Annotated in this window: 53 protein-coding genes (2 of these 53 only partly in view); 18 read left to right on the top strand and 35 right to left on the bottom strand. The window is 57.8% G+C overall.

Annotated features, from left to right (window positions below; genetic code table 11):
• The 5 genes from SCD_RS09870 to SCD_RS09855 form a co-directional block, all read left to right on the top strand.
• On the top strand, window positions 1–546 hold the 3' portion of the coding sequence (locus SCD_RS09870) for a CBS domain-containing protein (protein WP_009205000.1). Its footprint begins 102 nt before the window's first position; 546 of the gene's 648 nt are visible here — the last part of the coding sequence; its start codon lies off the left edge, out of view; the stop codon is at window positions 544–546.
• Between the two features lie 103 nt (window positions 547–649).
• Window positions 650–1,540: a universal stress protein gene (locus SCD_RS09865; protein ID WP_009204999.1), complete on the top strand. Its 891-nt coding sequence runs from the start codon at window positions 650–652 to the stop codon at window positions 1,538–1,540.
• Window positions 1,541–1,616: 76 nt separating this feature from the next.
• Entirely contained in the window at window positions 1,617–1,703 is an 87-nt protein-coding gene (locus SCD_RS17125; protein WP_148290842.1) for a universal stress protein, read from the top strand.
• A 124-nt stretch (window positions 1,704–1,827) separates the two neighbouring features.
• A complete protein-coding gene (glgC, locus tag SCD_RS09860) occupies window positions 1,828–3,153 on the top strand; it encodes a glucose-1-phosphate adenylyltransferase (protein ID WP_009204998.1) in 1,326 nt (441 codons plus the stop codon).
• 74 nt (window positions 3,154–3,227) lie between these two features.
• Window positions 3,228–3,938 carry an OB-fold nucleic acid binding domain-containing protein gene (locus tag SCD_RS09855; protein WP_009204997.1) on the top strand — a complete coding sequence of 237 codons (711 nt, stop codon included), beginning with the start codon at window positions 3,228–3,230 and terminating at the stop codon, window positions 3,936–3,938.
• Between the two features lie 74 nt (window positions 3,939–4,012).
• On the opposite strand, the gene ycaO is transcribed toward SCD_RS09855, so the two are convergent.
• The 15 genes from ycaO to SCD_RS09780 all read right to left on the bottom strand — a co-directional run bounded on the left by ycaO (window position 4,013) and on the right by SCD_RS09780 (window position 20,609).
• Entirely contained in the window at window positions 4,013–5,728 is a 1,716-nt protein-coding gene (ycaO, locus tag SCD_RS09850) for a 30S ribosomal protein S12 methylthiotransferase accessory factor YcaO (protein WP_009204996.1), read from the bottom strand.
• 72 nt (window positions 5,729–5,800) lie between these two features.
• Complete coding sequence (locus SCD_RS09845; protein ID WP_009204995.1) at window positions 5,801–6,376, bottom strand: Tll0287-like domain-containing protein; 576 nt, start codon at window positions 6,374–6,376, stop codon at window positions 5,801–5,803.
• A gap of 98 nt (window positions 6,377–6,474) precedes the next feature.
• Window positions 6,475–6,897 carry a DUF1841 family protein gene (locus tag SCD_RS09840; protein ID WP_009204994.1) on the bottom strand — a complete coding sequence of 141 codons (423 nt, stop codon included), beginning with the start codon at window positions 6,895–6,897 and terminating at the stop codon, window positions 6,475–6,477.
• Window positions 6,890–7,990 (bottom strand): FIST C-terminal domain-containing protein, encoded by a 1,101-nt coding sequence (locus SCD_RS09835; protein WP_009204993.1) that lies wholly within the window; start codon window positions 7,988–7,990, stop codon window positions 6,890–6,892. Before SCD_RS09835 ends, SCD_RS09840 begins: the two co-directional genes overlap by 8 nt.
• A complete protein-coding gene (nth, locus tag SCD_RS09830) occupies window positions 7,987–8,625 on the bottom strand; it encodes an endonuclease III (protein WP_009204992.1) in 639 nt (212 codons plus the stop codon). The genes SCD_RS09835 and nth overlap by 4 nt, the downstream gene beginning before the upstream one ends.
• A 322-nt stretch (window positions 8,626–8,947) precedes the next feature.
• Window positions 8,948–9,802, bottom strand: a complete 855-nt coding sequence (gene xdp1 / locus SCD_RS17055; protein ID WP_023506937.1) for an exosortase-dependent surface protein XDP1 — start codon at window positions 9,800–9,802, stop codon at window positions 8,948–8,950.
• A 184-nt stretch (window positions 9,803–9,986) separates the two neighbouring features.
• The gene (prsT, locus tag SCD_RS09820; RefSeq protein WP_009204990.1) at window positions 9,987–12,842 is read right to left on the bottom strand and encodes an XrtA/PEP-CTERM system TPR-repeat protein PrsT; all 2,856 of its coding nucleotides are present in this window, start codon (window positions 12,840–12,842) and stop codon (window positions 9,987–9,989) included.
• Window positions 12,843–13,130: 288 nt separating this feature from the next.
• Complete coding sequence (locus tag SCD_RS09815; protein ID WP_009204989.1) at window positions 13,131–13,832, bottom strand: electron transport complex subunit E; 702 nt, start codon at window positions 13,830–13,832, stop codon at window positions 13,131–13,133.
• The gene (rsxG, locus tag SCD_RS09810) at window positions 13,829–14,479 is read right to left on the bottom strand and encodes an electron transport complex subunit RsxG (RefSeq protein ID WP_009204988.1); all 651 of its coding nucleotides are present in this window, start codon (window positions 14,477–14,479) and stop codon (window positions 13,829–13,831) included. The genes SCD_RS09815 and rsxG (SCD_RS09810) overlap by 4 nt, the downstream gene beginning before the upstream one ends.
• The gene (rsxD, locus tag SCD_RS09805; protein WP_009204987.1) at window positions 14,476–15,504 is read right to left on the bottom strand and encodes an electron transport complex subunit RsxD; all 1,029 of its coding nucleotides are present in this window, start codon (window positions 15,502–15,504) and stop codon (window positions 14,476–14,478) included. The genes rsxG (SCD_RS09810) and rsxD overlap by 4 nt, the downstream gene beginning before the upstream one ends.
• The gene (rsxC, locus tag SCD_RS09800) at window positions 15,501–17,165 is read right to left on the bottom strand and encodes an electron transport complex subunit RsxC (protein WP_009204986.1); all 1,665 of its coding nucleotides are present in this window, start codon (window positions 17,163–17,165) and stop codon (window positions 15,501–15,503) included. The genes rsxD and rsxC (SCD_RS09800) overlap by 4 nt, the downstream gene beginning before the upstream one ends.
• The gene (gene rsxB, locus SCD_RS09795) at window positions 17,162–17,716 is read right to left on the bottom strand and encodes an electron transport complex subunit RsxB (protein ID WP_009204985.1); all 555 of its coding nucleotides are present in this window, start codon (window positions 17,714–17,716) and stop codon (window positions 17,162–17,164) included. The genes rsxC (SCD_RS09800) and rsxB overlap by 4 nt, the downstream gene beginning before the upstream one ends.
• 69 nt (window positions 17,717–17,785) lie before the next feature.
• Entirely contained in the window at window positions 17,786–18,364 is a 579-nt protein-coding gene (gene rsxA / locus SCD_RS09790; protein WP_009204984.1) for an electron transport complex subunit RsxA, read from the bottom strand.
• 84 nt (window positions 18,365–18,448) lie between these two features.
• Window positions 18,449–19,561: an alanine dehydrogenase gene (ald, locus tag SCD_RS09785; protein WP_009204983.1), complete on the bottom strand. Its 1,113-nt coding sequence runs from the start codon at window positions 19,559–19,561 to the stop codon at window positions 18,449–18,451.
• 7 nt (window positions 19,562–19,568) lie between these two features.
• Entirely contained in the window at window positions 19,569–20,609 is a 1,041-nt protein-coding gene (locus tag SCD_RS09780) for a quinone-dependent dihydroorotate dehydrogenase (protein ID WP_009204982.1), read from the bottom strand.
• Window positions 20,610–20,684: 75 nt separating this feature from the next.
• Between SCD_RS09780 and SCD_RS09775 the strand changes: the two genes are divergently transcribed.
• Complete coding sequence (locus SCD_RS09775; protein ID WP_009204981.1) at window positions 20,685–21,548, top strand: hypothetical protein; 864 nt, start codon at window positions 20,685–20,687, stop codon at window positions 21,546–21,548.
• Between the two features lie 65 nt (window positions 21,549–21,613).
• On the opposite strand, the gene SCD_RS09770 is transcribed toward SCD_RS09775, so the two are convergent.
• The 10 genes from SCD_RS09770 to SCD_RS09725 form a co-directional block, all read right to left on the bottom strand.
• Window positions 21,614–21,904, bottom strand: coding sequence for an RnfH family protein (locus SCD_RS09770; protein ID WP_009204980.1), 291 nt, complete (start codon window positions 21,902–21,904; stop codon window positions 21,614–21,616).
• Between the two features lie 10 nt (window positions 21,905–21,914).
• The gene (locus SCD_RS09765; RefSeq protein ID WP_009204979.1) at window positions 21,915–22,589 is read right to left on the bottom strand and encodes an electron transport complex subunit E; all 675 of its coding nucleotides are present in this window, start codon (window positions 22,587–22,589) and stop codon (window positions 21,915–21,917) included.
• Window positions 22,590–23,222: an electron transport complex subunit RsxG gene (rsxG, locus tag SCD_RS09760; RefSeq protein WP_009204978.1), complete on the bottom strand. Its 633-nt coding sequence runs from the start codon at window positions 23,220–23,222 to the stop codon at window positions 22,590–22,592.
• The gene (locus tag SCD_RS09755; RefSeq protein ID WP_009204977.1) at window positions 23,219–24,298 is read right to left on the bottom strand and encodes an RnfABCDGE type electron transport complex subunit D; all 1,080 of its coding nucleotides are present in this window, start codon (window positions 24,296–24,298) and stop codon (window positions 23,219–23,221) included. The genes rsxG (SCD_RS09760) and SCD_RS09755 overlap by 4 nt, the downstream gene beginning before the upstream one ends.
• Window positions 24,295–25,770: an electron transport complex subunit RsxC gene (rsxC, locus tag SCD_RS09750; protein WP_009204976.1), complete on the bottom strand. Its 1,476-nt coding sequence runs from the start codon at window positions 25,768–25,770 to the stop codon at window positions 24,295–24,297. The genes SCD_RS09755 and rsxC (SCD_RS09750) overlap by 4 nt, the downstream gene beginning before the upstream one ends.
• A gap of 15 nt (window positions 25,771–25,785) precedes the next feature.
• Complete coding sequence (locus SCD_RS09745) at window positions 25,786–26,325, bottom strand: RnfABCDGE type electron transport complex subunit B (protein ID WP_009204975.1); 540 nt, start codon at window positions 26,323–26,325, stop codon at window positions 25,786–25,788.
• Window positions 26,326–26,386: 61 nt separating this feature from the next.
• Window positions 26,387–26,971, bottom strand: a complete 585-nt coding sequence (rsxA, locus tag SCD_RS09740; protein ID WP_009204974.1) for an electron transport complex subunit RsxA — start codon at window positions 26,969–26,971, stop codon at window positions 26,387–26,389.
• 10 nt (window positions 26,972–26,981) lie between these two features.
• Window positions 26,982–27,464 carry a SoxR reducing system RseC family protein gene (locus tag SCD_RS09735; protein ID WP_009204973.1) on the bottom strand — a complete coding sequence of 161 codons (483 nt, stop codon included), beginning with the start codon at window positions 27,462–27,464 and terminating at the stop codon, window positions 26,982–26,984.
• A gap of 26 nt (window positions 27,465–27,490) precedes the next feature.
• Entirely contained in the window at window positions 27,491–28,489 is a 999-nt protein-coding gene (locus tag SCD_RS09730) for an FAD:protein FMN transferase (protein ID WP_009204972.1), read from the bottom strand.
• Window positions 28,490–28,659: 170 nt separating this feature from the next.
• Complete coding sequence (locus tag SCD_RS09725; RefSeq protein WP_023506936.1) at window positions 28,660–30,036, bottom strand: phosphomannomutase/phosphoglucomutase; 1,377 nt, start codon at window positions 30,034–30,036, stop codon at window positions 28,660–28,662.
• A 120-nt stretch (window positions 30,037–30,156) separates the two neighbouring features.
• Between SCD_RS09725 and hemN the strand changes: the two genes are divergently transcribed.
• Window positions 30,157–31,527, top strand: coding sequence for an oxygen-independent coproporphyrinogen III oxidase (gene hemN, locus SCD_RS09720; RefSeq protein WP_009204970.1), 1,371 nt, complete (start codon window positions 30,157–30,159; stop codon window positions 31,525–31,527).
• 26 nt (window positions 31,528–31,553) lie between these two features.
• On the opposite strand, the gene SCD_RS09715 is transcribed toward hemN, so the two are convergent.
• The 6 genes from SCD_RS09715 to glnE form a co-directional block, all read right to left on the bottom strand.
• A complete protein-coding gene (locus tag SCD_RS09715; protein ID WP_009204969.1) occupies window positions 31,554–32,414 on the bottom strand; it encodes an HDOD domain-containing protein in 861 nt (286 codons plus the stop codon).
• Window positions 32,415–32,512: 98 nt separating this feature from the next.
• On the bottom strand, window positions 32,513–33,361 hold the full coding sequence (locus tag SCD_RS09710; protein WP_009204968.1) for an HDOD domain-containing protein: 849 nt from the start codon (window positions 33,359–33,361) through the stop codon (window positions 32,513–32,515).
• A gap of 58 nt (window positions 33,362–33,419) precedes the next feature.
• Complete coding sequence (waaF, locus tag SCD_RS09705; protein WP_009204967.1) at window positions 33,420–34,463, bottom strand: lipopolysaccharide heptosyltransferase II; 1,044 nt, start codon at window positions 34,461–34,463, stop codon at window positions 33,420–33,422.
• Between the two features lie 135 nt (window positions 34,464–34,598).
• Window positions 34,599–34,796, bottom strand: coding sequence for a zinc-finger domain-containing protein (locus SCD_RS09700; RefSeq protein ID WP_009204966.1), 198 nt, complete (start codon window positions 34,794–34,796; stop codon window positions 34,599–34,601).
• A gap of 10 nt (window positions 34,797–34,806) precedes the next feature.
• Entirely contained in the window at window positions 34,807–35,727 is a 921-nt protein-coding gene (locus SCD_RS09695) for a branched-chain amino acid transaminase (RefSeq protein WP_009204965.1), read from the bottom strand.
• Between the two features lie 162 nt (window positions 35,728–35,889).
• A complete protein-coding gene (glnE, locus tag SCD_RS09690; RefSeq protein WP_009204964.1) occupies window positions 35,890–38,595 on the bottom strand; it encodes a bifunctional [glutamate--ammonia ligase]-adenylyl-L-tyrosine phosphorylase/[glutamate--ammonia-ligase] adenylyltransferase in 2,706 nt (901 codons plus the stop codon).
• 128 nt (window positions 38,596–38,723) lie between these two features.
• Here glnE and acs point away from each other — a divergent pair, with 128 nt between their 5' ends.
• The 6 genes from acs (at window position 38,724) to SCD_RS17000 (ending at window position 43,401) form a co-directional block, all read left to right on the top strand.
• On the top strand, window positions 38,724–40,691 hold the full coding sequence (acs, locus tag SCD_RS09685) for an acetate--CoA ligase (protein ID WP_009204963.1): 1,968 nt from the start codon (window positions 38,724–38,726) through the stop codon (window positions 40,689–40,691).
• Window positions 40,692–40,845: 154 nt separating this feature from the next.
• Entirely contained in the window at window positions 40,846–41,445 is a 600-nt protein-coding gene (locus tag SCD_RS09680) for a hypothetical protein (RefSeq protein WP_009204962.1), read from the top strand.
• A 139-nt stretch (window positions 41,446–41,584) separates the two neighbouring features.
• Complete coding sequence (locus tag SCD_RS09675; protein ID WP_161626932.1) at window positions 41,585–42,244, top strand: hypothetical protein; 660 nt, start codon at window positions 41,585–41,587, stop codon at window positions 42,242–42,244.
• A 259-nt stretch (window positions 42,245–42,503) separates the two neighbouring features.
• Complete coding sequence (locus SCD_RS09670; protein WP_009204960.1) at window positions 42,504–42,815, top strand: type II toxin-antitoxin system RelE/ParE family toxin; 312 nt, start codon at window positions 42,504–42,506, stop codon at window positions 42,813–42,815.
• 149 nt (window positions 42,816–42,964) lie between these two features.
• Complete coding sequence (locus SCD_RS09665) at window positions 42,965–43,276, top strand: helix-turn-helix domain-containing protein (RefSeq protein WP_009204959.1); 312 nt, start codon at window positions 42,965–42,967, stop codon at window positions 43,274–43,276.
• On the top strand, window positions 43,273–43,401 hold the full coding sequence (locus tag SCD_RS17000) for a hypothetical protein (protein ID WP_009204958.1): 129 nt from the start codon (window positions 43,273–43,275) through the stop codon (window positions 43,399–43,401). Before SCD_RS09665 ends, SCD_RS17000 begins: the two co-directional genes overlap by 4 nt.
• A 139-nt stretch (window positions 43,402–43,540) precedes the next feature.
• Here SCD_RS17000 and SCD_RS16155 read toward each other — a convergent pair whose 3' ends face one another.
• Entirely contained in the window at window positions 43,541–44,284 is a 744-nt protein-coding gene (locus SCD_RS16155; protein WP_009204957.1) for a TusE/DsrC/DsvC family sulfur relay protein, read from the bottom strand.
• Window positions 44,285–44,382: 98 nt separating this feature from the next.
• On the bottom strand, window positions 44,383–46,743 hold the full coding sequence (locus SCD_RS09655; RefSeq protein ID WP_009204956.1) for a GspE/PulE family protein: 2,361 nt from the start codon (window positions 46,741–46,743) through the stop codon (window positions 44,383–44,385).
• Window positions 46,744–47,124: 381 nt separating this feature from the next.
• Here SCD_RS09655 and SCD_RS09650 point away from each other — a divergent pair, with 381 nt between their 5' ends.
• The 5 genes from SCD_RS09650 to SCD_RS16875 all read left to right on the top strand — a co-directional run bounded on the left by SCD_RS09650 (window position 47,125) and on the right by SCD_RS16875 (window position 54,320).
• Complete coding sequence (locus SCD_RS09650) at window positions 47,125–51,033, top strand: YhdP family protein (protein WP_009204955.1); 3,909 nt, start codon at window positions 47,125–47,127, stop codon at window positions 51,031–51,033.
• Between the two features lie 113 nt (window positions 51,034–51,146).
• Entirely contained in the window at window positions 51,147–52,031 is an 885-nt protein-coding gene (locus tag SCD_RS09645; protein WP_009204954.1) for a carbon-nitrogen hydrolase family protein, read from the top strand.
• Window positions 52,032–52,044: 13 nt separating this feature from the next.
• Complete coding sequence (gene tldD / locus SCD_RS09640) at window positions 52,045–53,508, top strand: metalloprotease TldD (RefSeq protein WP_009204953.1); 1,464 nt, start codon at window positions 52,045–52,047, stop codon at window positions 53,506–53,508.
• Window positions 53,509–53,537: 29 nt separating this feature from the next.
• The gene (locus tag SCD_RS09635; protein WP_009204952.1) at window positions 53,538–53,849 is read left to right on the top strand and encodes a hypothetical protein; all 312 of its coding nucleotides are present in this window, start codon (window positions 53,538–53,540) and stop codon (window positions 53,847–53,849) included.
• Window positions 53,850–53,966: 117 nt separating this feature from the next.
• Window positions 53,967–54,320 carry a DUF2934 domain-containing protein gene (locus SCD_RS16875; RefSeq protein WP_009204951.1) on the top strand — a complete coding sequence of 118 codons (354 nt, stop codon included), beginning with the start codon at window positions 53,967–53,969 and terminating at the stop codon, window positions 54,318–54,320.
• Here the strand turns inward: SCD_RS16875 and SCD_RS09625 are convergent.
• Window positions 54,307–55,863, bottom strand: coding sequence for a bifunctional aminoglycoside phosphotransferase/ATP-binding protein (locus tag SCD_RS09625; protein WP_009204950.1), 1,557 nt, complete (start codon window positions 55,861–55,863; stop codon window positions 54,307–54,309). The two genes, SCD_RS16875 and SCD_RS09625, sit on opposite strands and share 14 nt — an antisense overlap.
• Before the next feature lie 5 nt (window positions 55,864–55,868).
• Window positions 55,869–56,962, bottom strand: the 3' end of a protein-coding gene (locus tag SCD_RS09620; protein ID WP_009204949.1) for a bifunctional acetate--CoA ligase family protein/GNAT family N-acetyltransferase. It continues 1,585 nt past the right edge of the window; the window shows 1,094 of its 2,679 coding nt (coding positions 1,586–2,679); the start codon falls outside the window, past its right edge; it ends in the stop codon at window positions 55,869–55,871.

Below are 56,962 nucleotides of genomic sequence, written 5' to 3'. Positions count from 1 at the left end.
GATCGCGAGGATGAGAGACTGGGTGCGGAGATGCCGGTGGTCGGCCTGGACTCGGATCAAAACGGCGCAAATTTTGAATCTGCCGCCCGTGCTTATCAGGGGATGAGCTATCAAGAGACTGAACGCGGGCCACTTTATCACGCCTACCAGATCATGAGCCGGGAAGTGACGGCGGTGCAGGCGGAGTCGCGGATCGAGAACGCCTGGCGCACCCTTGTGACAGGGCGAATTCGCCAGGCCCCGGTGCTGGATAGTGCGTATCGCCTGGTGGGCATCGTCTCCGAGCGCGACCTGCTCACCGTGCTCAACGTGGAAGACGGCGCGGTGCGCGATGTTCTGGCCCGCACCGTGGCCGAAGTGATGGTCAGCCCCGTGGTGAGTACCGACCCGATCGCCGATATCCGCCGCGTGGCACGCGTGCTGCTGGATACCGGCTTTACCGGCGTGCCGGTAGTGAACGAGGCGGGAGAGATGGTGGGCTTCCTCTCGCGCGGCGATATCCTGCGCGCGGTCATTGCCGACCCGCCCCTGAGTTTGTGGGCGTGACGGCAGTCGTCTGGCCCACGCCGGCGCGGTTTCAGTTCGATGACGCGGTGGACTTTGCGGCTGGCAGCATTGAAAAGGAAAACCTGAAAAAGGAAACTGAATCATGACCACAATAAAGCGGATCGCAGCGGGCACCGACCTGTCCTGGTACGCTGGCCGTGCCGAAGTCCGTGCGGCGATGCTGGCGCGCGAGATGGGCGGCGCGGAGTTGGACCTGGTGCATGTCATCGGCAGCCTGGCGCTGGAATCGCTGCGCCATCTGCTCACCCAGTCCCCCGAGCAAACCGAGCGGCGGCTGATTGATACAGCCAGGGAACAACTTACAAAACTGACTTGCGAGCTTGCTGATAAGCATCATATTCCAGTCATGCCTGTCATCGAAATCGGCCACGCCCATGAAGAGATCGTGCGCCACGCCGAAGCCATAGGCGCCGGCCTGGTAGTGCTGGGCGCTCACGGCGGCAGCTTCGTGCGCAAGCTGTTTCTCGGCTCCACCGCCGAGAGATCGCTACGCAAGCTGTCCTGCCCGGTGCTGATCGTCAGGCGCGAGCCGCGCGGCCCGTACCGTAACGTACTGGTGCCGGTGGATTTTTCCGAACCTTCCCGACGCGCTGTACAGATGGCCTTGCGCATCGCCCCCCAAGCCGATATCACCCTGCTGCATGTGTTCGAAGTGCCGTTCGAGGGCAATCTGCATTTTGCCGGCGTGAGCGACGAAAACATCCGGTCCTACCGTATCCTGGCACGCGAACAGGCGAACAGTGCCATGCGGCAATTTGTTTTTGAACTGGAATCTGATGATGACCGGGTCTCACACACGGTAGAGTTCGGCAATGCACCTGGCGTGATCAGGGAAAAGGCGGAAACCATCGCCCCCGACCTGATCGTCATGGGCAAGCATGGCCAGTCGGAATGGGAAGACATGCTGTTTGGCAGCGTCACCAAGCATGTGCTGAGCGAAGCCGGCTGCGACGTGCTGGTGGTCAGTCTGTAAAAATAGCCGGAGCAAGCATTGAGAGGACGCCAGTAACGCAGGAGGTCAAGGCAGCCCGTGTTTTGCTTAAAATAAGTTGAAGGGAGAAGTAGCGGAAACCCTGGTTCAATCCGCCGAGCGGGAAAAGTGCGACATGATCATCATGGGCACGCGTGGGATGTGAATGGTTGCGAACCTGGTGCTCGGCCAGGGGGCGACCAAAATTATCCATTTGGCAAAGATTTCCGTGACGTTGGTGAAATGACGGCGAAATCCCGAGGCACGTGGAGAATTGGAGGTGCGGCCTGATGAAAGAACATGACGACGAAACCTGTGCTCATACTAGTTACTGTCCGTACAGGGCGGAGCTGGCGCCACGCTTCATCGGCGCCCTGACGAAGAAGACTTACGCCATGGTGCTTGCCGGCGGACGCGGCAGCCGGCTGCAGCAGATGACCGACTGGCGCGCCAAGCCGGCCGTTCCATTCGGCGGCAAGCTGCGCATCATCGATTTTCCGCTCAGCAACTGCATCAATTCCGGCATTCGGCGCATCGGGGTGGCGACCCAGTACATGGCGCACAGCCTGATTCACCACATCCAGCGGGGCTGGAGCTTTCTCGATGACCAGTTCAACGAGTTCATCGATGTTTTGCCGGCCCAGCAACGCGTCAAGGAGGGGTGGTATGAGGGCACGGCAAACGCCGTCTTTCAGAATCTGGACATTTTGCGCAGTTGCGCGCCGGAATATGTGCTGATCCTCTGCGGCGACCATGTCTACAAGATGGATTACAGTCGCATACTTGCCGATCATGTCGCGAAAGCGGCGGATGTTACCGTCGCCTGCATCGAGGTGCCGCGCGCTGAGGGGCGGGAGTTCGGTATCATAGGCGTGGACGAGGAAGGGCGGGTAACCTACTTCCACGAAAAGCCGGAACACCCGGCAGCGATGCCCGGCAGACCGGATAGCGCACTGGCGAGCATGGGTATTTACGTATTCGGCGCGCGCTTCCTCTACGAGCAACTCATCCGCGATCACGACGACCCGGAGTCAGGCCACGATTTCGGCAAGGACCTCATTCCCTACCTCGTGACGCGCAACCGTGTTATTGCCCATCGCTTCGCGGACAGCTGCGTCAACATGGTGGGCGATGTGCCGTACTGGCGCGATGTCGGTACGGTGGACGCCTACTGGGAAGCCAACATGGATCTGGTGCAGGTGACACCCGAGCTTAATCTGTACGATGATGCCTGGCCGATCTGGACCCATCAGAAGCAGTTGCCGCCGGCGAAGTTTATTTTCAACAATGACCGCAGGCGCGGCCATGCGATGGATTCGCTGATCTCCAGCGGTTGCATCATCAGCGGCGCGACCATCGAACGCTCCCTGTTGTTCCTGAAAGTGTACGTGGGCGACTACAGCCTGATACAGGACTCGGTCATCCTGCCCAACGTCGAGATCGGTCGCCATGTGACACTGAAGCGCGTGGTAGTGGACAAGCACTGCAAGATTCCCGACGGTTTCTCGGCCGGTATCGTCCCGGAGCGTGACAAACAGTGTTTCCACGTCACCGAGCGCGGCATCACGCTGATCACGCCGGAAATGCTCGGGCAGACCGTCCACAGGGTGCGATGAAGAGCCTGAGTCGGCGCCGCTGACTGGCCTTCTGCTATACTCACAGGCCCTGTTTCGAAGGAGTATTCCAGACCATGAAAGCCCTGTTGGCGTTCTGCATGATTGTTGCTGCCCCATTCGTTTTGGCAGGTGAAAATCCTGACGCCATCCCACCTGTGCCCACTGTCGTCAAGGGCGAGGTTCTCGATGTCAAGGATGTCGAGAGCTATACTTACCTCCGCCTCAAGACTAGGGACGGCGAGACCTGGGCTGCGGTCAACAAGTCGCCAGTTAAGAAAGGCACCGAAGTCACGATCGAAAACGTGATGGTCATGAAGAACTTCGAGAGCAAGTCGCTGAAGAAGACTTTTCCGACGATAGTTTTCGGCACCTTGAGTGGTGCGGGAGGGGTCGTGCAGGCTGCGGGCCATGATATGGCTACGGCTCACTCCGGCGTCGCCAAGACGGTGGATGTCGGTGATGTCCATGTCCCCAGGGCCAGCGGCGCGAACGCTCGGACCGTTGCGGAAATCATGACCAAAGGCGCCGAACTGAAGGACAAGCCTGTTCTGGTTCGCGGCAAGGTCGTGAAGTACAACTCGCAGATCATGGGGAAAAACTGGATTCATCTGCGCGATGGTTCGGGTTCTGCTGTGACCGGTTCGAACGACGTACTCGTGACAACCATGAGCCAGGCGAAGGTCGGGGATGTCGTGACGGTGAAGGGCGTCGTTCGTACTGACAAGGATTTCGGTGCAGGCTATGCGTATAAAGTGCTCATCGAAGAGGCGACGCTGCAGCAGTAATCGGTTGAGACAGCCCGCGCAGAGCCCCCTGCTCGGGCTATGTTTTATACGGAATAATAGGCAGTGGTAACCGCCTATATTACGTGCAGTTTTCCATAAGCGGCAAGCAAGCGTTGGTGCATATCACACCCTTCCAGCGCCATCCCCGGTGAGTGCAGGCCGAAAAAGCGCTGCTCCCCGCTGAGCAGGGCTTGCGCCTGTTGCAGCGTATCTGCGCCGTAAAGGTGCTTCAGGGAGTCGCTGTACGGAGCGGCATCGTCCAGGTTGAGCAGGCTTTCGATACAGCGGTAAACCTTGCGGCGCTGTTCGTTCAGTTGCTCGAAATGGCGTACCCAATCGCAGCCTTCACGGATCGCTTCTTCATCCCCGATCGCCAGCGCCAGCAGGGTTTTTAGCTCGCCTACGCGCAAGTCTTTCCAGAATGAGCCGGCATCGGCGGCCAGGCCGATCAGTGCCGCAACCGGTCGCTGGTCGTCCAGGCCGAGTTCGTTCAGCGTGTTGAGCAGATCGGCGCATTCGTCGTCGCTCAACTCCGTCAGGCGCAGGATGGCGGGGCGGATGGCGTTGCCGACGCTGTTGTTTTCCCATTCCAGATCGTCGATCGGGTAAATCTCCGACATGCCTGGCACTATGATGCGGCAGGCGTAGACGCCCAGATGGGCGAAGTCGGCGATATAGATATCGCGGCCTTCGGCGTGGATGCGCTCGGTCAGCCAGGCATAGTCTTCTTCGGTGGTGGTGCTGAAATTCCAGTCACTGAATTCGAAATCAGGCGAGTCGCCGAGGAAGTTCCAGCTGATGATGCCGCTGGAATCGACGAAATGGATTTCGATATTCGGCGAGCTGGCGATTTCGTCCAGGTCGAAGCCCGGCTCGGGGAAGCCACCCAACGCATCCAGCGCACGGCCTTGCAGCAGTTCGGTGAGGGAGCGCTCCAAAGCGATTTCGAAGCGCGGATGGGCGCCGAAACTGGAGAAGCAGCCCTGGTCGTGCGGGTTGAGCAGGGTCACGTTCATGACCGGGTATTGCCCGCCCAGCGAGGCGTCCTTGACCAGGATGCCGAAGCCCGCCGCGCGCAGTGCGCGGATGCCTGCCTCTATGGCGGGAAAGCGGGCGATCACCTCGTCCGGCACTTCCGGCAGGCACAGCCCTTCGCTGATAATGCGGAATTTGACGTGGCGTTCGAAAATTTCCGACAGCGCCTGGGTGCGTGCCTCGGCGGGGGTGTTGCCGGCCGACATGCCATTGCTGACGTACAAGTTGCCGATGATGTTGACCGGGAACCAGACGCGGATGCCGTCGCGGCTGCGGATGTAAGGCAGGGCGCAGATGCCGCGCTCGATATTGCCGGAATTGTGATCGACCAGGGTGTCGGCATCGATGCTGCCTTCCGGGTTGTAAAACGCGCGCAGTTCCGGTGTGAGCAGCTCTTCTGGCCAGTCGCCATCGTCTCCCGGCTTGAACCATTGTTCTTGCGGATAATGGGTGAATGAGCGATTGGCAATCGTTTCGCCCAGATAATAATGCGACCAGAAATAGTTGCAGGAAAGGCGCTCGAAAAACTCGCCCAGTGCGCTCGCTAGCGCCGCCGGTTTGGATGCGCCCTTGCCGTTGGTGAATAGCATAGGGCAGTCGCGATCGCGGATATGCACCGACCAGACACCGTCTATCGGGTTCAGCCAGGAGCGCTCTTCAATATGGAAACCCAGATTGTCCAGTCTGGATTGCATGGTGCCGATCGACGATTCCAGCGAGGCATCCTTGCCTGCGATAAAGCTTTCTGTGTGCATGTGCGAGTCCTGCCGGGTGGTCGGGTGAAATGAAAACGCCCCGCTTTGGGCGGGGCGTTCGGTGAGCGAAAGTTACAGGGGGCGCTTGATGCTGAAGCCGCCGCGGATCTGGCCCAGGGTGTAGCCGGTGGCCTTGTCGTGGGGGTATTCGGCCTTCAGTGCTTCCTTCACGTTGGGGGCGACGGTGTCATCTCCACCATGACATTTCAGGCAGACATCCTGCACCGGGATGGCTTTCATGTAGCGGTAGAATTTGCCCTGTGGTTCGGTGACGACCTCGGCGAATTCCATGTTGGCCGGGTTTTCTTTTTCCATGCGTTTTTCAAAGTCGGACAACACTTTTTGTTCCCAGGCATCCGGCATGCCCAGCGCAGCATTTCGCACCTTCAGGGACTTACGACTAACGTTCCAGCCGTTCTTGCGCGAAACTTCGGAGGCGATGGTGGGCGCTACGTCGCGGCACACCTTGATGGCGCCGACCGGCCCGTTGGCCTTCATTTCTTTTTGCATTTCGCCGCCCAGTTGCGAGGCGAATTCCTTGACGATCTTGCGGCTTTCTTCCTGATACTGGGCCATGTCGTCGGCTACGGCCTGGAAGGTGGTTGTGGCGAGCAGCAGGGTGGCTGAGGCAAGCAATTGTTTTTTCATCGGTTGATCCTTGGTCTCGTAGAAGTTAAAAAAAGGAGAGGGTAATTGGAAATGTTTTGAAGCGCTACGATTTTTGTCAATCAAGCATGAAATGGATTTTAACATCTGGACAGGCAGGCAAGATAAATTTCGGCGTCCGGCGCCGTGTGGTTTCGTTGCGCCTGCCAGATCATTTCTGCCAGGCAGTCCATGATCAAATGCTCGGCGTCGTGCGTGCTACCCATCTTTTCCAGAAGGCGCCGGTAGTGGGCGGCGATGCCGCGAGGCTGGTCGATCGGCACTTGCTCGCGGATTGCCAGATGCAGGCCCAAGTGAAGGAAGGGGTTGGTTTCTCCCGACTCAGGCAAATAATCGCGCTCGACGTAGCGTTCCGGGTTGTCGAAGATGGCGTGGTATTCCGGGTGTTGCTGCATCAGTTCCAGGGCGATAGTTTCGAGGCCGGATAGCGGCTGCCTGGCGTGGAATTTTTGCCAGGACTCGAAGAAGAAACGGCGTGCCTGGTCGCGACTGGGGCTAAACATGAGCGCTCATCCGAGCGAACAGACCGAGAACGGCAGCGTACTGCAGCAACTGGTTGGCGCCATCCAGCGGCCCGATTTCGCCATTGCCATAGAAGCCGATCAGCGGCATGCCCGGGAAGCGCTGCTTGACCAGGTCGAGGTCACGGTCCACCCCGCCGTAGAAATAGGGGCCGCGTCCCATGCAGGGGAACAGCAGGCCGAAATCGGGCGGGGCATCGAGTTCCTGCTGCAAGCGGTCTATCGTCAGGCGCATGTCACGCTCGGCGGCTAGCGGCTGGCGCACCGCCCAGAACATCTGCTCGCCGGGCGCAAGCCGCGCGGACAGGGTAACCGAGCGATCCTCAGCATTGGCGGAAATGATCGGTGCGAGGCGGAAGCGGCCATCGGCGATAGCCGTCGCCGGATCGCCGTGGATGATCCCGGCCATCAGCAGGTGCAGGGGAAGTCCGTTTTCGCTGCGGAGGTCGAGAGGCAGTTCGCGCGTCAGCACGTTCATGGCAGGTTGCTGCCCGAGCGAGATTACATCGTAGCCGCTGGCCTGGGTAATTTCTAGTGGTTCGCTCAGGGCGCGGATGCCCTGGGAAACGCCGATGACACCGCTTGCACTGGCGATCCGGGTTTCGCAGCGGCCGTTTTCGGCCGTCCTACCGCCGCACCAAACCTTGAACGGACCCTGACCGGTCGCATCTCCCGACACCCCGCCGAATCGCCGTCCCGGTTCGCTGATCCAGGCGGAGTTGAGCGCATTCGGGGCGGCCAGAGACAGGATCAGGTCGTCCGCCAGCGGTTGTGGCGCCGGGGCCAAGCTGATGTCGCCGCCAAACACCATTGCGGCTGCGGCGGGCGCGTCCAGCACCCAGTCCTGATCGGTAAAAATGCCGGCTGCCGAACAGCCGATAATGCGGGTGCAGTTGCTGGCCCGGGAAGCGGCCAGAAGGGCGGGCTTGGGGTCGCGAGCGAACTCCGGGGTGAGGAACAGCAGTACGCTGTTGGCGATAGTCAGTCCAGCCTTCTCCATGGCGGCCGTAACAGCCAGACCGGCAAGCTGTGGTTCGGCGATGGGGGCAGTGGCAAGTCCGGTGGCGATGCTCATAAGGGTAAGATTTTCTCTTTGTATTCGCACAGGTCGTTGATTAAGCAGTGCGGGCAGTCCGGCTTGCGCGCCTTGCAGATGTAGCGTCCGTGCAGGATCAGCCAGTGGTGTGCATCGTGACGGAACTCCGGCGCGATGAACTTGAGCAGCTTCTTTTCCACTTCCAGTACGGTCGTGCCCGGCGCGATACCGATACGGTTGGCGACACGGAAGATGTGGGTGTCTACTGCGATGGTAGGCTGGCCGAAGGCGGTGTTCAAAATTACATTCGCAGTTTTGCGTCCGACGCCGGGCAGTTTTTCCAGTTGCTCCCGGTTTTGCGGTACTTCGCTGTCGTGCTGTTCCAGCAGCAGGCGGCAGGTTGCGATCAGGTGCCTGGCCTTGCTCTTGTACAGGCCGATGGACTTGATGTAGGACTCCAGCCCTTCCTGGCCGAGGGTGAGCATCTTTTGCGGCGTATTGGCCACCGGAAACAGCTTGGCGGTGGCGAGGTTGACACTCTTGTCCGTGGCTTGGGCCGATAGCACCACCGCCACTAGCAGTTCGAATGGGGTGCGGTAGACCAGTTCAGTGGTGGGTTTGGGGTTGGCGGCGCGAAAGCGGGTGAAGATTTCGCGACGTTTAGCGGTATTCATGTGAAAAGTTTAACACGACAAAAAGCACGAATGCCAAAAGCAAATTCGGGCATCTGGATGCCGTGATTAAAACAGCCCTCAAAGTAGCCGTTCTCGAAATCCGCAGCACGGCTGATGGATCAGTTCCAGAGTCGGTTATCGGGAAAATCTAAGCTCAGTACCCGCCCCACAAGAGACATTGGAGTAAAGGAGACGATCAGATTCGGATGGATGCCGTCAGGGCATGAATAATCTATTATTTAAGGTGCGCAAATAAAAATGGAGTCCACTCAGGGACTCCATTTTGGATAAATATTTATGTCTTCGGCAAACCCGTCAGAGCTTACTGCCGACGCATCCTGACCAGGCCCAACAGACCGGCGCCAAACAGAAGCAGTGTGGCCGGTTCAGGAACGCCGGGAGGGGGCGTGGTAGTGGTGGATCCCGCCAGCATTTGCACCTTAACGTAATCGTAACTAGTTGTCGGAGTATTACAGGCGACAGACTGCCCAGTTACGGCGTCAAGGCAGGTAGAGCCAAAAACGCTGTTGTAGGCGGCTACTATCCAGTAGCTGGACGACACGCCGGTGGAAAGATTGATCGTTTGGTTTGGTAGCGTTGCCACATTGGAATAGTTGCCGATCACTGACCAACCTGATCCCACCAGAGAGCCATACTTGTTTCCAAGCAATGTAGGGCTGCCTGCGCCGATCCAGGCCAAAACGCTAATATCGGAATCATAAGTAGAGGTGGCGGATGGGTAGCCAATCGTTACTGCGCTGAGAGTCGTGGCGGTACCGAATTTAAACTCGATGCTGTCATAATTTGTCGCATTGTCCAAGGCGTGGTTAGGCGCTGAAACGCCAATCCCCTCAAGCCGATTCGATACACCCAGTCCGCCTGTGTAAGATCCCAGGTAAGCACTGTTTAGCGTGCTGTTGGACGCGGTAGCAGCTGTGGTGGATGTGCCGGAAGTGGTGTCGGCCCAAGCGCTGGCGACTACGTTATTGGCGGGTGCTGGAGACGGGGTTCCGGTAGCGGCGTAAGTCCGTGTATTTCCATAGGTCCCGGCGCCAGTTTCTATCCCGCTCGCGCCAAGGTCCCAAGAATATGAATATGTAGTCGTGGCCTGAACTGGCAAGGCCAGCGCGATCCCGGCTAAAGCAAGAATTGCCGCAATAAGTGTATTTGGTTTCATGTCGTACTCCCTCTGGCCTAACCTTTACGCGAAACGTTTTTTTTTCAGACCTCTAATTGAGTACTAGCAAATTTCATGCCGTTGCAATTCGGTTGATTGTAATCATATCGTTACAAACATTAGCAACTAAAGCAGCTCAATCTCAGGGTACGGGTGTAAAAAATTCCGACAGTCGTAAAAATGGTTATTGAATAGCTGGGGAAGGAAGGCGCTGACGAAGTTTTTTGGCATCCTCGATGCCCGGAAAGCTGGCATTGCCTGTAAGCGCCTGATCCAATTCTTGCCGTGCCTCGGCAGGGCGCCCCAGTTGTTCCAGCGCCGCAGCGAGATGATAGCGGATCTCAGCATTGGACGAATTGCGCAGCTTGGCTTCACGCAGGTAGCGCAGCCCCTTCTCGGCTTGGCCCTGCCTTACCAGTACCCAGCCCAGGGTGTCAGCAACAGCGGCATCCGACGGGGCGAGGCGATAAGCCCTTTCCGCATAGTTCAGCGCCGCAGCTTCTCCTTGCTGCAATAAAATACCGGCAAGGTTGTTAAGAATTCCGACAGTTTCCCCGCGACGCTTCAAGATGGTTTCATACACCGCGCGCGCGGCCACAATATTGCCGACACGTAAATGACCTTCAGCAAGCGCCAACCTGGCCGCATCATCGTTTGGGTGCGCCTTGAGCCAACTGGTCATGACCCCGGTCGCGTGGGCTTGGCGACCAGCCTGAATACTGGCCTGATACAGCCGGATTGCCGCGTCGGTTCCGGGTTCCTTGTCCAGTGCTGTACGGAAGTGGGTCATTGCCTCATCGAACCGCCCACGGGCCACGGCAATATTACCCAGCAAACGGTAGCCCTCGCCTTGTCCCGGGTAACGACTCACAATCCGGCGGGCTCGTGCTTCGGCTTCGGACAGCTTGCCCGCTTTTAACTCAAGTTCGGTCTGCAGCGCCAAAGCTGGCAGGTATTCGGGATTGCCAGAGAGGGACTTATCCAGATTGTATTGGGCGGCATTCTGATCGCCGGCACCAAGCTGCAGTTGCGCGATACGGCACTGCCACGCACTATCAAACCCTGCCATCAGGGTCATGCGTTTGTAGATCACCCGCGCCAGCCCAGGATTGCCCACAGCCACGTAGGCGCGCCCCTCAATAGCGAGAACCTCCAAGTCTGCGCTGTTCGCATTTTCAAGATCCTTGGCAAGGTTCAAGGCTTTCTCGGTTTCGCCTCTGCGCAGGTAAATTTCCGCCAGATGCACACCGGGACCAATATTCTTCGGTTCCAATGAGTGAATTTTTTGCAGTTGCTGGATCGCCGCATCCAGCCGGCCGAGACTTTCTTCCACATTGGCAAGTTCGGACATTGCCTGCGTGTTGATGGGTTGTTCCTTGAGGATCACGGCAAGTCTTTCTCGCGCCGCATCATGCTTGCCTTCCATCACATCCAGTTTGGCCAGATTGAGCCGGGCCGGAATGAAATGATGATCCGCTGTCACGGCTTTATCGTAAGCGGCGCGGCCCCCAGCCCGGTCGTTGGCGGCAACACGAGCCACGCCGAGCAGATTGAGAGCCAGGGGGCTATTGGGTTCTAGCCGCGTCATTGCCTCGGCGACTTGGACGGCTTGGCGCGGCTGGCCGCGTTTGATATGCAGTATGGCAAGTGTAGCCCCTACCTGGGGTTGTCCAGGATCCTTCAGGAAAGCCTGGGTCAGATGCTCCAACCCCTGATTTACTTGGCCGCCGCCCAGCAGACTGAAGCCAAGGGAGCTTTCAAACTGCGGCGCGCCACCTGTAACCTGTGTGGCGCGCTCAAGCAGCGAGCTGGCCTTGCGAAAATCCTTCTGGGCCATATAGGCGCTAGCCAGCAATGAAAGCGCATTTGCGTCATCAGGGGTAGCACTGACAACAGGAGTCAGAACTTCAATAGCCGCATTACTATTGCCTTCTCTGAGTCGCAATACCCCCATCAACTTGCGTCCGGCAATATGCTCGGGAGCCAGCGTCAACAACCGCTTCAGATAGCTGGCGGCCTGCTCCATCTGACCCAGACTAAAGTGGGCCAACCCGCCCAGCAGAAGCAGTTGAGAAGACTGGTCCAGGACCTCCGGGGATATTGGGTCAAGTACCTTGGTGAGATCAGTTAAAGTTTTTTTGGCAGCCGCACTGTCATGCCGCCTATCGGATAATAGCGCCCCCAGATATAGACTCCGCGGATCATTAGGAAACTCGTGCCGCAGGTACTGCAAATCCAGTTCCGCTTTCTTGTCTTGTGCCATATCCATCAAAAGCGAAACACGTGCCAGGCGTGCTGCGAGATATTTCGGTTCGAGAGCCAGTGCTTTATCGTAATCGGAGAGTGCGGCTTTGAAATTGTTTTCACTATGCGAAATCGTGGCGCGGAAATTCCAGTAAGGAGCACTTTTCGGATCTAGATTGATGGCTTGATCGATCAGGCTCCGGGCAACTTGTGGCTTGCCTTCGCGAAATGACAAATTTGCATCGATCAGGATCAGGTGGGGCGGTTTGGTGCCAGTGATGGCATAAGCCTGTTCAAGGGTCTGCCTTGCAGCCTTAAGGTCGCCGAGTTCTATTTGCGCATTGGCCCGGATGGACAATACTGCCTGACGGACAATCGGTGTCAGACCATCCAGGGCAACAGCATCCAGCAAGCGACGGTACTTTCCCTGATAGGCGTAGGCTTGGGCGCGAGATATAGCGATCACAGCGCGGTCAACGCCTAATGCCAGGGATTTGTCGAATTCTACTTCGGCGCTGTTGGGTTGGCCTTTTTCGAGGAAGGACCGGCCCAGCAAAACGTGTGCTGCCAGCATGTTTGCATCCTGTTGCAGAGCGTTCTTTAGCTGAATAATGGCACCAGCAAAGTCTTTCTTTTCATAGCGCACCAACGCATCTTCATAGAACTTGGATGCCTGTTCATTCTTGTTTGCCGCTTTGATACTGCCAGAAAAACCAATTAGTAAAGCGAAGAGCGCCATAACGCTGAAATGGAAAATTCGGTTCGTTTTAACGATCTGGACACTGTGGCTTCGCATGGTGGGCCTATTTATACCAAGGTAATGAAATTTTGATTAATCGAATGCTGGCGCGACATGATTGTTGTGTGGATTTGGCGCGTGCGGTACATCATCCCATGAATGCGGTATGCTAACTTGCCGAATATCAATCAGCAACAAGCTCGGCCAAGTCGCGAAACAGGTTATGGGAAAGTTCTGTTGAGTCACCCGCCAGGTGCGTGCGCTTCACGACAACCATTTGAATTCTTCCGCATTCTCCGCGGCTCAAAATATTTACCTGGACAATCGTTTTGGGTCAGTTCAATCCTACGCGGTTACGTGGGAAGGCGGGAGGCTTGCGGCAGGTTGTCTTTGCACATTCTTGCTGGCGCGCTGATCGATCCAGTTTTTTCCGGCAATCAACAGGCCCAAGCCGAGAAAGGCGCCAGGCGGCAGGATGGCGAGCAGGAAGCCATGGTAGTCTGGGAACACAGTGATGATCAGCCCCTTGGCCGATTCGCCCAACGCCAGATCGATGCCGGAAAATAGCGTGCCCTTGCCGATTATCTCGCGCATCGCGCCCAGTACGCCGAGGGTGAGGGTAAGGCCGAAGCCGACCATGAAACCGTCCACTACCGAAGGCATCACCGGGTTTTTCGAGGCGAAGGCTTCGGCGCGGCCTAGCACGTTGCAGTTGACCACGATCAGCGGCACGAAAATGCCCAGCACCAGGTACAGTGGCTGCATGTAGGCATTCATCAACAGTTGGATGATGGTCACCAGCACGGCGATAATCAGGATGAAAACAGGAATGCGGATTTCGTTCGGCACCCAACTCCGTACCACCGACACCGCGCCGTTGCTGCAGGCCATCACCAGCGCCGTGGCAAGCCCCAGGCTGAGGCCGTTGACTACGGTGGAGCTGACTGCCAGCAGGGGACACAGGCCGAGCAGGGTAACGATGCCGGCGTTGTTCTTCCAGATGCCGTTCCAGATAATTTCCTTGTAGCTGATGGTGTCGTCACTCATTTCGCTTGCTCCTGAGTATTGGCCGGCAGGGAGAAAATCCTGTCCTGGTTGGTGGCGAAGTATTTCAGCGATTCGTGTACCGCCTTCACTACTGCGCGCGGAGTGACGGTGGCGCCGGCCATGTGCTCGAACTTGCCACCATCTTTCTTTACTTTCCAGTCCTGATCTGCAAATTTCGACAGCGATTTTCCCTCGAATATCCGGATCCAGCTGTTTTTTGCGATTTCGATATAGTCTCCCAGGCCGGGGGTTTCATTGTGAGTCACTACTCGCACGCCGGAAACTTCGCCATCTGTCTTGATTGCGACAATCAGCCGGATTTTGCCGCTGTAGCCATCAGGGGCAATCACTTCCAGCACCGCGGCGGAGGGTTTGCCTTCCTTTAAGGCGCGATAGACCGGAGTGGGTTCACTGTTGCCGAGTTCCATGGCAGGCGGAAGCAGTGCCGAGTCCTTGAATAAATCATTGTCGTGCAGTGCGGCCGGCAGGATCTGGCCGATCTGGGCGAGCTTGGCCTGTTTCTCGGTTTCGGCAATGATCGGACTGGTGACCAGGTAGGTTGCAGCAAGCAGCGCCGTGCCAACGACCGCGAAGGCGGTGAGGATGCCGGCGGAGGCGGAGGCGTGGCGAAGGATGCTGGTGGTCATGGTTTCGTCCTGGAGTCGTGGCCGAATACCCGTGGCTGTGTATAGGCATCGATCAGCGGCACGGCGGCATTCATGATCAGGATAGCGAAGGCGATGCCGTCCGGGTAGCCGCCGAATACCCGAATGACGTATACGAGGAAGCCGGCGCTGGCGCCGAAGATCAGCTTGCCGAGCGGCGTGGTCGGGCTGGTGACGTAGTCGGTGGCAATGAAGAATGCGCCCAGCATGGCTCCGCCGGTGAAGAGGTGGAACATCGGTGGTGCATAGCGGTTGGGGTCGATGCCGTTGAACAGCGTGGCGACCAGAGCCAGGGTGACCAGGAAGGAGACCGGGGTGTGCCAGGTGATGATGCGTCTTTGCCACAGGAACAGGCCGCCGAGCAGGTACATGGCAGCGATCGCCTCGGTCCCTTTGCCACCGAACATACCAAAGATCGGCATGTTCGTCACTTCGCTCATGGTGTGCTGGAGATTGAGGCGGGTCTTCATGGCGTCGAGCGGGGTGGCCATGGTCACCGCGTCAAGCTTGACACCTTGCAGCGTGCCGCTGAAGTAGTACTGCAGTGTTTCGGAAAATCCGACCGGGTGATGCGACAGCAGTAAAGGTGCTGTCCATTGCGTCATGGTGGAGGGGAAGGAGATCATCAGTACGGCAAATCCCACCATCGCCGGATTGAACAGGTTATTGCCGAGGCCGCCGTATAGGTGCTTGGCGACGATGATGGCGAAGGCGGTGCCGACCACGATCAGCCACCATGGCGCCAGCGGCGGGATGGACAGCGCCAGCAGCCAGGCAGTGAGCACAGCGCTGCCGTCGGTCAGGAAATATTTTATTGGATAGTTGCGCAATCGCAGCATCGCCGCTTCGGCCACCAGGGCTGTGACGCTTGCCAGGACGAGGCTGATCAGGATGCCGGGGCCGAAGTAGAAGTAATAGACGGCGATCGCCGGCAGCAGGGCGGCCAGCACCAGCAGCATGATGGTGCTGACGCTGCTGCCGGGGGTGAGGACGTGGGGTGAGCTCATGAGGGTTCCGTGTTGTTTTTTACTCCCTCCCCCTCGACGGGGGAGAGTTGGGGGGAGGGCGAAGGGACATCGATATTTTCACCCCTCTCCCCAGCCCTCTCCCGCAAGGGGAGAGGGGGAAGGTCAGCAGCAGCAACTGCCTCGGCCTTTTTTGCCTTGGCACGTTCCACGGCGGCCTGGATCGCTGCCTTTTTCGCTGCCGCTACGGGATCGTCCGGGTTTGCGGCGGCCGCTGCCCTGGCGGCAGCCGTTTTCTCGGCCATGCGGGCCGCTTTTTCTGCTTTCTCGCGTTCTTCCCTCATCTGCTTGAACTCGAAGCGTTGTTTGGCCTGCTCTGCCGCCATTATTTCCCGGTCTTGCGTGGCAATTTCACTCTTGGCAAAGCGGAAAAAGGAGACCAGAGGGATATGGCTGGGGCAGACGTAATCGCAGCAGCCGCATTCGATGCAGTCAAACAGGTTGTAGGCGCGCGCCTTGTCGAAATTCTTGCTTTGCGAAAACCAGAAGAGTTCCTGTGGCTGGAGGTTGCATGGGCAGGCTTGGGCGCACTGGGTGCAGCGTATGCATGGCATGGCTGCAGGTTTTGGAGGGAACAGCGCGGGCGAAACGGCGATCAGGCAGTTGGTTGCCTTGGTCAGAGGGGCATCGAGATTGTTCATGCCGAAGCCCATCATCGGCCCGCCGATGAGGTAGTGGCTGGTTTCGGGCCTGGCGCCGCCCGCCAGTTGAACTAGTTCGCTGAGCGGGGTGCCGAGCAACGCCTCGAAATTCTGCGGTTTGGCAACATTGCCGGTGATCGTGACAATGCGCGAAATAACCGGTTCGCCGTGGTCGACGGCGCGGTGCATGGTATAGGCAGTGCCGGTGTTGGAGCACAAAACGCCGGTATTGACCGTGCGCTGGCCGCTCGGTACTTCCTTGCCCGTCAGCATCTTGATCAGCTGTTTCTCGCCGCCGCTGGGGTAAAGGACGGGTACCGTGACCACTTCAAAGCCTGTTCCCTGGCACGCCGCCTTCATCGCCACGATGGCCTCGGGTTTGTTGTCCTCGATGCCGATCAGGACTTCTTTCGGCTGTATCAGGTGCGCCATGATTTTGATGCCTGCCACGATTTCGGCTGCGCGCTCTCGCATCAGCAGGTCGTCGGAGGTGATCCAGGGTTCGCACTCCGCACCGTTCAGGATCAGGGTCTTGATCTTCTGCTGGCCGGGGCTGAGTTTGACATGGGTGGGAAACACCGCGCCACCCAGCCCGACGATGCCGGCATCGCGTAGCCGGGCGCGCACCGCATCGGGGTCGGCAGTCTGGTAATCCAGTGGCTGGCGCTCTATCCAGCGCTCCTCGCCATCCGGCTCGATGGTGATGCACAGGTCCGGCAGGGAGGAAGGGTGGGGTACGGCATGGATTTCTATGGCACTGACGATACCTGATGTCGGCGCATGAACGGCAGCAGAGATGAAATCGTCGGCAGCGCCGATCATCTGTCCTTTCAGGACAGGGTCGCCGACTTTGACGATCGGCGTGGCCGGGGTGCCGATGTGCTGGCGCAGCGGCACGATCAGGCGCTGTGGCAGCGGCGCGGCGGCGATAGGCAGGCGATTCGATTCTGTCTTGTGATCCGGAGGATGCACGCCGCCGTGGAATTTGTGGAGCGTTCTCATGCCACTTTCTTCAATTCAAAAATTGGGAACTGCCGTTTCCAGGTGGAGACATTTTCCTTCACCGGGATCATCGTGATGCAGTCTACCGGGCAGGCCGGTACGCATAGCTCGCAGCCGGTGCATGGATCGGCCAGGATAGTGTGCATCAGCTTCGTTGCGCCGATGATGGCATCTACCGGGCAGACCTTGATGCAGGCGGTGCAGCCGATGCAGGTATTTTCGTCGATGAAAGCGACCATCTTGGGCTTGTGGCCGAAATCCTCTTCGCCACCGACGGGCTTGTACTCCACGCCGAGCAGCTCGGCCAGGTGTTTGGCCACATTATTGCCGCCGGGGACGCATTGATTGATTTCTGCCTCACCGGCAGCAACCGCTTCGGCGTAAGGGCGGCAGCCGGCAAAGCCGCATTGTCCGCACTGGGTCTGCGGCAGAGTGGCCTCGACTTTTTCGACCAGTGGGTTGCCTTCGACCCTGAACTTGATCGAGGCATAACCCAGTACGGCGCCCAGAACGACGCCGAGGAGAATCATGACTAATATGGCGCTAATCAAAACAAGCGCCCTTCTCGTTTGCTCCCTCTCCCCTCGTGGGAGAGGGTTGGGGAGAGGGGGTAAGTGCCATTATTTCACCAGTCCGGCAAAACCCATGAACGCCAAACTCAGCAATCCTGCAGTCACCATCGCGATGGCCGAGCCGCGGAACGGCGCTGGAATGGCTGCGCCTTCAAGGCGTTCACGCATGGCGGCGAATAACGCCAGCACCATGCCGAAACCAAGGGCACCGCCGAAGCCGAAGACCAGGGATTCGATGAAATTGTGGTTTTGTTGCACATTCAACAGGGGAATGCCGAGCACCGCGCAGTTGGTGGTAATCAGCGGCAGGTAGATGCCTAGCGTCTGGTACAGCATCGGGCTGGATTTTCGAATGAACATTTCGGTGAACTGGACGATGGCGGCGATCACCACGATAAAGGACAGGGTGCGCAGATAGCTGAGGTCGTTGGGGATCAACAGGTGGTGATCCACCAGATAGCTCAGGCCGGAAGCCAGGGTGAGGACGAAGGCGGTCGCCGCGCCCATGCCGACGGCAGCGCTCAACTTCTTGGATACCCCCATGAAGGGGCACAGGCCAAGTATTTTGACCAGCACGATGTTGTTGACCAATACCGTGCCGATCAGAATGAAAAAGTAATGTTCCATCGTCGTCAGGCCGCCTCAATGTTCGCTATGGTGGGATTGTCAGCCATTAAATCCCCTACTTGCAAGTCGCACAAAGCTTGGGCTCTACTCCAAGGCTATATCTGGGCTGATGCAGGGAAGTTCAAGGTCGGAAGCCAGGCCGGCGTGAGTCACCTGGCCAAGGTGAAGGTTGAGACCCTTGCGCAGACCGGCATCCGCTTTCAGCGCCACCTTCCATCCCTTGTCAGCAATCGCCAGCACGTAGGGCAGAGTGGCATTGGTCAGCGCCTGAGTGGCGCTGCGCGCGCAGGCCGCCGGCATGTTGGCAACGCAATAATGCACCACGCCTTCCTCGATGTAAGTGGGGCTGGAATGCGTCGTGGGGCGGGAGGTTTCCGCGCAGCCGCCCTGATCGATAGCTACATCAACCAGCACCGAGCCCGGTTGCATCTGTTTGACGAGGGCGCGGCTGATCAGTTTCGGCGCGCGCTTGCCGGGAAGCAGCACCGAGCCGACGAGCAGATCGGCCTCGCGCGCCAGTTCCTCGAGGGCATACGCATCGGAATAGCGGGTCTTGAGGCGGGTGCCGAATACTTCGTCGAGATAACGCAGTCGTGGCAGGCTGATGTCCATGAGGGTGACGTCTGCGCCCAGCCCCAGCGCCATCATCGCAGCATGAGTGCCGACTGTGCCGCCGCCGAGGATCAGCACCTTTCCGGGCACGACGCCGGGGACGCCGCCGAGCAGCACGCCGCGACCTCCGTTGGCCAGTTGCAGCGCGGTGGCGCCGGCCTGGATGGATATTCTTCCGGCCACTTCCGACATCGGCGTGAGCAGGGGTAAGGCACCTGCCGCATCGGAGACGGTTTCATAGGCGATGGCGACGATCCTGCTTTCCAGCAGGAGGCGGGTTAGCGTCGGGTCGGCGGCCAGATGCAAGTAGGTAAACAGCACCTGCCCTTCCCGGAGCAGTGGAATCTCGCCGGATTGGGGTTCCTTGACCTTGACGATCAGCGGGCAGGCGTAGGCCTCGGATGCCGAGTCGGCTATCCTGGCGCCGGCAGCCAGGTAGAGTTCGTCGCTAAACCCGATGCGCTCGCCGGCGCGGGTTTCCACCAGTACTTCGTGGCCGGCGTCGGTCAGGGCGCGCACCCCGGCCGGGGTGATGCCGACACGGTATTCGTGGTCTTTGATTTCTTTAGGGACGCCGATCAGCATACGGTAATTACTTCTGTTTGAAAGCCATGCGCTCAGCGCTGTCGATCTCGCGCACGGCCTCGGCTATCAGTTCCGGGCCACGGTAGATAAAGCCGGAGTAGAACTGCACCAGACTGGCGCCAACCTGGATCTTTTCCGCAGCATCAAGCCCGTTCATGATGCCGCCGACTCCAATAATCGGGATTTTTCCCTGCAGGGCGATGGAGAGCTGCTTGATCACCGCATTGGATTTCTGGCGCACCGGCGCACCGGAGAGGCCGCCGGTTTCTTCCGCATGCGGCAGGTTTTCAACACCTTCGCGGCCGATGGTGGTGTTGGTGGCAATCACGCCGTCGATCTGATACTTGAGCAGCAAGTCGGCGATCATGATGATCTGCTCGGTGTCGAGGTCGGGCGCGATCTTGAGCGCCAGCGGCACATATTTGCCGTGTTGCTCGGCGAGCGTCTTCTGTTCGGCCTTGAGTGCGGCAAGCAGGTTTTCCAGTTCGTCCGACTGCTGCAGCTGGCGCAGGTTCTTGGTGTTGGGCGAGGAAATGTTGACGGTGACATAGCTGGCGTAGGGGTAGACCTTGCGCAAACAGATCAGGTAGTCATCGACGGCTTTTTCGATCGGCGTGTCGAAGTTCTTGCCGATGTTGATGCCGAGTATGCCCTTGTAGCGGCTGCGTTTGACGCTGCTGACCAGGTAGTCGACGCCCTTGTTGTTGAAGCCCATGCGGTTGATGATTGCTTCCGCCTTCGGCAGCCGGAACAGGCGCGGCTTGGGGTTGCCGGGCTGGGGGCGGGGTGTGACTGTGCCGATTTCGATAAAACCGAAGCCCAGCGCGCCGAGCGCATCGATATAGTCGCCGTCCTTGTCCAGTCCGGCGGCCAGGCCGACCGGGTTAGGGAAGGTCAATCCCATCACGGTGCGGGGCGTGGATTTGATGCGCGGCGCGAGCAGGCACAACAGCCCTACCCGGTGGGCATCCCTGATAGCACGCATGCCGAGGCCGTGAGCGGTTTCAGCGTCGAGGCTGAAAAATATGGAGCGGATGAATGAGTACATCCCGGCATTTTACCTCCTAACCTGTAACAAGGGGCAAGCAAGGCGCTAGAATAGGGATTCTGCAAGGAGAAAACGATGTTGAAGAAGCTGATCGTGACGCTGTTGCTATCGATGCTGGCCATGGCGGCACAGGCAGATTATCCGCTCAAAATCATCCCGCTCAAGCACCACTCCGCCGAGGAATTGATCCCGGTGATCCGTCCCATGCTGGGGGATGGGGAGAACATCGGCGGCATGAATTACCAGCTTTTCGTGCGCGCTTCGGATAAGGGGATGCGCGACATCGAACTGCTGCTGGCCGAACTCGACCGGGCACGGAAGAATCTGAAAATCACTTTGCAACAGGATGTGACGCGCAGCGGTGGCGCTACTTCACAGGGCGTTTCCGGCGAGGGGCGGGTGGGCGATATGCGCGTGATTGCGTCGTCGCGTGGGGAATCCGGCAGCCGCGGCGGCTTGGTGATCGGGGGTGCGGAGGAAGATAGCCTGCGCTACAGGATCACGCGCAGCACCGGTTCCAGCCGGGACAACAACAGCCAGTTCATCAACGTGCTGGAAGGTGCGCCTGCCTTTATCCGTGTCGGTCAGTCTCTGCCCTATGTGCAGCGCTTCCTGGTGTTCGCCGGCAATCGTGTTGCCTATGGACAGGACACGCAGTTCCTGAATGTCACCACCGGCTTCGATGTTTTGCCTCGCCTGAACGGCGATCGGGTGGAGTTGGAAATCGCGCCGCGCTTGTCGTTCGTCGGCAACGGGGGCATTCAGGATGTGCGGTTTCAGGAGTTGCGAACTACCGTCAGTGCCAAACTGGGAGAATGGGTGGAGTTGGGTGGAATGACGTCGGGTCGGGATGAGGTCAGTCGCGCCATTCTTGAAACTGCCTCCACCCAGTCCGGCGAGCGCCGGACGGTGAGACTCAAGGTGGAGGAAGGGCGTTAGGTGGAGTGCGAAGGCGATGCGATCAAGCTGCTTTTGCTGTCACCCCAGGCAACAGGCTTTCCCGTTCAGCCTTCAGATGGCGCTTCTTCACCCTCGGTTTTGGCCTTGCGCTTCACCATTTTCGGGTCGCAAGTGATGGGGCGGTAGATTTCGATGCGGTCGCCATCCGCGAGTGCAGCGTCGAGCTTGGTGAGCTTGCCGAAGATGCCGACTTTTTGCTGCTCGAGGTCGATTTCTGGAAACTGCTGGAGGACACCCGAACGCGCTATGGCATCACTGATAGTCGCGCCATCGGGTACTTCGACACTAAGCCATGCTTGGCGGGTTGGTGAGGCGTAGGCGACGCTGATTTTCATTGCACCTTCCTCATGCGGCACTGTGCGCGCCGCCCATCTGGATGGCTTTGCCGGCGCGCACGTCCAGCATGCGTTTTCCAACTACCAGCAGTCCGAGCGCCAGGAATCCACCCGGCGGTAGAACCATCATCAATATGCCTGTGTCAGTGGGTAACAAGCGCATTTCCATGAATTTGAAAGCGGGCCCAAACAGCAGCGATGCATCGGCGAACAGGGTGCCCACGCCAATGATCTCGCGAACCGCGCCGATCAGGGTGAGCGCGATGGTGAAACCGAGACCCATGAAGAGACCGTCCACCAGCGATGGCAACGTCGAGTTTTTACCAGCAAAAGCTTCAAGGCGGGCAAGTGGCAGGCAGTTGGACACAATCAGCGGAATGAACATGCCCAGCACCTTGTAAAGCTCGTGCATCCAGGCGTTCATGAAAAGATCCACCAGCGTAACCATGGAGGCGATGACCAGAATGAATACCGGGATGCGCACTTCCTGGGTGATTTGGTTGCGGAATAGGCCTACCAGCATGCTGGATGCAGCCATCACTACCGCTGTTGCCAATCCCATGCCCAGCGCGTTGGTGGCGCTGGTGGTCATGGCCATGGCCGGGCACAGGCCCAACAACATGGCGAGCACCCCGTTGTTATCCCACAGGCCGTCTCGGACGATGGTTTTGTATTGGGTCGTCATTTAATGTGCCTCCTTCATTGCTGCCTTGCTGGTGGCGATGTCCATCATTTGCTCCTTGTGGGCGGCGAATAATTCAAGCCCTCTGCGGATGGCGTCAATAACGCCACGAGGTGTAATGGTGGCGCCGGTAAACTGGTCGAACTGACCCCCGTCCTTCTTTACCTTCCATTTGTCGGGTGGCGGGTTGCCGAGGCTCAGATCGGTGAAGCGTAGTATCCAGTCACTTTTCTTTACTTCCATCTTGTCGCCCAGGCCGGCGGTCTCTTTATGAGCGAGAACACGCACGCCAAGGATCTTGCCCTGGGTATCCAGGCCCATCATCAGCTTCATTTGGCCGGCATAGCCTGAGCCGAATATCTCGTAGGCTATGCCGGTTACCTTGCCTTCCTTGGTGGCGCGATAGACCGTGATTTCCTTGTCCCGCTCGTTCTTCATGGTGATGGCATCCGCGACCAGATTGTTGTCGTGGATGCCGGCCGGGATCACCTCGCTTAGCGAATTCAGCCGGTCTTCCAGTGCGCGAGCGGCAATATCATCTACGGTAATGCTGTCACTAATGGCGAGCACGACCCCGAAACCCAGGCAAAATGCGCCCAGAATCACCCCGTGGCGTAGCATGCGCTGTGCTTTCATGGGTTTTCTTTCCCCAGCGGCAGCGGTTCACCTTTGCGGTTGCGCCCGAATGCGCGCGGACGGGTGTATTGATCGATAATGGGAACCAGCGCATTCATCAGCAGCACCGCGAAAGCCACGCCTTCGGGGTAGCCGGCGAAGGTGCGGATGAGCCAGATCAGCACACCACAGCCAAGGCCGAATATCAGTTGTCCTTTTTTCGACACCGGCGAAGTGACGTAATCGGTGGCAATGAAGAATGCCCCCAGAAAGGTGGCACCGGATACCAGATGGAAGGTGCCGGAGGTAAAACGGGCAGGATCGACGGCATGGAATATCGCACCCATCAGGAACACTCCAGCCATTACGCTCAACGGAATGTGCCACGAAATGATGCGCTTTGCCATCAGGAACAGGCCGCCGGCAAGGATCAGTATCGCCGAGGTTTCGCCCAGACTCCCGGCGCGGTAGCCCAGCATCATGTCCATCAGATCGGGCGCCTGCACCATGGATTGCGACACCGGAATGCCGCGAGTCAGCTCGGTCTTGACATGGCCAAGTGCCGATGCCGCACTTACCGCATCGGGCATCTGGCCACCGAAAGTGATGGCAATAGCGTCGAAAAATCCCGGTGCGCCAGCCGAGAACAGTGGATGTGGCATGACCCAGATGGTCATCGCCACGGGGAACGATATCAGCAGGGCAACGCGTGCCACCATGGCGGGGTTGAACACATTCTGGCCGATGCCGCCAAAGGGATGTTTGGCCAGGGCGATGGCGAAAATCGCCCCCAGCACGCCGATCCACCAAGGTGCCCAGGGCGGCAGGCTCATCGCCAGCAGCCAGCCGGTAAGCACTGCCGAGTAGTCGTTGAGTGTCGCTTTCACCGGCTGGCCAGCCAGTATCAGACAACCTGCCTCTACCACTACGCAGGCGCCGACTGTGACGGTGAACAGCAGGATCGCAGGCCAGCCGAACAGGTAGAGGTTGAAAGCGGTAGCCGGTATCAGCGCCAGCAACACCGTGAACATGATTTTTTGAACGCTGCTGACCTGGTGGGTAAACGGTGCGCTGTTCTTGATGGATAGAAAGGTCATGCGGGGGTCTCGTCCTTTTCTTTGGCAGCGGCTGCCGCGGCTGCCTGGGCTTTCTTGGCGGCAAGGGTGGCGGCTTTGTCCGCAGCTGCTTTTTCCACGCGCAGGGTGTGCGCTTCGGCCAGAATCCGGGTCTGTTCGATCTTGCGCCGTTCGCGATCCTGGGCGTTGATCATGCCCTTGGCGTAGTTGAAATAGTGCACCAGCGGGATATGCGACGGGCACAGCCAGGAACAACTGCCGCAGGAAACGCAGTCCATTACCCCGAGCTGGGCGGCGACTTTAAAATTGTCCTTGCGGATGAAGGCGGCCATTTCTACCGGAACCAGCCCGCACGGGCAGATTGTCACGCAGTTGCCACAGCGGATGCAGGCGCTGGCCGGCTGCTGGTTGATTTCTGCGGCGGTGAGAGCCAGGATGCCCGACATGCCCTTGATCACAGGCACGTCCAGTCCGGGCAGCGGTTGGCCCATCAGCGGCCCGCCGTTGATCAGGCTTTCGGGCTCGACGGCGAATCCGCCGCAGAAGGCGATCAGGTCGGCCACCCGGGCGCCGATCGGCACCTCGATATTATTCGGTTCGCGCACCGCGTTACCGCTCACCGTCACTACGCGGGAGATGAGCGGACGGCCGAAGCGCACGGCATGATGCACGGCGCGGGCGGTGGCGACGTTGTGCACCACAACGCCGATGTCGGCGGTGAGTTTCTTTGCCGGTGTTTCGCGCCCGGTGATGGCCTGCACCAGATGGCGCTCGGAGCCCATCGGATATTGCACCGGCACGCCCACTACCTCAACCTCGGAAAAGGTGGAAGCGGCCCGTGTCATGGCATCGATTGCCTGGGGCTTGTTCTGTTCGATGGCGATCACCACCCTGGGTACGCCCAGCGCATGTGCCATGATGCGCGCGCCGTCGATGATCTCGTCGGCGTACTCGCGCATCACCCGGTCGTCGCAGGTCAGGTAGGGTTCGCATTCAGCGCCGTTGAGGAGCAGGATTTCCAGCTTTTTCTGGGTGCCGAGGTTCAGTTTGATTGCTGAGGGGAAGGCTGCCCCTCCCATGCCGACGATGCCTGAAGCGGCGACGCGCTCGTTGATGGTGTGTGTGTCCGCTGTGAAGGGATCAGCGATGGGTTCGGGGAGCTCGCCCCACTCGTCCTTGCCATCGGGTTCGAGGATGATGGTGGTTTGCGCCAGCCCGGAAGGGTGAGGCGCAGCGATGGCGGTGATGGCCTTGATGCGTCCCGAGGTGGGTGCGTGCTGGGGAGCGGACACCGTGCCGCCGCTACGCGCGATCATCTGCCCTTTTTTGACTGGGTCGCCCTCATTCACCAGTACTTCGGCCGGCGCGCCGATGTGCTGCTGCAGGGGGATGTAAAGCGCGGCCGGCATGGGTAATGCGACGATGGCCTTCTCGCTGGATAATTCCTTGCGGTAGTCGGGGTGGATGCCGCCGCGGATGGGGAAAAGTTTCATCTTTAATCGCCCTCTTTAATGCACGGCATGCTGGTCTTCGGGCTTGGCCCAATGCCAGCTGCCCAGCGTCATCGGGATAGTGCGCATCTCGATCGCGTCGGTGGGGCAGACCTTGACGCATTTTTCGCAGCCGTGGCAGGCTTCGGCGATCACCGTGTGCATCAGCTTGTTGGCACCCATGATGGCGTCCACAGAACATTCCTTGATGCAGCGCGTGCAGCCGATGCAGAGGTCCTCGATGATGAAGGCGTATTCCGGTACTTTTTCCTCATGCTCGGACAGGTCGGCGGTGACGCCCAGTTTCTTGGCAAGCACTTCGATTACTGCTCTGCCTCCGGGCGTGCACAGGGTTATCGGTGCCTCACCCTTCGCCAGCGCCGCTGCGTACTGGCCACAGCCGACATAGCCGCATTGGCCGCATTGCGAGCCGGGCAGCATCTCCTTCAATTCCTCCTCCAGCGGATCTTCCTCCACAGCGAGAAAATAGGCTGCCGCGCCGAGTATGCTGCCGAGTGTGACACCCATTATAGTGAGACTGCCGACCGCCAATAACATAGTCAGGCTCCTAAGCCAATGAAAGTGATGAGTGATGTGCCAAGGATATATTCTTCACATCTCACCCCGTCGAGGTCATTCCGGAAAAACCCATGAAGGCCAGCGCCAGCAGGCTGGCGACGATAAATCCGATCGGTGGGCCGGCGAACAGGCGGGGGATATCGGCCAATGCCATTCGTTCGCGCAGCCCGGCGAAAATAACCATCACCAGGCTATAGCCGATGGAAGAAGCAAAGCCAAATAGCGTGGCGCTAATGAAATTCATCCTGTGCTCGACCAGCAGGATGGCAATACCCAGCACCGCGCAATTGGTCGTGATGAGCGGCAGGTAGATGCCCAGCATCTGGAACAGGTGGGGAGATACCTTTTTTACTGTTAACTCGGTGAACTGCACGGCGGCGGCGATCACCATGATGAAAGTCACCGTGCGCAGATACCACAGGTTATAGGGCTCCAGCAAATAGGTTGCGACCGCCCAGTCAGCCATCGACGAGACGGTGATCACGAAGGTGGTCGCCATGCCCATGCCGACCGCGGTGTCGATGCGCGTGGTGACGCCCATGAACGAGCACAGACCGAGAAAGCGGGCCAGGATGACGTTGTTGACCAGCGCCGCGCTCACCATCAGAAGGATGTATTCTTTCATGCCTCGGCCTCTAGGTTATTTTGCAGGTGCCGCCCGTATTGGCGCGACGAATGAAGCGGGGGGCGAGGTCGCCTCGGGAAGCTAGATGGCCAGCGCTCAGGCGCGAGATGCCAAGACCGAGCGCCAGTCCGGCGACCATGGCGGCCATGGTAATGCCATCGCTACCGGCAGCCCATTGCGCCATTATGCCTGCGCCCAGCATGGTGCCAAGCGGAATGGCATAGGCGGTGAGCGAAGCCTTGATCAGCGTATTCTCGCGAATGCCGACCACCACGCGTTCGCCGACAACCAGGCCGGGATGATTTTCGAGCGAGAAGCGGCGGGCTTCGAGCCGGTTGGCGGTAGTGCCGATGCCCCCCTTGGCGCCGCAGACCGAGGATGAGGCGCAGCTGCCGCAGCTGGTGGTCTGCTCCGGTTCCAGCCAGACCATGGCGCCTTCCACCGCAACAACGTGAGCGATGCCCTCGACCATGTCGGGGGCGCTGAATTCCATCGTGTTTTCCTCGGTGGCGTTCACGGTCAGGACACCACGGTGGACACCACGCCTTCGGGTGTGACATAGATGGCCTTCGTGCCGCCAGCAGCCCGGAGGATGGATAGTCGGCGCTCGACCGGCGCCATCAGCATGGCGGCGGAGAGGCCGTCGGCGATGGTGCCGGTGCTGGCGATGACCGAGACCCCCAGTAGCGCGGGCGCAGTGCGTCCGGTGCGGGTGTCGATCAGGTGGGTGAAGGCGCCAGCGGAGTCGAACAGGGTGCCATAGCCACCCGAAGTGGATACGCATTGGTCCACCACTTCCAGTGTGGTCACCGAGCTGTTGGGGTTTGCAGGATTGGCGATGCCGATGCGCCAAGCCGAGCCATCAGGCTTGGTCGATAAGGCACGCGGCTCGCCCATGTCCACCAGCATGTGCTCGAAGCCATGGGCGCGCAGCACATCGGTGACGCGGTCTGTAATATAGCCCTGCGCGCCGCTGTTGAGCGTCAGGCCCATGCCGGGATGGGCGAAGGCGATGCGTTGGCGGCTTGCGTCCACCTCGACTGCGCGCCAATCCACCAGGGCGAGCGCAGCGGCAATGTCGTGCGGAGTCGGCCCGGTGGGATCGGGGTGCGATGCAGTGAAATGGCGAAAATAGGTTTGCCACAGCGGTTGCACTGTAGGGTCGTAAATGCCGTCGCTGATCCTGGCCAGCGACAGGGCGTGGGTCAGCAGGGCGATGAAGTCAGTTGGTGCATTCTCCAGCACGCCGTCGCGGTTGAGCGCGGTGATGGCACTATCGGCGCGGTAGACACTGAAAATTGCCTCTAGTCGCTTTAGTTCGTCCAGCCCGGCAGCGATGGCTGCGCGCGCCTGTGCTTCGTCGCTGTGGTAAAGCTGGATGGAGGCCGGCGCACCCAGCGCAGTGCCTTCCCAGCGTACCGGCCTGGCTTGGGAACCCCCTGCTCTCAGCAGCAACGGCAGGCCGACAGCGGCGGCGGCGATGGTGATGAAGCGGCGGCGAGACATGACGACAGGCATAATGTGCGACCTCGACAAATAACCTAGTGGTTTTTACGCGGCGAATCCTTTTTGTTTTATATCTTATATAAGAGATATAAAACAAGTGCCGATGGCGTAATGTTACGACGACTGCGTTCTGCTTGGCAATATCCTGCGACTGAATTTTAAATGTTTCGGATCCTCATGTCTTAGAAAGGCAATTGCGCATTCGGTTCCGCGCCTAGCAACACCGCCCGAAACTCTTCCTGAATCCGCTTCAGCGCCACTTCGTTATCTGCTTCGAAGCGCAGCACGATCACCGGCGTGGTGTTGGACGGCCGCATCAGGCCGAAGCCGTCGGCATATTCCACGCGCAGGCCGTCGAGGGTGATGATTTCCGTGGCATCCGGAAATTTGGCGGTTTTTTGCAACTGGTCGATCAGGGCGTAGTGCGCGCCTTCTTCCATCTTGATCTGGAGTTCCGGGGTGTTCACAGTGTCCGGCAGGCCATGCAGAGTGGCATTGATGTCCGCCTGTTTGCTGAGGAATTCGAGCATCCGCGCACCCGCGTAAAGGCCGTCATCGAAGCCGAACCAGCGCTCCTTGAAAAAGATGTGGCCGCTCATCTCGCCGGCCAGCAGGGCGCCGGTTTCCTTCATCTTGGCCTTGATGAAGGAGTGGCCGGTTTTCCACAGCAGTGGTTTGCCGCCGTGGTTACGGATCCAGGAAAACAGGTTGCGGGTGGATTTGACGTCGAAGATGATTTCCGCGCCGGGATTGCGCGAAAGCACGTCCTGCGCGAACAGCATCAGCTGGCGGTCGGGATAGATGATCCGCCCGTCCTTGGTGACGACGCCTAACCGGTCGCCATCACCGTCGAAGGCGAAGCCGATTTCGGCGTCCGAAATCTTGAGGCGGGCGATCAGGTCGCGCAGGTTCTCAGGGACCGAGGGATCAGGGTGGTGGTTGGGGAAGTTGCCATCCACTTCGCAGAACATTTCTTCCACCTCGCAGCCCATGTCGCGATAGAGCTGGGGCGCGAATGCACCGGGTACGCCGTTGCCACAGTCGACGATAATCTTCATCTTGCGCGCCATCTTCACGTCGGAGGTGATGCGGTTGATGTATTCGTCGGCGATGTCGTGAGTGCTGTAGCTACCGCTGCCGTTGATCAGGTCGCCCTTTTCTAGCCGAAGTCGCAGCGCCTGGATCGCGTCGCCGGACAGCGTGTCACCGCCCAGCACCATTTTCAGGCCGTTGTAGTCGGGCGGGTTGTGGCTGCCGGTGAGCATCACCGCGGAATGGGTGTTGAGCTGGTAGGCGGCGAAATAGGTCATGGGTGTGGCAACCAGGCCCAGATCGATCACGTCGATGCCGGATTTCTGGATGCCGCGCGCCAGCGCTGCGGCCAGGTCCGGGCCAGACAGCCGTCCGTCGCGGCCGATGGCGATGGCGGTCTGCTTGCGTGCAACCGCTTCCGAGCCGATGGCGTGGCCGATGGCCTCGACGATTTCCGGGGTCAGTGTTTTTCCGACGATGCCGCGGATGTCGTAGGCTTTGAAGATTTCTTTGGGCAGGCTGGTCATGTAGCGCACTTTCTTTTTGTTTGATCTTGCCTTGATTATCGCGGTTTTCGGCCGTTTTTTCCACCCGCTTTCAAGCCGGAGTATAATCAGCGCCTCACCTATTCTGAAAAGCACGTCACCATGCAACTCGCCGCTTCTTTACTCGAAAAATACAGCAAGGCCGGTCCACGCTACACTTCTTACCCGACCGCACCCTATTTTACCGATGCCTTCGGCGAGAAGGAGTGGCTGGAAGAAATCAAACAGACCCAGGACAAGGGGCGCGACCTGTCGCTGTATGTGCACATCCCATTCTGCGACACGCTGTGCTACTACTGCGGCTGCAACATGGTGGCGACGAGGAACTACAATCGTGCTACCGAATATCTGGATTACCTGTTCAAGGAAATTGACCAGGTGGCTGCACTGACCAATCCCGGCCGGGTGGCGCGCCAGTTGCACTGGGGCGGTGGCACGCCGACCTATTTGGCCCCCGACGATATCCGCCGCTTGTTTGCCCATATCGCCAGCCGTTTTGCCATCGCTGCTGATGCGGAAAAAGGCTGCGAGGTCGATCCGCGCGAACTTTCCCGCGAGCATGTAAAAGCCCTGAAAGATGCCGGCTTCAACCGCATCAGCCTGGGTGTGCAGGATTTGAACGACACCGTGCAGAAGGCGGTTAACCGGGTGCAACCGGAAAGCCTGATCCGGCAGGTTTATGGCTGGATGCGTGAAGAAGGTTTTGACAGCATCAACATGGACCTGATGGTGGGCCTGCCGCATCAGACCGTGGAAACCTATCGCGAAATGCTGGACAAGATTATCGACATGGGGCCGGACCGGCTGGCAGTGTTCAATTATGCCCACGTGCCGTGGATGAAAAAAAACCAGAAACTGATTGTTGAAGCCGATCTGCCCAGCCTCGCTACACGCCTGGAACTGCAGCAGCTGATTCTGGACAAACTTGGCGCGGCAGGCTACGTCTACATTGGTATGGACCATTTTGCAAAGCCCGACGACGAGATCGTCAAGGCGCAGCAGAGCAAGACCCTGTACCGCAACTTCCAGGGCTACACCACTCACAAGAACTGCGATATTTACGCTTTCGGCGCTTCTTCGATCAGCCAGACCGAGGATGTGTTCGTGCAGAATGTGAAAAAGCTATCCGACTACTATCGACTGGTGGGTGAGGGGCGGTTGCCGACAGAGCGCGGCCTGCGCGTCACGAATGAGGACAAGCTGCGGCGCGATGCCATTACACGCATCATGTGTGACCTTGAGCTCGACAAGGCATCATTCGGGCGTGCATGGGGAATCGATTTCGACAAATACTTTGCCGATGCGTTGGTGGAATTGAAGGAAATGGAAGTCGACGGACTGGTTGCACTATCGCCTGAAAAGGTGGTGGTAACCCAGGTCGGGCGATTTTTTCTGCGCAACATCGCGATGCCCTTCGATGCGTATCTCAAGCAGCAATCAGCGGATAAGCCGCGCTTTTCCCGGACGTTATAACCGGGGAAAAGGCCGGGCTCGATAATTCAGCAGAATGCTTGGGATATCAGCGCAATTTCCTCTTCGGACCTGAGAATTACAGCGGCGCAGGTTGTCGCATCCAGGTTAAGCCGGCCGAAGGATGAGGGGAGCGGCGCGGGGCATTCAGTACTTCCAACAGCCCCGGGGCAGCCTCGTTTGGCAAGGATGTTGGCGACTATTACCACATCGGTCAGGTCTGCCGGTGCGTAATGGATCCGGTCAAATGTGGCGTGATCTCTTGCGGCAGCAATGATGTCCTCCGGGACGTCCCAGCTTTCCAGAATAGCCGGACTGATTTGTGCATGCGTTTGATGCGGGATGTTTCTTAATATCGCCTCATCGGTAAACAGATCCGGGTATTTCTTTGCGCGGGCCAGAATGTAGAACATGCCGATATCGTGCAGCAGACCCGCCAGCATCGCTGTGTCGGGGTTGATGCGGGTCAGTCTTTTCGCCAGCACGTAGCTGATCGCAGCAACCTGGATACTGTGTCGCCACAATATTTCCAGGGGAGCACGCATCATGCTTTGGTGGGTGTCCTGGGCCAGTTGACGTATCCCTAGTGCAATCGCGGCGTTGCGAACCAGGGCATAGCCCAGACGTTTGATCGCCGTGGGCAGGTCGTCAACCGGTCTGCCGCCGGCGCATAAGGCAGCACTGTTTGCCAGGCGTAATAGCTGTGCTGACAGAACCGGTTCTGCTCCGACGATTTTGGCGACTTTGCTGGCGGAAATATTGGGGTTGTTCAGCGCGGATCGAATCCGCATGGTGATGTCTGGAAAGCTTGGAAAAATCAGGTTCTTCGCCGATATATCCCTGTCGAGGGCATCGATAAAATCGGCCATATTCGCTTGTACGGTGCTCATTGAGCTCTCCAGATTGACAGTATTGTCGCGGATCCTAAATTCAACACTAGTCCGGAAGAAAAGCCGCGTTTCCCCACTGCCTATGTAGATAGGGCTGGTCAGCCCAGGGCCAAGGCTATCTGTTTCATTTCGTCTTCGGATTCCATCAGCACTGTATTGCAGGTTTCCGAGTCCAGCCTCAGATGGCCGAAGGCCTGCGGCGCTTTTTCCCAGTCGATGTTTTCCGGCATCCCCTCGCCGCTAAGGATGTTGGCGACCATGATTACGTCAGTCAGGTCGGCCGGCGTGGCGTGGATGCGATCGAATGTTTCATGATCCTGGACCGCGGTGGCAATTTCCTCGGGAATTTCCCAGCTTTCCAGGATTGCACGCCCCACTTCGGAGTGCCAGAGACGGATGATTTCCTTGATGGCCGCCTCGTCGGCAAAGAGATCCGGGAAGTCTTTCACCCGGGTCAGAATGTAAAACTCGCCGATATCATGCAGCAGCCCTGCCAGCATCGCTTCGTCCGGGTTAATTCGCGCCCGTTTTTTTGCCAATATGTAGGAGATGGATGCGACCAGGATGCTGTGCTTCCATAATTTTTCCACCCACGACTGCATGACGCCCTGCGGTGAGGCCTGGGATAGCTGGCGCATTCCGACCGAGATGGCGACGTTGCGTACCATTGCATAGCCTATCCGGGTGATCGCCGTGCGCAGGTCGACGATCGGTTTGCCGCCGGCCTTCATCGCCACCGAATTGGCAAGTTGCAACAGATGTGCGGAAAGCACCGGCTCAGTCCCGACGATGTGAGCGACTTTGTCGGTAGACGAGTTGGGGTCATTCAGCGCAGAGCGAATGCGCATCGTGATATTGAGTGAAGTCGGGAAAACCAGGTTTTTGGAGGAAAGCTCCTTTGCCAGGCTTTCGATGAATTCAAATCCTTTGGGTATTCCTGTTGCCATTACGATTCCAAACCGGTTAAGTGCATATCGTGGTGAAAGCTGCTGCGCTTGTCAATTCTCATTTGGCCAGGTTTTTATCTTGTGGGCCGGCATGCAGGAGCATTGCGGTGGCTTCCTCGAAAACCTGTTTCGGAGAAAGCTTGATCATGCAATCGAAATGGCCAAGCGGACACTCCCTTTTGAAGCAGGGACTGCAGGGCAGGTTCAGGCTGATGATCCGGGCCTGGTCCGACATCGGCGGGGTAAAGCCGGGGCTGGACGAGCCGAACAAGGCGATCATCGGTTTGTCGAGTGCGGCGGCAATGTGCATCAGGCCGGAATCGTTGACCACGGCGAGGTTCGCAGCGGCAAGCAGGTCGATGGCTTGGGCGAGGTTGGTTTGGCCGCACAGGTTGCGGGCGGCCCCGCTGCTTGAACTTTCGATTTCGGCGCCGATTTCCGTATCCTTGTGCGAGCCCAATAGCCAGATTTCATGGCCTTCATTTGCCAGCATGCCCGCCAGTTCGGTGAAATGCCGAGCCGGCCAGCGCTTGGCCGGACCGTATTCGGCACCGACGCAGAAAGCGACCACCGTTTTTTTCGGGGTCAGGCCCAGTTTGGCAAGCGTGGTTTGTGTCTGCTCTTTGTTCGCTGTCAGGCGCGGATTCGTCACCGGGTGGTGTAGCGGCATGCCGGGGTATTCGGCCAGGGCGGCGAAACGCTCCACCATCAGGGGGAGAGCCTGTTTGTCCAGATGCCGCATGTCATTGATCAGGCCAAAGCGCATTTCGCCTTTGAAACCGGTGCGCAGTGTAATGCCCGCAAAGAAAGGAATTAGTGCCGATTTCAGCGAATTGGGCAGGATGATGGCGTGATCATAGTGATCCTGCCTCAACGCGCGCCCCAACTTCCAGCGCAGCTTGAGGCTTAACTCGCCATGGGCCAGCGGATTGATGGCGACGCGCCGGATTTCCGGCATGCGTTCCAGTACTGGGGCTACCCAGGCCGGCGCGAAGGCGTCAATCACGGCATCGGGATAGCGTTCCCGCAGGCGTCGTAACAGGGGTTGCGCCATTACGGCGTCGCCGACCCAGGACGGGGCGATGATGAGAATTTTAAGCATGAATCTTTTCACCGCAGAGGACGCAGAGGACGCGGAGTAAATCAAAAGCGCAATGCAATTCACCGCAACAAACGCCAGGGCAGGATCTTAAGGTTTTCCTCTGCGCCCTCCGCGTCCTCTGCGGTAAATCAGTTTTTAGTGATGCCCCTTGGGCAGTTCGCCCTTGAGCTTGTACAGCGTTCCGCAATAGGGGCACAGTGCTTCGCCGGTCTTTTCTATCGGCAGGAATACCCGTGGGTGGCTGCTCCAGCTCTGCATCGCCGGTGTCGGGCAGTGCAGCGGCAAATCCTTCGCCGTGACTTCGTAATAACGTGCCTTGAATTCGGGTTGCATCGATCTCTCCTTAAACCAGGGTCAACCAATCCTGATGGTGGGTTGCTTTGCCGGTGACGCAGTCAAAAAACATTGTCTGCAATTGGGTCGTGATCGGGCCACGTTTGCCTTCGCCGATGGTGCGGTTGTCCAGTTCGCGGATTGGCGTCACTTCAGCCGCTGTGCCGGTGAAGAAGGCTTCGTCGGCGCAATACACCTCGTCGCGGGTAATGCGTTTTTCGATTACCGGGATGTTCAGTTCACCGGCAAGCTCGATGATCGAGGCGCGGGTGATGCCTTCCAGGCAGGAGGTCAGATCGGGCGTGAACAGTTTGCCGTTCTTGACGATGAAGAGGTTTTCTCCTGCGCCTTCCGCTACATAGCCGTCTACATCCAGCAGCAGAGCTTCATCGTAGCCGTCTTGCGCGGCTTCCTGATGCGCGAGGATGGAGTTGGTGTAGGTAGATACCGACTTGGCTCGGCACATGTTGACGTTGACGTGGTGGCGGGTAAACGACGAGGTTTTTACGCGGATGCCCTTCTCCAGAGCTTCCGCCCCGAGATAGGTGCCCCACGACCAGGCGGCCACGGCGATATGGGTGGAGAGCGTGGTCGCCGCGATGCCCATGGCTTCAGAACCGTAAAACACGATTGGGCGGATGTAGCCGGATTCGAGTTTGTTGCCGCGCACCACGTCCAGTTGGGCCTGCATCAGCGTGGCTTTATCGAAAGGCATTTTCATGCAGAAGATGTGCGCCGAGGCAAATAGCCGGTCGGTGTGCTCCTTCAAACGGAAGATCGCCGTGCCCTTGTCGGTCTTGTAGGCGCGCACGCCTTCGAACACGCCCATGCCGTAGTGCAGGGTGTGGGTGAGGACGTGGGTGGTGGCGTCGCGCCAATCCACCATCTTGCCGTCGTACCAGATCAGGCCGTCGCGGTCGGACATAGACATGCTTGTGCTCCAAATCGAAAAAATTGTCGGGAATCGGCTAATTGTAGCGCAAAAAGTCCTGAGTGCAGAGCAGTGCTGAGTCCTGAGTAGAAAGTGCTGAGTGCGTAGTATCGCTGCGCGATGATTCTTTGGGCTCTGCACTCTGCACTCTGCACTCAGGACTCAGGACTCAGGACTCAGCACTACCTGCCACAGCCGCTTGACGGCTTCCGCGTGTTCTTCCGCCTGCAGCGGGTCAATGCGGGCATGGGCGCCGCCCTGCAGCCGCAACTGGTGCTGGAGCAGGCGGTATTCGCGGTAGGTGTCGCGCACCTGTTCTGCCAAGTCCAGGGGGATCAGCTTGAGTTCGCCGGCGAGCCGGAGCAGGGCGAGATTGCCGGCATCTCGCGTCAATTCTGGATGGAGGCCGGAAAAATTCAGCACCAGATACTGCACGATGAACTCGACGTCGATGATGCCGCCGCGATCATGTTTGATGTCGAACAGGCCGCTAGGGTTAGGGTGTGCATCCAGCATTTTCTGCCGCATCTTGAGTACTTCCTCGCGCAGAGTCGCGGTATTGCGTTCCTGCCGCAGCACCTCGATGCGGATGCGCTCGAAGGCCACGCCGATATCGGTGTCGCCAGCGCAGAAGCGGGCGCGGGTCAGTGCCTGGTGCTCCCACACCCAGGCCTGATTCTTCTGGTAGTCCTCGAATGCCACGACCGAGCTGACCAGCAGGCCGCTGGCGCCGTTGGGCCGTAGCCTCAGATCGGTTTCGTAGAGGATGCCGGCTGGCGTCATGCTGGAAATCCAGCTGTTGATGCGTTGTGCCAATTTGGCGTAGTTCTCGGCAGCGTCCGGGGAGTCGTCGTCGTAAAGAAAAATGATGTCCAGGTCGGAGGCATAGCCCAGTTCCTTGCCGCCCAGTTTGCCGTAGGCGATGATGGCGAAGCGCGGTGTGTCGCGGTGTTTGACACGTAGTCCGGCCCAGGCGAGGCGCAAGGTTTCGTCCAGGATCATGTCGGCCAGATCGGAGAGCTGGTCGGACAGGATTTCCAGCGGCAGCGCCCCGGCCAGATCCTGTGCCACGAGGCGGAATGTTTGTGCCTGCTTGAAGTGGCGCATGATGTCCATCTGCCGCTCGGTGTCGCCTTCAGCCGCGTGCAGCAGATCTTTCAGCTCATTCCGTAGTTTTTCCCGGTCGTACCTGGCGTAAAGCTCGCGGGTGTCGAGCAGTTCATCCAGCAAAATCGGGTGCTGGGTGAGGTAGCCCGATACCCAGGGGCTGGCGCTACACAGCTTGGCCACCTGGTTGAGGGTCTGTGGGTATTCCACCAGCAGGGCGAGGTAGGTGCCGCGTCGGCTGATGTTCTCCACCAGATGGAGAATGCGCTCCAGGGTTTCATCGGGGTTGGAGAAATTGCAGGCGACCTGGATCAGCGGCGGCAGGAGTGAGTCGAAGCGGGTGCGGCTCTCGGTCGGCAGCTGGTTGTAGCGGCTGCCTTCACGGATCCGACTGAGTCGTTGCCAAGTCTCGGCGGGGTGATGGTAGCCCTGTTCGGCGAGAAGTGCGATTGCGTCCTCATCGGCCGGTGCGCCCTGCCACAAGGCTGCCAGGGAGTGATTGCCTTGAGCGCTTTGCGGCGCAGCGAAAACTTGTTCGAAATGGCGCTCTACCTTGTTGCGATGGGTGTCGAGTGTTTTCAGGAATTCGGGCCAATCGGCGTAGCCCATCGCGGAGGAAATAATCTGCCGGTCGGCATCGCTGCCGGGCAGGGTCTGGGTCTGGGCGTCCTCCAGGTATTGCAGGCGGTGCTCCAGGTTGCGCAGGAAGAAGTAGGCGTTGCGCAGTTCGGTCACGGCCTGTGCCGGCAGCAGATTGCGCTGTTCGATCAGGTCGAGAGCCACCAGGGTGGAGCGGGTCTGCAGGTCGGTTTCCTTGCCGCCGCGGATGAGCTGGAACACCTGGGCAATGAACTCGATTTCGCGTATGCCGCCCGGTCCCAGTTTGATGTTGTCCTGCATGTCGCGCCGGTTCACTTCCTGGCGGATCTGGGTGTGCAGGCCGCGCATCGAGGCAAAGGCGCCGAAATCGAGGTATTTGCGAAACACGAACGGGCGCAGGATGTCGGCCAGTTCCTGGTACAGGCTGCCGGTGAGAGGTCGCCCCTTGATCCAGGCGTAACGCTCCCATTCCCTGCCCTGGGTGAGATAGTAGTTTTCCAGCATGGAAAAACTGCCGACCAACGGCCCGGAATCGCCATAAGGCCTTAACCGCATGTCGACGCGGAAGACAAAGCCGTCCTGGGTGGTTTCGTTGAGTGCACCGATCAGCTTTTTGCCGAGCAGGGCGAAGTATTCATGGTTGCTGGTTTTGCGCGGTCCGGTGGTTTCGCCTTCTTCCGGGTAAGCAAAGATCAGGTCGATGTCCGATGAGACGTTGAGCTCGCCGCCGCCGAGCTTGCCCATGCCGACCACAACCAGATCTTGCTCGCTGCCGCTTTCTTCCCCGACTGGAGGCCCGTATTGGCTACGCAGCCAGTTGTCGAGCCAGGAGAGGGCGAAGCGGGTGGTGACTTCGGCCAGCAAAGTGGCCGTGCTCATGACTTCGCGCAGGTCGGCCAGTCCGGCGAGGTCACGCACGATCAGGCGCAGCATCACCTGCTTGCGCAAAATGCGCAGAGCTTTCTTCAGCGATGTTTCATCGTCGATCGCGCAGTCGTCGAGGATGGCCTGCATCGTCGCTGTATCCCAGGGGATGAACAGGGTTGCATGAAGCCGGTCGAGCGCGGCGGCATCGCTTTCGGTCAGGCGTCGGGCATAACGGCTGAGCTTGAGCGCCGCCGCGATGAGTTGTTCGGGGGTGTTTTGCGGGGAAATATCCATTTTGATATGATGAGATGTCAGTTAACTTATCTATAAGTTCCAGATGAACAGCCTGGTGAGTTTGCAACTATTCGCAAAAGCGATATCATCAAACAACTGCATCGTAACAAAAACTTCGAGGAGAAAACATGTCGTCGATTGAATCAGTCATGAACGAAACCCGGGTATTTGAGCCGGCCGAGTCATTCAAGGCCCAGGCCAACGTCAAGGGGATGGACGGCTACCGGGCGCTGTGCGAGCAGGCTGAGAAAGATTACGAAGGTTTCTGGGCAGGGTTGGCACGCGAACTGCTGGTATGGAAAAAGCCCTTTACCAAGGTGCTGGACGAGAGCAACGCACCGTTCTACAAATGGTTCGACGACGGCGAAATGAATGTGTCCTACAACTGCCTGGACAAGCATCTCGCCACTCAGCCAAACAAGATTGCGATCATCTTCGAGGCGGACGACGGCAAGGTCACCAAGATTACCTATAAAGATCTCTACCATCGCGTCTGCACCTTCGCCAACGGACTCAAGGCGCTGGGCGCGAAGAAGGGCGACCGCGTCATCATTTACCTGCCGATGAGCATCGAAGCGGTGGTGGCGATGCAGGCCTGCGCCCGCATCGGTGCGATCCACTCGGTGGTATTCGGCGGTTTCTCTGCCAAGAGCCTGCATGAACGCATCACCGATGCGAGCGCCAGTCTGATTATTACTGCCGATGGACAATTCCGCGGCGGTAAAGCGATGCAGCTCAAGCCCGCAGTGGACGATGCGCTCGCCATGGGTGGCTGCGAGTGCGTGAAAAAGGTGGTGGTATACCAGCGTACCGCCGGAGAAACGGCGTGGGATGCACAACGTGACGTATGGTGGCACGATGCCGTTCAAGGCCAGGCCGACACCTGCGAGCCGGAGTGGGTGAATGCCGAGCACCCGCTGTTCGTTCTTTACACTTCCGGTTCCACCGGCAAGCCCAAGGGCGTTCAGCATTCTTCCGCCGGTTTCCTGCTCCATGCCATCAACACCATGCGCTGGACTTTCGACTACAAGGACAGCGATATTTTCTGGTGCACCGCCGACGTCGGCTGGATCACCGGCCACACTTACGTTACCTATGGTCCGCTGGGGATCGGCGCCACCCAGCTGATGTTCGAGGGTGTGCCAACTTACCCGGATGCCGGCCGCTTCTGGAAGATGATCCAGGACCACAAAATCACCACCTTCTACACCGCGCCGACCGCGATCCGCTCCCTGATCAAGCTTGGTGCCGATCTGCCCAAGCAATATGACCTTTCCTCCCTGCGCCTGCTCGGAACGGTGGGCGAGCCGATCAACCCCGAGGCGTGGATGTGGTACTACAATACCGTTGGCCAGACCCGCTGCCCGGTCGTCGATACCTGGTGGCAGACCGAGACCGGTGGCCACATGATTACCCCGTTGCCCGGCGTGCATGGCCTCAAGCCCGGCTCCTGCACCATGGCGCTGCCCGGCATCATGGCTGCGATCGTCGACGAAGCCGGCCACGACGTGGAAAAGGGCAAGGGTGGCTTTCTGGTTATCAAGCGCCCGTGGCCCTCGATGATCCGCACCATCTACGGCGATCCGGAGCGCTACAAGAAAAACTACTTCCCTGAAGATCTGGGCGGCAAATATTATCTCGCCGGCGACGGAGCCAACTGCGATCTGGACGGCTACTTCTGGATCATGGGCCGGATCGACGACGTGCTCAATGTGTCAGGCCATCGCCTCGGCACGATGGAAATTGAATCAGCACTGGTGGCCAACCCACTGGTTGCAGAGGCCGCCGTGGTGGGCAAGCCGCACGACATCAAGGGCGAAGCGGTGGTGGCCTACGTCGTGCTGAAAGGTGCGCGCCCGGAAGGCGAAGACGCGAAGAAAATCGTCGCCGATCTGCGCAACTGGGTGGCCAAGGAAATCGGCCCGATCGCCAAGCCCGACGAAATCCGTTTCGGCGACAACCTGCCCAAGACCCGCTCTGGCAAGATCATGCGGCGGTTGCTGCGCGCCTTGGCCAAGGGCGAGGAGATCACCCAGGATGTTTCCACGCTGGAGAACCCGGCGATTCTGGAGCAGTTGAAAGAGGTCGTGAAGTAGGTTCTTGTTTGTGGGGCACGAAAAAAGCCGCCGGGGTTTTCGGCGGCTTTTTTTATGTTTGTTGCAGGGGTGGGCAGGTTGGGTGTTGAAAGTCGAAAAAATGCTTGATAACTATTTGGTTTTCTTGGTTTTAAATTGGGTTTAGAGTCGGTGCATGTTTTTAAACCAACCGAATGAAATTTTAGGTCGTTTTATTGGGGTCAACTTTACGTTAGACGGTACAACCACTATGCGCACCATTGCTCAATCGAGAAGTGCCGTCGCTGCTGTTATTGTAGGGCTTGCTCTCGCAATTTCTACCCCGGCTTTCGCACAGCAACAGCAAGAAGTCGACGCACTACTCAAAAAAGTGAAGCCTCGGGCCGAAGTGTTTGATGCTGGCTCGGATATTGCGCTTCAGTTCTCTCTGCCACCGCAGTATGCCCAGTGTTTGCATGTTTCGTTCGTCGAAGCCAACGACAAAAATCCTGTTGCCCACCGCTACCTTCTGGAGCAGGTTGACTTCCTGAACGCAAGTGGGCTCTCTTCCGCCAACATTAAGGCGCTGCTGTCGTACGGACACGCACTTTCAAATCTCAGCTACGCGTCGCAAGCAGGCCGCCCACTCGACAAGCTGGATGCAAGCGACTTGCCTAAACTACAGAAGTACTCATATCAAACCTTTGCGCGCCTGGCGTGTGTTCAGGTATTCAGCGATGATCGTTTGCACGAGGCGCTACGAAACCTTATCCGAGCATCTCAAGGTAAGAAGTGAGCAAACGTCGCCGAGTGCCGCCTAACCTTTCGGTCAAGAGGGACGGCCTATCGGCCGCCTCTTACCTTCAACGTTAGCCACTTAAAAAATGCGCACTCCCTCAAGCAGTAGCATCTACATTGGCCTTGCGGTGTTGTTTTTGTCATCGCTACTGGCGTTTTATCTCCTTCCACACAGCACGCTAATCCAAGAAATAGCTGCAGTTCCACTAGTTGGCTCCCTTGTGGTCGCCATGTTCCAGCTAATGCGAGACCTTTCCTCGCACGAGCGCCAGTTGCTCCTCCTTGATGTGCAGCAACGATTTGCGCTAGGTGCTAGCTCACATATGGCAAATGTTGCCTTTGACAAGCATGTCGCTTTCTCAGAGGAGTACATCGCCGAGGTATTCAAAACTCTCGACACGCTTTTCCGAGAAGGACCTACACAGGAGGTGTTGCCACACGCTACGAATCTCTTCGCATTACGCAGAAAATACGCTGTTTGGCTAACGACTAAACTTGATTCTGTTCTTCAGGGATTCGAGGGTGCACTTCGTAACGTCGGGGCCGGTGACTGGTTCTTGCGCAATGCCGGACATGGCGAGCCACGCCAGAAGCAGATTGAAGAAATGTATAAGACTTTCGCGGATATTCTCGGAAGAGAGAGTATGGGCGATTCATGGCAAGGTAAGCCGCTGTCTGAAGACGTGGCTATCGCAAGCATCATTCAAGGCCTCCGTACAATTCTGGGAACGGAAGAACTTACGAAGATTCGTGGTGCACTCGTACAGAAAGCTCTTGAGGGTACCAACGGTGGCTAACCTTAACATTCAAGAGGGACGCGCTAAAGCGTCACTAAAGCGTCAGCGGGGCTAGGTCTTGCAATCACGCATCCAGCCTAACTCCGCATTCCGCATGTTCTGGGCCAGACCACCAATAATATTGGATTTGCAGGGTGCGCGACGCGCACCCCATCTGGTTCCTTTACGCCAGATGCTTGTATTCGGCGGGTTATGGCTGTGAAGTAATTTCTCGTTAATGTATTCTTGACAAAATACGTCATTGACGTATAGTTTATTTATGCTTACGGTGATTGAAACCCCGACTTTTCAGCGCCTCTGGCCGCATTACTGGACTGAGGGGGAGCGTGGTGAATTCGCTGCATTCATCGCCCACAATCCAGAAGCAGGCGACGTGGTAAGGAATTCAGGTGGGGTGCGCAAAGTGCGCTGGACGCGGGCCGGTTCAGGTAAATCGGGCGGTGTTCGTGTGATTTACTTTACGCGGCTGACGAATGGGCAAGTTTGGCTGCTGTTTTTGTATGCGAAGAGCGCCCTAGCCCGGATGTTTCATAAATTGACGCGTGCCCTTGCTTGTCTTTATGTTTCGTAGGGAGATTTTGTTCAGTCGGGCATATGAGTAACTACGCCACTCTTTCACAAAATCCCCCTACAAAACAAAATCCTGCGCAATCATCACGCGAATTTATGAAACATCCGGGCTAGATTCCATCGCTGGTCACAAATTGAAGGAGATGAAAGATGCCATCGAAAAAACCGCTGTCTGACGCCGAGTTAGAAGCATGGGAATCGTCCCGCAATATTGGCGCTGAACTTGAACAGTCCGTTCGCGAAATGCTGGCTGGAAATGGAGCGGTTGCTCCTGTTTCGCCTGTGGTTGCGGTACGCATTAAATCCGGTCTTTCGCAGTCACAGTTTGCAACGTTGCTGGGCGTGTCAGTGCGCACACTCCAGGAGTGGGAACAAGGCCGACGCCAACCTTCCGGCGCAGCAAAAACGCTTATCGCCATTGCTGAAAAACGGCCAGAGGTATTGACTGAACTTGCGGCATGACCAATTTTTGGTCTGACATTTTGGCCAACTGGGATGCCTTGGCCAAGGGCGAGGAGATCACCCAGGATGTGTCTACGCTGGAGAACCCGGCGATTCTGGAGCAGTTGAAACAGGTAGTGAAGTAATTTTTTCTGTCTTTCCATTTTGAAAATGGGTGGCAGTGGTGTTTTCATCGCGGGCGAGAACCTTGGCGGCTGAACCCGCCAGCAAGGATATTGCCCCATTCATGTTGAGAACTACCGCGAAAGATTCCTCGTGTGTTTGCTAATCGATGCAACCCTGCGGTTCCGGCAGGCCGGCTATACGTGAGCCTTGCCGTGAAGGGCCGCCCGGGAAGAGCTTGTAAAGGTACTCATCGCTGCCTTTGCTTGCGCCTAGTTCGTCACGCATGTTTTTCATAAGTAAGCGGACCATGGGGCTGATGCCATATTTGAAATAAAACTGGCGCATGAAATGGATGATTTCCCAATGGGCAGGTGTGAGATTAATGCCTTCCTGACGTGCCATGAATTCGGCCAAGGGTTCACTCCAGTCATCAAGATTTGCCAGATTGCCTTTCTCATACACCGGATAAACTTTGCCTTGAAATTCGAATGATCCGATGAAGTGTTTGTGTGCGGGAGGTGTGGTTATAGGCTCCGCCGCAGGTTTGGCTTTAGCTACGGGAAGCTTTTCAATTTCAACATCGAGTATGGGTACAGGCAGGCCGGCGATTTTGGAGCCTTGGGTCAGCACGCCATTGGGGAAAAGCTTGTCCAGATAGACATTTTCTGCCTTCTGCGCATCCAGTTTTTCCCGAATTTCCCGTTTCAATAATTTAAGGATGGGTGAAATGTTATATGTCTCATAGTACTTGCGCATCATAAGGATGATTTCCCAATGTGCTTCGGTCAGAGTGATGCCATCCTTCTCAGCAAGCCATGCGGCAACATTTTTGTCCCAGTCCGCCAGGTTTTTCAATCGTCCGGCAGGGGTGAGTTCGCATTGGGTCGTGTTAGTTTTGTCCATGGTTTACCTCTCTCATTGGCGGATGCATCAGTAATGCCATAAGAATAGTACAAATTATTTGACACTATAGTTCAGTCCGCACCCTATCTGAGGTTCAATCAAACACACGCACTATGCACTTGCGTGATATCGGTAATGCCGCGTAGCACTTTCTCTATGCCGTCCTGTTTCAGCGTGCGCATTCCCTCCTGGATGCCGGTTGACTGGTATTCGGATGCGGCTGTTCTTTGGCAGATAAGATGCCGGATGGTGGGGGAGACTTTCAGTAGTTCGTAAAGCCCGATACGGCCTTTGTACCCACCACTGCACTGCTTGCATCCCACCGGGCGGGAAAGATAGATTTTGCCGTTCTGACCATAAGTTTCCCGCCAGCCCTGAATGATCTTTTCGCGCTCCTGCATGGTAGGCAGGCGGCCATGCGAGGTATGGCGATATTCGTTGGCCAGCGCCTCGAGTTCGTTAAGCGGGGCTTCTACTTTCTTCGCACATAGCGGACACAGTTTACGCGCAAGACGTTGAGCGAGAATGGCGAGCAGTGCGTCGGAAAGATTGAAAGTGTCTACGTCCAGATCTATCAAGCGTGAGACGGTTTCAGAAGCCGAATTGGTGTGCAGGGTTGAAAGCACGAGATGGCCTGTCATTGACGCTTCCAGGGCAATCTTGGCGGTTTCCTGGTCGCGCATTTCACCAATCATGATGATGTCCGGGTCGGCACGCAAGAGCGAGCGCAGCACAGTGGCGAAGGTTACCCCGATTTTGTTGTTAACCTGAACCTGGCAGAGATGGGGTTGCACGATTTCCACCGGATCTTCGACTGTCCAAATCTTGTTGTCGTCGGTGTTGAGTTCGCGCAGAACGGAATGCAACGTCGTGGTTTTGCCGCTGCCGGTGGGGCCGCAGACCAGAATCAGACCATAAGGGCGGTGGAACACTTCTTGAAAAACATTCAAATCCCGTTCGGACATGCCGATGCTGGTGAGAGGCAGTGGCTCACCCGCTGCCAGGATTCGGATTGTGACGAATTCCTTGCCGTGTATGGCGGGAATGGTGACCACCCGTAAATCTATCCGTCTGCTCCCGGGCAGGAGAAAGGAAATCTTGCCGTCTTGCGGTCGGCGGCGTTCTGAAATATCCAGGGTGGCCATTATCTTGATGCGGGAAATGACTGCGTCGTGATAGTCCTTGGGAAAAGAGGAGAACTGCTCCATCAGTCCGTCACGGCGAAACCGGATGCTGGTTTCAGTGCTGTCCTGAAAGAGTTCGATGTGTATGTCTGACACCCCTGACTCGACGGCGTTGTGGATCAGTTTGTTGACCAGATTAATGATGGTGGCGTCATTTTCCGATATGTTGGAATGGAGCCTGGACTCCTCCGCTTCGACATGTTGATTCTGGGCAAAACCCAAGGTTTTCTTGGCCAGGTCGTGAAATTCATCCTGGGCATCTTTTGTTGTCTTGCCTAAACCATACATGTTGAGCCGATTTACAATTTCGTGGCGAGGCGCATACATGAGTTCCACCTCTTTTCCGGTCAGGACGGTAAAGAATGGCTGATCCTTAAGCGAGTATGGGTCGGCGGCAGCCAGAAACAGGATGTCACCACGAACAGCTACAGGCACTACTTGCTTCGCGCGCGCTTTATCGCTGGGAATGAGTTTGAGCGTCTCATAAGGGATGTGGATGCCCAAAATATCCACCATCGGCATTCCCGACTGAATGCACAGGGCGCGCGTCAATGATTCGTCATCGACAGCACCGATCTTGGCAAACATTTGGCCGATGGGTGTGCGCATGCTGTCGCCAGCTTCTTGTTCATGCTGTACTTTCTGCACAACTCGCAGCGTTTGTTCATCAATTACGCCAAAATGTACGAGAATTTCGCCTATGGGTTTGCCTTGCATGGCATAGATGTGCATTCCATTGTGGCGCAATTCCATGGCATCGTTGATCTGGTGCAGAGAGCGCAATATGGGCCATTCAACAGGTTTTCCGCGCCCGCTGCTGGCTGGCGAGTCTGTCGCCTTGGCGGATTTTACCTGTGTAGCGGACAGGTCTGGTGAGGTGTCGGGAATGTTCGTCTCACCTAAAAGGTGTTCGGGAACCCGCCATTCCAGAGGGTCGTTATCTTTCTGTGATTTTGCCGGTTTTTCAAGCGGTGCAGCCAGGTTGGGACCGGTGAATGGGTCATATGGATTGGTGCTAAACGAGGGGAAAAGCAAGTCGTGGAGTTGATGGAGCATGGTGATTTCCTCCAGAGCGCCCATGGGGAAGCCCTGACGGTTATCGCGGTCATTCAGGAAAAGATCGTTGATATAATCTGTAGCATCTTTGCTTCCCCATAGCATGTCAATATTTTGCAGAATGCGGGGGAAATCCTCGGCAAGGGTCCCGGGAAAGCTCGTCTCGGCACGCGCTATGGCATCTGCAATCCTGGAATATTGTTCTTTTTCGGTATTCATGTTTTCCCCTGGTACTGGATCTGGTTGGTAGCAAGCTCCAGGTCGCTTTCGAAGGAAGTAAGACAGAGGTTCGCAGGCAGTACATGTAGTACGCCAAGAGCCGACAACGCAGTATTCGTTCGTATTCAACTTGGAATAATTTGATAATGGCTGATTTGGGTGGTAAGTGCAATACAGTTTTCTGTACTTCATCAACACCGAATAAGGCACCTGGAATTTCAGGGTATTATTCTTTAAAACATGGGGATGGAAGGATAATGGGCGCGCATGGCGCACCTTATGCGGCTGACCAAATGGTAACGTGAAGAGATCCCCTTTGCCGGGGTATAATCTGCCGCAGGGACGATCAATAAGGCACTGCGGTTTTTTTGAATCTGGATCATGCATAAAACCTTGTGGCTATGGAGTTACCGAATTGCAATCGCGGCCCTGTTTCTGGCCGGGCTGGCGTTCGCCGCAACGGTGGTGGCATTGCGCTACTGGATCTTGCCCAATATCGGCCAATATCGCGAGGATATTGCCGCTTCCATTACCCGCGCAGCCGGACAACGCGTTGCGATTGGCGCGATCGATGCAAACTGGGAACGCTTGAGGCCGCACCTGGAGCTACGCGAAGTGCAGGTTTACGACCGGCAGGGACGTCCTGCGCTGGTGCTCCAGCAGGTTGATAGCACTCTGTCGTGGTGGACGTTGCTGGTCGGCGAGGTGCGCCTGCATTCTCTCGAAATCAGCGATCCCGTATTGAGTATTCGGCGCGATGCCGAAGGACACATCTTTATCGCGGGAATCGAGCTCAACCAGCCGGACAGTGACAGTGGATTCGCCGATTGGATGTTGCAGCAATCGCGTATCGTCATTCGCAACGCAGTGATCGAATGGCGTGACGAGAAGCGCCAGGCGCCGGCTTTGACCTTGAGCCGCGTCAACCTGCGCCTGGAGAGCAGCGGCAGTCGCCACCGCTTGGGTCTGCAGGCCGTTCCGCCTGCTGAACTGGCCGACCCGCTGGATATTCGTGCCGATTTGAAAGGTGAAAAAGTGGCCGAACTGGCCGCCTGGGAGGGCAAGGTTTATGCGAAGCTCAACCATGCCGACATCGCTGCCTGGCAGACTTGGCTACCCTTCCCATTCGAGCTGCAGCACGGTTATGGCGGTGTGCAGGCCTGGCTTGGGCTTAAGGCCGGGGGGGTCAGCGAGGTCACAGCGGACGTTCGTCTGAATGATGTGGCTGCCCGCCTTGCCACTGATTTACCCCCGCTCGATCTGCATAGCCTGAGCGGCCGCCTCGGCTGGCGGCCATTGCAGGCGGATGTTCGTTTTGTCGATTCGGCAGCCCGTTTTATTGGTGACCTGGCCGAGGCTGAACTCCAAAGTCTGCAAGGTCGTCTCGGAAGAAAACCGCTGCCGGGGGCATTCGAGTTCCGCGCGCAGCATCTGAGCCTGGCCGCGAAGAGTGGCGTCAACTTGCCGTCTACCGATTTGCTGGTGCGCTATATTCCGGCGCAAGGTAAAAAGCCCGCTACCGGGGAAATTCGCGCCAATGGCCTTTACCTGGAACCGCTGGTGAAATTGGCCGATGCGCTGCCGCTGTCACAGGAAGTGCGTGGCAATCTGACTGAAATCGCTCCCCAGGGCAGCTTCCACGACTTCAGTGTTAAATGGAGCGGTGACTGGAAAACGCCGCAGCGCTATACGGCCAAGGGTGGCTTTACCGGCTTGGGCATGAAGCCCCATGGAAAGCTGCCGGGTGTTTCCGGCCTGAGCGGCAACCTCGACGCCAACGAAAAATCCGGCACCCTGGCGCTGGATTCACACGGCGTGCGTGCGGACTTTCCCGGTCTGTTCCGCGAGCCGCTGGAGATGGATGCACTGACTGCGCAGATGAACTGGAAGAAACAGGAAAATAGTAATGGCCTGGATATTACCCTGACCAGTCTTTCTCTTGCCAACCGCCACCTGGCGGGCACGCTGTTCGGCAGCTACAAGATGAAAAGTGGTACACCGGGCATGATCGATCTCACCGGCCAGTTCACCCGCGGCGATGGGCGCCAGGTCGCCCGATACATCCCTCTCACGGTCGGCCAATCGACGCGCGACTGGCTCGATACGGCGCTGCTGGCCGGGCAGTCCAACGATGTGAGGCTGCGGCTGAAGGGCAATCTGGCCGATTTCCCCTTTGCCGACGGCAAGCACGGCCTGTTCGAGGTGGCCGGGAAGGTGACTCACGGCACGCTGGAATATGCGCCGGGGTGGCCAAAAATCGAGAATATCGTGGTGGATCTCTTGTTCCGTGGTGCGCGCATGGAAATCACCGCACATCAGGGTAATACCGATGACATGCAAATCAGCAAGACTCGCGTGGTGATCCCCGACCTGTTGAGCTGGGATGAAATTCTCGAAGTGGAGGGTGAGGCGCATGGACCGACCGGCGACATGATCAAGTTCATCGGCCATAGTCCGGTCAGTGCCATGATCGACGATTTTACCGAAGGCATGGGGGCATCGGGCAACGGAAATTTCAAGCTGAAGCTGGCTATCCCCTTGCGACGCAACAAGGATAGCCGGGTGGAGGGTAGTTATCAGTTCGTCAACAACCGTGTTTCTCTCGGCGCGGACTTGCCGGTTCTGGAACAGGTAAATGGGCGCCTGGATTTTACCGAAGCTTCGGTGGGGATTCCTCGAATTACGGCGCAGGTCGTGGGTGGTCCGGCCTCGATCAGTGGGGCGACCCAGAAGGATGGTGGCGTGCGCATCAATGCCCAGGGGCGCGCTACCGCTGCCGGAATACGCGGTTTGGCCGATCAGCCGATAACCCGTAGCTTGAGCGGAACTGCCGACTGGCGTGGAGTGATCTCGATCCGTAAAAAACAGGCTGATATGCTGCTCGAATCTTCGCTGGTCGGGCTGGCGGTTAATTTGCCTGCGCCTTTTGGCAAAACAGCAGCTGAGACGGTGCCGCTACGCTTTGAAAAGAAAATATCGGGTGCGAAGGAGGATCTGATTCAGCTCAATTATGGCAAAGCCCTTGCCGCGGTGCTGTCGCGTCGTCAAGAAAACGGAAAAACGACGATCGAGCGCGGTGCGGTTAATCTGGGCGCAACAGTGGTGCTGCCTCCGCAACCCGGTATCTGGTTGAGCGGTGAGCTTGCCTTGCTTGATCTCGATCATTGGCGTGGCATCCTCGGAACGTCGTCGGACAAAACGCAGTTGCCCGAGTTTGCCGGCCTCAATCTGAAATTTGGTGCTCTCGATGTGTTTGGCAAACGCTTTAACGATTTGCGTATTAGTGCCAAAATGCAGGAGAGCACCTGGCAGGCGAAGATAGAGAGCAGGGAACTTGCCGGCAATGTGCAATGGAATCCCGAGGCGCGCGGACGTCTGCAGGCGCGTCTGGATTATCTGACCATTCCCGATCCGGCTCCTGCGAAGCTGGGTGTTCCGTCGAAAGCGCCGCAGGAGAAGGAGTTGCCGGCACTGGATGTCATCGCGGAGAGTTTCTCGGCCAATCAGAAAAAGCTCGGCAAGCTCGAGTTACTGGCCGTACAGGAGGATGACGATTGGCGCATCGAGAAGTTGCGCATCAGCAACCCCGATGGCAATCTGCAGATGGATGGATTGTGGCAGGGTTGGCGACGCAGGCCGGTGACCAACGCCAATCTGCGTGTTGAAGCGCAGGATTTGGGCAAACTGCTGGCGCGGTTGGGTTATCCGGATGCAGTGAAGCGCGGAACAGCGAAGCTCGATGGTCATCTTTCCTGGGCGGGTAGCCCCCATAGTATCGATTTTCCGAGTTTGACTGGCAATCTGCAGTTGGAAGCAAAGAATGGTCAATTTCTCAAGGTCGAGCCGGGGGTGGGGAAACTGCTTGGCCTGCTCAGTCTTCAGTCGTTGCCACGGCGCCTGACGCTGGATTTTCGGGATATTTTCAGCGGAGGTTTCGCCTTCGACTCGATTTCCGGCAGTGCGCGCATCGACCACGGTGTAGCGCACACCGATGATTTCAGGCTGGAAGGCCCGGCGGCAAAAGTCCGGATGCAGGGTGAAACCGATCTTGCCAGGGAAACCCAGAACCTGAAGGTGAGAGTGGCTCCCCAGTTGGGAGAGGGCGTGTCCGTCGCAGGCGCATTTCTGGGCGGTCCCGTGGTCGGGATAGCTGCGTTGGTGGCGCAAAAATTGTTGCGGGACCCGATTGATCAAATCGCTGCCTACGAATACAGTATTAGCGGAACATGGGACAAACCCAATGTCGTTAAGATCGGTGGGAACGCGGCTGCCACTCCGGGGCAGCCGTGAGGGGTGAGGGGTGAGGAGAAAAGTCAAAAACGGTGCGGTGGGGAGTGACCTTCCGCCTCACCCCTCACCTTCTAACCCCTCACTGAATTAAGCAATGGATGAGAGGAAATAAAATGACAACAAAAGCCAAATCGAGCTTCGCCAGAACCAAGACTCGCACTGCAGTTGCACGTGCCAAACCACAGCCAGGCATTTGCCGTATCGCGGCCATCCAGATGGCTTCCGGCCCGAGCGTGGCGGCCAACCTTTCCGAGGCCGAGCGCCTGATCGGCATGGCCGCAGCGCAGGACGCCAAACTGGTCGTGCTGCCGGAGTTTTTTGCCATTATGGGAAAGAAGGAAAGCGACAAGGTGGCGGTGCGCGAAGCCGAGGGCAAGGGACCGATGCAGAAATTTCTCAGTGCCATGGCAAAGAAGCACAAGATATGGATCATAGGTGGTTCGGTGCCTTTGGAGGCGAGTGTGCCGTCCAAGGTGCGCAACAGCTGTCTGGTATACGACGACAAGGGAAAACAGGTGGCGCGCTACGACAAGATCCACCTGTTCGGCCTGGATCTCGGCAACGAGAAATATCGCGAAGAAAAAACCATCGAACCGGGCGACCAGGTAGTGGTGGTGGAAACTCCGTTCGGTCGAATCGGTCTATCGGTATGTTATGACCTGCGTTTTCCCGAACTTTACCGCGCCATGGGCGAGGTCGATATCATCGTCGTGCCCTCTGCCTTCACTGAAACCACCGGCAAGGCGCATTGGGAAACCCTGGTGCGTGCCCGCGCCATCGAGAACCTGGCTTATGTGGTGGCCGCGGCGCAGGGCGGCTATCATTTGTCCGGCCGCGAAACGCACGGCAACAGCATGATTGTCGATCCCTGGGGTGTAATCCTCGATCGTCTGCCGCGCGGTTCCGGGGTGGTGATTGCCAACATCAACCCGGCCTATCAGGCGAGCTTGCGCAAGAGCCTGCCTGCCCTGACACACCGAACCTTGAAAACTTGCTGAATTCTGAAAATTTATGAAAATTGAAACCGCTTCGTTCCAGTCCGACCCTCTGTTCGGTACCGCCCAGTCGACTCTGCTGACCCCTTACGGGTTGGATGTAGGAGATTTGCAGCAGGTGTTCGGCCGCATCATGACCCATCAGGTGGATTACGCCGACCTCTACTTTCAGTACACCCGCGCCGAGGGGTGGAGTCTGGAGGAAGGTCAGGTCAAGTCGGGCAGTTTCAGCATCGACCAGGGCGTGGGCGTGCGCGCCGTATCCGGCGAAAAGACCGCATTCGCCTATTCCGATGACATCAGCCTGCCAGCCTTGGCGGCTGCGGCCGAAACCACCCGTGCGATCGCCCGGCAGGGAGCGGAAAAATCGGTACCAGCGGTATATGGCGCGGCCAAGCCCCAGCTTTACCTGCCTCACGATCCGATTGCCAGTCTCAAGGACGCCGAAAAAGTGGCCCTGCTGGAAAGGCTGGAACGCCACGCTCGTGCGCTCGATAAGCGTGTCACCCAGGTCATGGCATCGCTGGCCGGCGAATACGAAGTGGTGCTGATTGCCCGTAACGACGGCTTGCTGGCAGCGGATGTGCGTCCTCTGGTCAGGGTTTCGCTGCAGGTAATCGTCGAGGATGGCGGTCGGCGTGAGCAGGGCAGCGCCGGCGGTGGCGGGCGTTTCGACTACACTTATTTCAGCGACGAGGTGCTGCAGGATTACGCGCAAAAGGCGGTGCATCAGGCGCTCATCAATCTCGACGCCAAGCCGGCTCCGGCGGGCACCATGACCGTGGTGCTGGGCTCCGGTTGGCCGGGCATCCTGCTGCACGAAGCGATTGGCCACGGACTGGAAGGGGATTTCAACCGCAAGGGCAGTTCCGCCTTCAGCGGCAAGATCGGCCAGCGCGTTGCGTCGGCTGGTGTGACCGTGGTGGACGATGGCACGATCGCCCGTCGCCGTGGTTCGCTCAACGTCGACGACGAAGGCAATCCGACCCAGTGCACGGTGCTGATCGAAAACGGCATCCTCAAGGGCTACATGCAGGACACGCTGAATGCCCGCTTGATGGGCATGGCTGTTACCGGTAACGCCCGGCGCGAATCCTTCGCACACATCCCGATGCCGCGTATGACCAACACCTACATGCTGAATGGAGACAAGGACCCGGCGGAAATCATCAAGTCGGTCAAGCATGGCCTGTACGCGGCCAATTTTGGCGGCGGTCAGGTGGATATCACCAGCGGCAAGTTTGTGTTCTCGGCGGCGGAAGCCTACATGATCGAGGATGGCAAGATCACCTACCCGGTCAAGGGCGCGACCCTGATCGGCAACGGGCCGGACGTGCTGACGCGGGTGTCGATGATCGGTAACGATATGGCGCTCGACCCGGGCGTGGGCACCTGCGGCAAGGACGGCCAGAGCGTGCCTGTGGGCGTGGGCCAGCCGACTCTGCGCATCGACGGTCTGACGGTGGGTGGAACGGCTTAAATGAGGGTTATTAGTCCGGAGTGCGGAGCATGAGGCAAGGTGTGCGCGTTGCTGCTGAGGTTATTGCGATCCTGTTTTCTGTGGGGGCAAGTGCGGCGTCACTGGCAGAAAAATTCCAGCCAGATGCACCATACTATTTCGAGAGTTTCGATCCGGCGATGAAACCGTGGGACCCCGGTCAGGACCTGAACTTCGAAGAAGTGTTCAAAAATTATGCTTACTACGAAATTATCTTCGACAAATCAGGCCAGGAGATTACGGTGAACCATTACATCCAGAACCGTAAGGAGCGCAGCAACCGATTTCTGATCCGACCTGACAGGGCACTCGAGGCAAAATAGGGAAAAATGCGCAGGTTTCATCATAATGTCATGAACATGTTCTACCCTTGAAAAATTAAGCTATACTTCGTTCAAAATTCGATATGAAATTATTCAAGATTTAACTGGAGAAAAAACATGGCTACCACTGAAAAGACCTCAAAGAAAACGACATCATCTAGCGCTGCAAAAACCACTGCCGCTACAAAAGCTGCCGTGAAGAAACCAGTTGCTGCCAAAGTAGCTGCGCCGAAGAAGGCTGTCGCGGCAGCACCGAAAAAGGCTGCTGCGCCGACAAAAGCCGCTGCGCCGAAAAAACCTGCAGCGAAGCGCGCAACGGTTGCCAAATCCACCGTCACGCCAGAGCAGCGCTATCGTATGGTTGCCGAGGCGGCTTATTACCACGCCGAGCGGCATGGGTTTCTGGGCAATTCGTTGCAGGACTGGATTGCGGCAGAAGCGGAAATTGAAGCGCTGCTCAGCAAGAAGTAGCCTTCATCAGGCGCTGCACAAGCGCCTGAATATTCTCTTTCTGTTCCGTATCCACGTCGATAGCCAAGGCCAGTTCGCTGGCGTCTAGCGGCTCGCTGTTGCGGAGCTGATTTTCCAGTACTGTGATATCCGCTTCCGAGGCATCTCGCCCTTGTTGCATGCGTTGCTTGACTCGTTCCCGCAGCAGGTTTTCGGGAGCAGTGACATCCAGAATGACGAAAGGAATGTTTAATTCCTGAGCCAGTTCATGGAAGGATGCACGCTCTCGTCGTTTCAGGAATGCCGCATCGACGATAGCTGAAAAGCCGGACTGGATAATTCCCCGCGCAACCTCCGTCAGTCGTCGGTAGGTGCGCTCATTGGCTTCCGGAGAGTAAATGCTTTCGCCAGTCCCTGCGCCGCTGCGCGCCTCCGGCTTGAGCCCATACAAGCGTTTTCTTTCTACATCGGAACGGACTCGGAACAAGCTTGTTGCTTCCAGCAACGATTGCGTGACCGTGGTTTTTCCGGCGCCGGACAGGCCGTGGGTGATGGTGAGCAAAGGTTGCAGGGGGCGAGCAAACTCTGTCGCCAGTTCGATGTGGTTTCGGTATTGCGCCCAGTGGCCGGCGGACAGTCTCTCCTGTCCGGCCTTGATGCAGGCCACCTTGGCACGCACCATGGCCCGGTACACCAGGTAGTAGCGCAGCACCTCAAGACCTTCGTAATCCCCGGTTTGCTCCAGGTAGGCATTGAGAAATCGGCGCGCCAGATCAGACCGTCCGCGGCCATGCAGATCCATGGTCAGAAAAGCCACCTCACTGATGACATCGATCCAGCGCAGGTTGTCGCTGAACTCGATGCAGTCGAAGGGAACCGCCTCCCCATCCAGTAGTGCCATGTTGCCGAGATGCAGGTCGCCATGGCACTCGCGGACAAAGCCCCGTGCCTTGCGCGCCGCAAGGGCGTCCCAACGGGCCAGATATTCCTGTTCGCTCCATCGCTCCAGTTCATCCAGGCGGATCAGGTCTTTTTTATCCCGCAGTCGCGGACGAATTTGCGCGAAATTTTCCACCATTGGCAGGTGAGTCCGCTCCGGCGTGCCAAAAGGACTCTTGTTGTCTGCGACTGCAGTTCGTCCATGGAAATCGACTATTTTGCGGGCAATGGCGTCTATCATTTCAGAGGTCAGTTCGCCGCGCAGCAATACTTGGTCGAGCAAACAAAACTGGGGAAAGCGCCGCATTTTAACGGCGTATTCGATAAGTGGACCGGGGCCGCTCAAGACAGGATGATCTGCGCTGCCGGCGATGGGAACGACCTCCAGGTAGAGATCTGGCGCCAGTCGCCGGTTTAGGCGCAGTTCTTCCGCACAATAGAAATGACGCTTTCCCAGGGTGCTGAAATCGAGAAAGCCGAGGTCGACCGCTTTCTTGATCTTGTAGGCGTAGTCGCCAGCCAGCAGTACCCATGAAATGTGGGTTTCAACCACCTCGACCGGTTCTCCGAGAACGTTGCGGAGCGCGGTAACCAGAATTTCCTGGCGGGCGAAGGTGGCATCCATCTGTTTTACAGGCTACGGGTCACCCGCTTGATGGCCGAGTCTTCCTCGCTGGTGGTGATGGCGAAGCCAAGCGTCCCAACCAGCTTGAGCATGTTGTGATTGCCCGCCAGTACTTCGCCTTCCATGGTTTTCAGACCCCGGGTGCGCGCCGCGTCCATCAGGCTGCCCATCAGCTTGTGGCCGATTGCCTTGTGCTGCCACTGGTCGCTTACCACCAGGGCGAATTCGCAGGATTCGCCATCTGGGTTGATGGCGTAGCGGCAGACGCCGATTTCCACTTCTTTGCCGTTTTCTTCGGTCACGGCAATCAGCGCCATTTCGCGGTCGTAGTCGATCTGCGTGAAGCGCGCCAGCATGGTTTGGGAGAGTTCCTGCAGGGTGTTCATGAAGCGGAAGTATTTGGCCTCGGCAGAGAGGTTGCGCACGAACTCCTGCACCATTTCGGCATCTTCCGGGCGGATTGGGCGGATGGTGATTTCCGTGCCGTCCGGCAACTGCCACTCGGTGACGAGGTGGGAAGGGTAGGGATAGATCGCCATATGAGCATAGCGGTCGCCGGAGACCGGGGCGAAATCCACCATCACGCGCGCATCCGCCGCCAACGCACCGTTTTCGTCGACGATTAGCGGGTTGATGTCCATCTCCTTCAGCCAGGGCAACTCGCACACCATCTCTGAAACGCGCAGTAGCAGGCTTTCCAGTGCCTCCCTCTGGATTGGCGGCATGTGGCGGAAGGCGCCGAGCAGTTTAGAGATGCGCGTGCCGGCAATCAGTTCGCGCACCAGAAAGCTGTTCAGGGGCGGCAACGCAACGGCGCGGTCTCCCAGTACTTCTACCGTGGTGCCGCCGGCACCGAAGGTGATCACCGGGCCGAATACCGGGTCGGAAGTGACGCCGAGCATCAACTCGCGGCCATTGGGCTTGACCACCATGGGCTGGATGGCGATGCCGTCGATGTGTGCCTCTGGCCGGTTTTTCTTTACTTCGGTGATGATGTCCTGATAGGCGGCACGCACTGCCGGCGCGTTCATCAGGTTGAGCTTGACACCGCCGGCATCAGATTTGTGCGTGATGTCGGGCGAGTTGACTTTCATTGCCA

It is taken from the genome of Sulfuricella denitrificans skB26, from assembly GCF_000297055.2.
GTDB classification, from domain to species: domain Bacteria; phylum Pseudomonadota; class Gammaproteobacteria; order Burkholderiales; family Sulfuricellaceae; genus Sulfuricella; species Sulfuricella denitrificans.
Note: the sequence above shows the minus strand (reverse complement) of the source record. Positions and strands in the feature narration are given on the sequence as shown.

What these genes read in the sequence shown, in the direction of transcription:
- SCD_RS09865 (WP_009204999.1), top strand. Translation starts at nt 650, where the DNA reads ATGACCACAATAAAGCGGATCGCAGCGGGCACCGACCTGTCCTGGTAC.
- glgC (WP_009204998.1), top strand. Translation starts at nt 1,828, where the DNA reads ATGAAAGAACATGACGACGAAACCTGTGCTCATACTAGTTACTGTCCG.
- SCD_RS09855 (WP_009204997.1), top strand. Translation starts at nt 3,228, where the DNA reads ATGAAAGCCCTGTTGGCGTTCTGCATGATTGTTGCTGCCCCATTCGTT.
- ycaO (WP_009204996.1), bottom strand. Translation starts at nt 5,728, where the DNA reads ATGCACACAGAAAGCTTTATCGCAGGCAAGGATGCCTCGCTGGAATCG.
- SCD_RS09845 (WP_009204995.1), bottom strand. Translation starts at nt 6,376, where the DNA reads ATGAAAAAACAATTGCTTGCCTCAGCCACCCTGCTGCTCGCCACAACC.
- SCD_RS09840 (WP_009204994.1), bottom strand. Translation starts at nt 6,897, where the DNA reads ATGTTTAGCCCCAGTCGCGACCAGGCACGCCGTTTCTTCTTCGAGTCC.
- SCD_RS09835 (WP_009204993.1), bottom strand. Translation starts at nt 7,990, where the DNA reads ATGAGCATCGCCACCGGACTTGCCACTGCCCCCATCGCCGAACCACAG.
- nth (WP_009204992.1), bottom strand. Translation starts at nt 8,625, where the DNA reads ATGAATACCGCTAAACGTCGCGAAATCTTCACCCGCTTTCGCGCCGCC.
- xdp1 (WP_023506937.1), bottom strand. Translation starts at nt 9,802, where the DNA reads ATGAAACCAAATACACTTATTGCGGCAATTCTTGCTTTAGCCGGGATC.
- prsT (WP_009204990.1), bottom strand. Translation starts at nt 12,842, where the DNA reads ATGCGAAGCCACAGTGTCCAGATCGTTAAAACGAACCGAATTTTCCAT.
- SCD_RS09815 (WP_009204989.1), bottom strand. Translation starts at nt 13,832, where the DNA reads ATGAGTGACGACACCATCAGCTACAAGGAAATTATCTGGAACGGCATC.
- rsxG (WP_009204988.1), bottom strand. Translation starts at nt 14,479, where the DNA reads ATGACCACCAGCATCCTTCGCCACGCCTCCGCCTCCGCCGGCATCCTC.
- rsxD (WP_009204987.1), bottom strand. Translation starts at nt 15,504, where the DNA reads ATGAGCTCACCCCACGTCCTCACCCCCGGCAGCAGCGTCAGCACCATC.
- rsxC (WP_009204986.1), bottom strand. Translation starts at nt 17,165, where the DNA reads ATGAGAACGCTCCACAAATTCCACGGCGGCGTGCATCCTCCGGATCAC.
- rsxA (WP_009204984.1), bottom strand. Translation starts at nt 18,364, where the DNA reads ATGGAACATTACTTTTTCATTCTGATCGGCACGGTATTGGTCAACAAC.
- ald (WP_009204983.1), bottom strand. Translation starts at nt 19,561, where the DNA reads ATGCTGATCGGCGTCCCTAAAGAAATCAAAGACCACGAATACCGTGTC.
- SCD_RS09780 (WP_009204982.1), bottom strand. Translation starts at nt 20,609, where the DNA reads ATGTACTCATTCATCCGCTCCATATTTTTCAGCCTCGACGCTGAAACC.
- SCD_RS09775 (WP_009204981.1), top strand. Translation starts at nt 20,685, where the DNA reads ATGTTGAAGAAGCTGATCGTGACGCTGTTGCTATCGATGCTGGCCATG.
- SCD_RS09770 (WP_009204980.1), bottom strand. Translation starts at nt 21,904, where the DNA reads ATGAAAATCAGCGTCGCCTACGCCTCACCAACCCGCCAAGCATGGCTT.
- SCD_RS09765 (WP_009204979.1), bottom strand. Translation starts at nt 22,589, where the DNA reads ATGACGACCCAATACAAAACCATCGTCCGAGACGGCCTGTGGGATAAC.
- rsxG (WP_009204978.1), bottom strand. Translation starts at nt 23,222, where the DNA reads ATGAAAGCACAGCGCATGCTACGCCACGGGGTGATTCTGGGCGCATTT.
- SCD_RS09755 (WP_009204977.1), bottom strand. Translation starts at nt 24,298, where the DNA reads ATGACCTTTCTATCCATCAAGAACAGCGCACCGTTTACCCACCAGGTC.
- rsxC (WP_009204976.1), bottom strand. Translation starts at nt 25,770, where the DNA reads ATGAAACTTTTCCCCATCCGCGGCGGCATCCACCCCGACTACCGCAAG.
- SCD_RS09745 (WP_009204975.1), bottom strand. Translation starts at nt 26,325, where the DNA reads ATGTTATTGGCGGTCGGCAGTCTCACTATAATGGGTGTCACACTCGGC.
- rsxA (WP_009204974.1), bottom strand. Translation starts at nt 26,971, where the DNA reads ATGAAAGAATACATCCTTCTGATGGTGAGCGCGGCGCTGGTCAACAAC.
- SCD_RS09735 (WP_009204973.1), bottom strand. Translation starts at nt 27,464, where the DNA reads ATGGAATTCAGCGCCCCCGACATGGTCGAGGGCATCGCTCACGTTGTT.
- SCD_RS09730 (WP_009204972.1), bottom strand. Translation starts at nt 28,489, where the DNA reads ATGCCTGTCGTCATGTCTCGCCGCCGCTTCATCACCATCGCCGCCGCC.
- SCD_RS09725 (WP_023506936.1), bottom strand. Translation starts at nt 30,036, where the DNA reads ATGACCAGCCTGCCCAAAGAAATCTTCAAAGCCTACGACATCCGCGGC.
- hemN (WP_009204970.1), top strand. Translation starts at nt 30,157, where the DNA reads ATGCAACTCGCCGCTTCTTTACTCGAAAAATACAGCAAGGCCGGTCCA.
- SCD_RS09715 (WP_009204969.1), bottom strand. Translation starts at nt 32,414, where the DNA reads ATGAGCACCGTACAAGCGAATATGGCCGATTTTATCGATGCCCTCGAC.
- SCD_RS09710 (WP_009204968.1), bottom strand. Translation starts at nt 33,361, where the DNA reads ATGGCAACAGGAATACCCAAAGGATTTGAATTCATCGAAAGCCTGGCA.
- waaF (WP_009204967.1), bottom strand. Translation starts at nt 34,463, where the DNA reads ATGCTTAAAATTCTCATCATCGCCCCGTCCTGGGTCGGCGACGCCGTA.
- SCD_RS09700 (WP_009204966.1), bottom strand. Translation starts at nt 34,796, where the DNA reads ATGCAACCCGAATTCAAGGCACGTTATTACGAAGTCACGGCGAAGGAT.
- SCD_RS09695 (WP_009204965.1), bottom strand. Translation starts at nt 35,727, where the DNA reads ATGTCTATGTCCGACCGCGACGGCCTGATCTGGTACGACGGCAAGATG.
- glnE (WP_009204964.1), bottom strand. Translation starts at nt 38,595, where the DNA reads ATGGATATTTCCCCGCAAAACACCCCCGAACAACTCATCGCGGCGGCG.
- acs (WP_009204963.1), top strand. Translation starts at nt 38,724, where the DNA reads ATGTCGTCGATTGAATCAGTCATGAACGAAACCCGGGTATTTGAGCCG.
- SCD_RS09680 (WP_009204962.1), top strand. Translation starts at nt 40,846, where the DNA reads ATGTTTTTAAACCAACCGAATGAAATTTTAGGTCGTTTTATTGGGGTC.
- SCD_RS09670 (WP_009204960.1), top strand. Translation starts at nt 42,504, where the DNA reads ATGCTTACGGTGATTGAAACCCCGACTTTTCAGCGCCTCTGGCCGCAT.
- SCD_RS09665 (WP_009204959.1), top strand. Translation starts at nt 42,965, where the DNA reads ATGCCATCGAAAAAACCGCTGTCTGACGCCGAGTTAGAAGCATGGGAA.
- SCD_RS17000 (WP_009204958.1), top strand. Translation starts at nt 43,273, where the DNA reads ATGACCAATTTTTGGTCTGACATTTTGGCCAACTGGGATGCCTTGGCC.
- SCD_RS16155 (WP_009204957.1), bottom strand. Translation starts at nt 44,284, where the DNA reads ATGGACAAAACTAACACGACCCAATGCGAACTCACCCCTGCCGGACGA.
- SCD_RS09655 (WP_009204956.1), bottom strand. Translation starts at nt 46,743, where the DNA reads ATGAATACCGAAAAAGAACAATATTCCAGGATTGCAGATGCCATAGCG.
- SCD_RS09650 (WP_009204955.1), top strand. Translation starts at nt 47,125, where the DNA reads ATGCATAAAACCTTGTGGCTATGGAGTTACCGAATTGCAATCGCGGCC.
- SCD_RS09645 (WP_009204954.1), top strand. Translation starts at nt 51,147, where the DNA reads ATGACAACAAAAGCCAAATCGAGCTTCGCCAGAACCAAGACTCGCACT.
- tldD (WP_009204953.1), top strand. Translation starts at nt 52,045, where the DNA reads ATGAAAATTGAAACCGCTTCGTTCCAGTCCGACCCTCTGTTCGGTACC.
- SCD_RS09635 (WP_009204952.1), top strand. Translation starts at nt 53,538, where the DNA reads ATGAGGCAAGGTGTGCGCGTTGCTGCTGAGGTTATTGCGATCCTGTTT.
- SCD_RS16875 (WP_009204951.1), top strand. Translation starts at nt 53,967, where the DNA reads ATGGCTACCACTGAAAAGACCTCAAAGAAAACGACATCATCTAGCGCT.
- SCD_RS09625 (WP_009204950.1), bottom strand. Translation starts at nt 55,863, where the DNA reads ATGGATGCCACCTTCGCCCGCCAGGAAATTCTGGTTACCGCGCTCCGC.